This is a genomic window from Mesorhizobium marinum, from assembly GCF_040813675.1.
In the GTDB taxonomy this organism is placed as follows: Bacteria; Pseudomonadota; Alphaproteobacteria; order Rhizobiales; family Rhizobiaceae; genus Mesorhizobium_K; species Mesorhizobium_K marinum.
Genome location: NZ_JBFOCI010000008.1, coordinates 1 through 55,661, shown reverse-complemented (window position 1 = coordinate 55,661; position 55,661 = coordinate 1). Strand labels below are relative to the sequence as shown.

Genomic DNA, 55,661 nt, shown 5'->3' with positions numbered 1-55,661 from the left:
TCTTCTTCTTCTTCAGGGCACCGCAGGCGTTCCAGGCGGCGTTCTTCGAGTCGAAGCCGCCGAAGCGCGCGCGGTAGTAGGTCACGCCATCCTTGTCGTATGTCATGGTGTAGGGCGACGCAGAGGCGAGGACGTCGCGGGCGCTGCGGGTCGTCCTGGTCAGGAAGGCACGCGCCTCGACCTCGCTCGGCGACGACGCGACCTGGATCGCCCAGCCAGACTTCGGCACGGCGGCGGTGTTGATCGGGTCGATGTCGGCCATGCGCGCGGCGATCGGGTCGGCGTAGGCCTGCTCGACGACTTCGACCTCGGGTTCGGCCGAACCCTGCTCGACAGTCTCTTCCTCGATGCCGGCATAGGCAGCGATGTTCTCTTCCGGGCGCGGCTTGGGCTTCGGTGCGCCGCTTCCGGGCAGCAGCGCGGCAAGCGCGCGGATCGGCGACTTGCCGGATTCGTCCGCAGCCTTCGCGACGAGGTCGCCGCCGCCGCGCCGGCCCGAAGCCTTCGGCAGCCAGGTGCGGATGAGTTCGGCCATATGGTCGTCGCGCGACTTCGCGGTGCGACCGCCCATGACGACCGCGACGATGCGGCGGTTGCCGTCGGACACCGACGAGACGAGGTTGAAGCCAGAGGCGCGGGTGTAGCCGGTCTTGATGCCGTCGACGCCCTTGATCCGGCCGAGCAGGCGATTGTGGTTCGCCAGGCGCTGCTTGCCGTACTTGAAGGAGCGCGTCGAGAAGTAGTCGTAGTACTGCGGGAAGTGCTCACGCAGGGCGATACCGAGGGTCGCCATGTCGCGCGCCGTCGAGCGCTGCGCGTCGTTCGGCAGGCCGTGGGCGTTGCGGAAAATGGTGCCGGTCATGCCGAGCTGGCGGGCCTTCGCGGTCATCATCCGGGCGAAGCCCGCTTCCGACCCGCCGAGCTTCTCGGCGAGCGCGGTCGCGGAGTCGTTCGCCGACTTCGTCACCAGCGACAGGATGGCGGTTTCGACGGTCACCGAGCCGCCGGCCTTGACGCCGAGCTTGGTGGGGGGTTCGGCCGATGCGTTCTTCGAGAAGGTGACGGTCGACGACGTCTTGAGCTTGCCGCTCGCGAGCGCCTCGAAGGTCAGGTAGAGCGTCATCATCTTGGTCAGCGACGCCGGGTAGCGCGGTTCGTCGGCGCTCGACGAAAAGAGCGTCTTGCCGGTGTTGGCGTCGACCACGATCGCCGCGTATTTCGAATTGGCCTGAGCCGGGGCCGCGACCAGGCTGCCTATCGCCAACGCGAGCAGCGCCAACAGAGCCGGTTTGCGGGAAATGAATTTCCGATGAGCCATGCCTGTCAACACCTGACGCACTGTTACATCCTTTGATCGCTAGCGTTCACGGGAGGTGAGGCGGCAAAGGGACCTGCCTCGCTTTGGCGGGACAGTACGGGGGTCAGCGTTACCAATCCGTTTATGGTAAGCGGATCGTTCATGATTTCGCCCGGCTTTGACGCGGATTTGGTTAAAATGCGCAGGCGCCCCGGGGCTCGCCGGGGCGGCCTGTTTGACTTGTGGTGCGCTGCAACATACCTTCGTGTCGGGTGGCCGCAGGCAAGTGCCGCGGCTGCCGGAAGGATTGAAGATGACGCGGTCGTTCGACGACGCCGGCACATTCGGCAAACGGTTCCTCGACACCAGCCTGGACAGCCTGAATTCCGTTTCGCAGGGGACGCAGGCGATCGGCGCCGAGGCGTCGGACTATGCCGCCAGGGCGATCGAGGCCGGCAGCGAGACGGTCGCCAGGCTGATGGCCGCGACGTCGGTCGAAACGGCGGCGCAGATTCAAGCCGACTACCTGACGCAGGCCTACAGGGGTTTCGTCAGCGAGGCGACGCGGCTCGGCGGGCTGTACGCCGACATGGCCAGGGACGCCTATCGTCCCTTCGAGTCGATCGTCGTCAGGACGAAATAATCCCGATGCCCAGGCCCGATCGACGCCCGCGCGGAGAAGTGGTCTCGCGGCGGGCCGCATCGATCATTCACGATTGTGGCAATCCCCCGGAATGGTTCGGGCCGCCATATTGTCAGCCACAAAGAAGGGCTTAAAATCGAGTCCCGAACCACTACATAGGCGTCTCGGGCGTAACGACGAAATGAGGATCGACTGGGTGAAAATCGGCGGGGCGGCCACAACGAAAAGCGCGATCCGCTTGCAGGACGGCGATGACGACGGCGATCGCGGCGGCGCTCCCGGTCGCGGCACGGCGGTCATCACACGGACCCGGCCCAAGACCAAGAAACCCAGCCTTTACCGGGTCTTGATCCTCAATGACGACTACACGCCCATGGAGTTCGTGGTGCACGTTCTGGAGCGATTCTTCCAGAAGGACCGCGAGGCGGCCACCCGCATCATGCTGCACGTTCACAATCACGGCGTCGGCGAATGCGGGGTCTATACATTCGAGGTTGCCGAGACCAAAGTGTCCCAGGTCATGGACTTCGCCCGTCAGAATCAGCATCCGCTGCAATGCGTGATGGAGAAGAAGTGAGGACTGAATAGATGCCGGCATTCTCCCAGGGCCTCGAAAAGGCGCTCCATCAGGCTCTCACCTTCGCCAACGAGCGGCACCATGAATATGCGACGCTGGAGCACCTGCTGCTGGCGCTGATCGACGACGCCGAGGCGGCGGCGGTGATGCGTGCCTGCAACGTCGATCTCGACGAACTGAAGCACACGGTGCTGACCTACATCGACACCGAGCTCGACAACCTGGTGACCGGCTACGACGAGGACTCCAAGCCGACCGCCGGCTTCCAGCGCGTCATCCAGCGCGCGGTGATCCACGTGCAGTCGTCGGGCCGCGAGGAGGTCTCGGGCGCCAACGTGCTCGTCGCGATCTTCGCCGAGCGCGAGAGCCACGCGGCCTACTTCCTCCAGGAACAGCAGATGACCCGCTACGACGCGGTCAACTACATCAGCCACGGCATCGCCAAGCGTCCCGGCGCCAGCGAGGCCCGGCCGCCGCGCGGCGCCGAGGAAGAGCAGCGCGGCAGTGCTGCCGAGCAGGGCGAGGACGGCAAGAAGAAGCCGCAGGATGCGCTCAGCGCCTATTGCGTCGACCTCAACAAGAAGGCGCGCGCCGGCAAGATCGACCCGCTGATCGGCCGCGAGCAGGAGATCAACCGCACCATCCAGGTGCTGTGCCGCCGCTCCAAGAACAACCCGCTCTATGTCGGCGACCCCGGCGTCGGCAAGACCGCCATCGCCGAGGGGCTGGCCAAGCGCATCGTCGAGGGCGACGTGCCGGAAGTGCTGCAGGACGCGACGATCTTCGCGCTCGACATGGGCACGCTGCTTGCCGGCACGCGCTATCGCGGCGACTTCGAGGAGCGCCTGAAGCAGGTCGTCAAGGAACTCGAGGAGTTCCCCGGCGCGGTCCTGTTCATCGACGAGATCCACACGGTGATCGGCGCGGGCGCCACGTCGGGCGGCGCGATGGACGCGTCCAACCTCTTGAAGCCGGCGCTGTCGTCGGGCGCGATCCGCTGCATCGGATCGACCACCTACAAGGAGTTCCGCCAGTTCTTCGAGAAGGACCGCGCGCTGGTGCGGCGCTTCCAGAAGATCGACGTCAACGAGCCGACGGTGGACGACGCGATCGCCATCATGAAGGGGCTGAAGCCCTACTACGAGGAATTCCACAAGGTGAAGTACACCAACGACGCCATCAAGGCGGCGGTGGAACTGTCGGCGCGCTACATCAGTGACCGCAAGCTGCCGGACAAGGCGATCGACGTGATCGACGAGACCGGCGCCTCGCAGATGCTGCTGCCCGAGGGGCGGCGCAAGAAGACGATCGGCATCAAGGAGATCGAGGCGACGATCGCCACCATGGCGCGCATCCCGCCGAAGACCGTCTCCGCCGACGACGAGCAGGTGCTGGCCGGCCTCGAGGTCGAACTGCAGCGCGTCGTCTACGGCCAGGATACGGCGATCACGGCGCTGTCGTCGGCGATCAAGCTGGCGCGCGCCGGCCTGCGCGAACCGGAGAAGCCGATCGGCTGCTACCTGTTCTCCGGCCCGACCGGCGTCGGCAAGACCGAGGTCGCCAAGCAGCTCGCCGCGTCGCTCGGCGTGGAACTGCTGCGCTTCGACATGTCGGAATACATGGAGCGCCACACGGTGAGCCGGCTGATCGGCGCTCCTCCCGGCTATGTCGGCTTCGACCAGGGCGGCCTCTTGACCGACGGCGTCGACCAGCATCCGCATTGCGTGCTGCTGCTCGACGAGGTCGAGAAGGCGCATCCGGACCTCTTCAACATCCTGTTGCAAGTGATGGACCACGGCAAGCTGACCGACCACAACGGCAAGCAGATCGACTTCCGCAACGTGATCCTGATCATGACCACCAATGCGGGCGCTTCGGACGCGCAGCGCGCGGCGATCGGCTTCGGCTCGACCAAGCGCGAGGGCGACGACGTCGAGGCGATCAACCGGCTGTTCACGCCGGAGTTCCGCAACCGGCTCGACGCGATCATCCCGTTCGGCTCGCTGCCCGTGCCGGTGGTGCACCAGGTCGTGCAGAAGTTCGTGATGCAGCTCGAGGCACAGCTTTCCGAGCGTGGCGTCACCTTCGACCTGACGCCGGAGGCCGTCGCCTGGCTCGCCGAAAAGGGCTACGACGAGCGCATGGGCGCGCGCCCGCTCGGGCGGGTCATCCAGGAGCACATCAAGAAGCCGCTGGCGGACGAGGTGCTGTTCGGCAAGCTCAAGAAGGGCGGCACCGTGCGCGTCACGGTGGAGACCGGCGAGGACGGCAAGGCCGGCCTGAAGCTGGAGTCGATCGCCGACGAGACGCGCGTCAAGCCGAAGAAGGAAGACCCTTCCGAGGAAGAGGTGAAAGTGGCGCCCAAGAAGGCGAAGAAGCCGGCCGCGGCGAAAGCCAAGCCGACGCCCAAGGCGCCTGACCAGGGCGGCAAGCGCAGCCTGGTTCCGCAACTGCCCCGCAAGAACTGAAAAAAAGGCCCCGGAAAACCGGGGCCTTTTTTGATGGCCGGCGCGGCGACCGAGCCGGCCAGGGCGCCGCCCGGAGCAGGGCAGCGCCGCGGCCGAGGCGTTATTTGCCGTTCAGCTTCTTCGACGCCGCGTTTTCATGGCTGACCATGCTGCCGATGGCATAGAGGCAGGCGGCGACGGCCAGGACAAGGATGATGGCCAGCATGGCCGGACTGTCGGCGAAGGTGAAGTAGGCGGTTGCGCCTTCCCAGGTCGTGATGGGCGAAGTGTTCATTGCGGTCTCCTTTCTGCGGTTGGCGCGCGGGTCACTCGGCGGGGCTCAGCGCGCCGTCGCCGAAGGCCGGCAGGGCGCGCGATTCCGGGTATGCCTTGACCGGCACCTCGGCGAGGTCGAGGCCGGCCCGCTCGACATTCTCGTCGCAGCGCAGGAGCCCGAACATCTTGAGCGCGTAGGACAGGGCGTAGCCGGGCAGGAAGCCGAGCAGCATGAAGACGACGGCGCTCTGCACCTGGCCGGTGAACGACACGGCCGGTCCTTCGACGTTGGGGTAGCCGGCCGCGAACACGCCTGCGGCCACCAGGCCCCAGACCCCGCCGAAGCCGTGCACGGCGACGGCGCCGACCGCGTCGTCGATCTTGAAGCGGGTCAGCAGGATGGTGTTCAGCTTGGGGATGATCAGGCCGCCGACAAAGCTGATCATGAAGGCGAGCGGCGGATAGTAGACGTCGAGGCCGGGCGCCGACGAGATGACGCCGACCAGCGCGCCGGACATCATCCAGAACGGGTCGCGGGTGACGAGGTAGCAGCCGAGCATGCCGCCGGCGACGCCCATCAGCGTGTTGAAGGCGAAGGCCGAAAGCGTGGCCGGCGTGCTGTAGATCGTCATCCAGGTGTCGCCGGTGTAGATGATGCAGCCGCCGAGGAAGCCGAAGAAGCCCATGACGATGAGCATCAGGCCGATCAGCGACATCGGCATGTTGTGGCCGTTGATCTCGTTGACGGTGCCGTCGGCGTTGAAGCGCCCGATGCGCGCGCCGAGGTTGATCAGGACGCCGAGCGTGAAGAAGCCGGCGACGGTGTGCACGCAGCCGGCGGCGCCGACGTCATGCAGACCCCAGACGGAGGTCAGCCATCCGCTCGGGTGCCAGCCCCAGGCGGCGCCGAGTACCCAGACGACCGAGCCGAGCACGATCGCCAGGATGGTGAAGCCCGAGACGCGGATGCGCTCGATCACCGAACCCGACATGATGGAGGCCGTGGTCGCGGCAAACAGGGTGAAGGCGGCCCAGAAGATGCCGGACGCGTTGTCGGAAAGGTTCGGGCCCATGGACTGCGCCCAGGGCAGGGCGCCGGCGCCCGCCTCGGAGATGGAAAACCCGCTCGGGAACGCGTTGTAGATGAACCAGCCGACGAAATAGAAGAACGGCACGAGGAAGGCGAAGGCGACGAGGTTCTTGACGCCCGACGCAAGCGCGTTCTTGGCGCGGGACGCGCCCATTTCGTAGGCCAGGAAGCCCGCGTGGATGGATATCATCAGCGCGGTGCACCACCAGTAGAAGGCCTCGGAGTTGACGGCCGTGGCCATCTTCAGCGCCGCTTCGAGCGCCTCCACCTTCATTTGAAGCTCTGCAGGTTCCATTGTCTGACCCCTCTGTTGGTCAATGTTTGTTCTGGCTAACCCCCTTCCTCCCCACGATTTTTCTTGTCGTTGGCGCGGCGCTCTGGCTCGCGCTGGTGCCCAGCTATAAAATTAGGCATCTGTTAACGTTGCAGAAAAAGCAGGCAGCGTAAACGTCTTTGTTCGCGGGTGCGAAATAAAATTGTGCGGGAGCGAAAAGAGTGCGTTGCACAAGTTCACGAGGTTGTCGGCGTCGGCACGCGGATGAGGGAGCGTGGCTGGAGGCGAACCGGAAATTCGCATCGCCATGATCCGGGGCCTGTGTTATCCGGCGTTCAGATGCCTTCACACGCCGATCCCGCGATTCCGGGCTTTGCCGAACGCCGCCGCTGGTATTTTCGCGGCGCGGCGAAGGTGGTGTCGGTTCCCGGCCTCATCCTGTGCACCGCACATATCGGCTTCGCCGGGCTGGCGCAGGAGGCCGGCATCACCATGGCGCAGGCCGTGTTCATGGTGCTCTTCATCTGGGCGCTGCCGGGCATGGTGGTGCTGGTCGGAGCCGTCCTCTCGGGCGCGGGACTGCTTGCCGCGGCGTTCGCGGTCGCTCTCTCGTCGGTGAGGCTGACGCCGATGGTCGTGGCGCTCGTGCCGGAACTGCGGGGACCGCGCACGCGCAGGATCACGCTCTACCTGCTCGCGCATTTCATCGCCGTGACATCCTGGGTGATCGCGCTGGAGACGGTGCGCAGCGTGCCCCGCGACCTCAGGACAAGCTACTATTTCGGCCTCGGCTCGACCCTGGTCTGGGTCAACATGATCGTCGTCGCGGTGGTCTACCTGGTCGCTCAGGGCTTGCCGCCAGTGGTCAACGCCGGGCTGTTCCTGCTGACGCCGATGTACTTCCTGACGTCGCTGTGGGGGTCGGCGCGCGAGCGCACGGCGCATGTCGCGATGGTGCTCGGGCTCGGGCTCGGCCCGCTCCTGCATCTCCTCGCGCCCGCCTTCGACCTGGTCGGCGCCGGCCTGATCGGCGGCGGGCTTGCCTACGCCGTGCACCTCTTCGGCAGGAGGTCGGCATGACCCTTGGCGCGATCGAGGCCTGGTGGTGGCCCTACGTCTTCATCCTCGCCGCGGGCTGGGCGGCGACTTATCCGTGGCGCGCGCTCGGCGTCTATCTCGGCGGGCGCCTGCGCGAGGACGCCGAAGTGCTGGTGCTCGTGCGCGCGATCGCCACGGCGCTGGTGGCGGCAGTCATCGGCAACCTGATCTGCTTTCCGGCGGGACCGGCCGCCGAAACCTCGCTCGCCCTGCGCCTGTTGTCGGCCGCCGCCGGCTTCGCCGCCTATTTCTTCATAGCCCGCAAGGTCCTGCTCGGCATCGTCGTCGCCGAAGCGGTCTTCGGCCTGGGGTTCTGGCTCGGCTACTGACGGCGCTCAGGCGAGGGCGGCGCGGATTTTTTCGGCGTTGGCGGCGAGGACTTCGGGCTTCTCCATGGCGCCCGTATGCGGCTTCAGCAGGACGCCCGCGCGGCGCGGAATGACATGGAAATGCAGGTGGAACACGCTCTGCCCGGCGGGTGCTTCGTTGAACTGCATGATCGTCACCCCGTCTGCCGCGAACGCCTTCTTGGTCGCGACCGCGAGTTTCTGGACGACCGCGATCGTCTTGGCGAGGACCGCCGGGGAGGCGTCGAGGATGTTGCGCGAGGGCGTTCTCGGCACGACCAGGACGTGGCCTTCGGCCTGCGGCATGACATCCATGAAGGCGATCACGTCGTCGTCCTCGTAGACGCGCTGCGAGGGAATTTCGCCGCGCAGGATCTTGGCGAAGATGTTGGTGTCGTCATAGCTCATCGTCGGTCTCTCGCGCTTGTCGCAATGGCATAATGGCCGGGCGAATCGTCTCGTTCAACGGGCAGGCTCCCTATGTTGCTCAACTATGTCTACCTGGTGGTCGCCATCCTGTTCGAAGTGGTGGCGACGACGGCGCTGAAGCAGACCGAAGGATTTACCCGGCTGGCGCCGTCGCTCGTGTCCGTCGCTGGCTATGCGCTGGCCTTCTATTTCCTGTCGCTGCCCCTGCGCACCATGCCGGTCGGCGTGGTCTATGCGCTCTGGTGCGGCGCCGGCATCATCTTCATAACGGTGATCGGCTGGGTGTGGTTCAGGCAGGCGCTCGACCTGCCGGCGCTTGCCGGGATGGCGCTGATCATGGCCGGGGTGGCGGTGATCAATCTGTTTTCGAAGACGATTGTCCACTGAACTGGAGTTCGCCCCTGCGGAAGGGGGCGTGCTCGCCGAGATATTCGCCCATGCGCTCGACCTCGCGCCGTTCGCGCTTGAGGTAGTCGGCGACGGCGGCGCGAAGGCCGGGATGCGCCAGGAAATGCGCCGACTGGGTCGTCACCGGCCGGTAGCCGCGCGCCAGCTTGTGCTCGCCCTGCGCGCCGGCCTCGACGACCTTGAGCTTCCTGTCGATCGCGAAGTCGATCGCCTGATGGTAGCAGACCTCGAAATGCAGGTAGGGGTGGTCCTCGATGCAGCCCCAGTTGCGGCCGTAGAGCGTGTCGGAGCCGATGAAGTTGATGGCGCCGGCGATATAGCGCCCGTTGCGCTTCGCCATGACCAGCAGCACGTCGCCGGACATGCGTTCGCCGACCAGCGAAAAGAACGTGCGGTTGAGGTATGGGCGGCCCCATTTGCGGCCGCCGGTGTCCATGTAGAAGGCGAAGAAGTCGTCCCAGACCTTTTCCGTGAGGTCGCTGCCGGTCAGCCAGTCGATCCCGATGCCCGAAGACAAGGCCTCGCGCCGCTCCTTCTTCAGTGCCTTGCGCTTGCGCGAGGCGAGCGTTGCGAGGAAGTCGTCGTAGCTGGAATAGCCCTCGTTGACGAAATGGAACTGCTGGTCGATGCGGCGCAGGAAATGTGCGGCCTCCAGCGCGGCGATGTCGTCCGGTTCGGCGAAGGTGACATGCGCGGAGGAGACGCCGACGGCTTCCGCGACCTGCCGGAGGCCCTCGGCGAGCGCTGCCTTGACGGTTGCGGCGTCGGCTTCGCGGTGCACGAGCAGGCGAGGGCCGGTCGCGGGCGTGAACGGCACGGATGCCTGCAGCTTCGGGTAGTAGCTGCCGCCGGCCCGCTCGAAGGCGTCGGCCCAGCCGTGGTCGAAGACGTATTCGCCCTGGCTGTGCGATTTCGCGTAGCAGGGCACGACCCCGAGCAACGCGCCGCCGGCATCCTCGAGCCTGAGGTGGTGGCCTTGCCAGCCGGTCTTGCGCACCGCGCAGCCGGTCTCTTCGAGGATATCAAGAAAATCAAATGAAACGAAAGGGTTGTACGGCGTTTCGTTAGCGGTTCGCGAGGTGCCGATGAGCGCACCCCACTCGTCTTTCGTGAACGCCGACATGCCCGGCGCGACGCGGATCGAAAGCCCGCCGCCCGCCGCAGGCCGCTCCGCGCTTTCACCCTGGCTTGCCATTGCCCTGCTAATCTATGCTGCTCTGCAACATAAGCAAGGTCAGCTTGTCGCGGCGATGCCCAGTGCGTCGGGATCGAACCCCTCGAAGGTCATCTGGTCGGCATATCTGAAGGTGAGGTCGACGGCCGGGCGGTCGCGCACGGTCCAGGTGATGACCGGCATCTTCAGCCGTTCGCGCACGAAGCCGACGAAAGGATTGGGCAGGTCGCCGGCGGCGTAGGACGTGAAGTCGAGGCCGTGCGCCAGCATCGAGAAGTGCCCCTCGACAAGACGGTTGTCCCTGCCATAGGCGGTGAGGCCGGCCGGGATGTCCGGCATGTGGGCGCGGAAGTCGCGGATCAGCCAGTGGTCGAAGGACATGATCGCGACGTCTCCCCTGTAGGCGTTCAGCTTGGCGGCGACCGCCTCGACGAAGCCGTCGTCATGGCCGGCGACGCCCTTCAGTTCGATCACCAGCGGGACCCGGCCGCGTACCAGGTCCAGGAGGTCGTCGAGCAGCGGCACGTGGTCCTGCGTCCCGCCGACCTTCAGCGCCCGCAACTCGGCGGCCGTCCGCTGCCAGACGGCGGCATCGACGCCCGTCAGGCGCTTCAGGTCGTCGTCGTGAATGACCACTGGCACCCGGTCCGCAGACAGCTGCAGGTCGCACTCGATGGCGAAGTTCTTCTCCACCGCCAGGTGAAAGGCCGAAAGCGTGTTCTCCCAGACCTGCCGGTTGAGGTCGTGCAGGCCACGATGGGCGATCGGCCTCTTGGTGAGCCAGGAAAGGTCCTTGGTCATGGCGGCGCCGGTCCTTGATCGCTCAGGCGAATTCGATCACGGCTTCGACCTCAACGGCCGCGTTCAGCGGCAGCGAGGCGGTGCCGACGGCCGAGCGCGCATGCTTGCCGCTCTCGCCGAACGCGTCGGCCAGGAAGTTCGATGCGCCGTTGGCGACGAGATGCTGTTCGGTGAAGCCGGAGGCCGAAGCGACGAACACGGTGATCTTCACGATGCGCGCGATCCGCTCGAGGTCGCCGAGCGCGGCCTTCGCCTGGGCGAGCACGTTGATCGCGCACAGCCTGGCCGCCTCCGCGCCAGCCGCCGTGTCGAGATCGCGGCCAAGGAGGCCCGACGCCTCCAGCTTGCCGTCCTTGAGCGGGAGCTGGCCGGCAGTGAACAGCAGGTTGCCGGTCATCATGAAGGGCACGTAGTTGGCAGCCGGAGCCGCGGCCGCCGGCAGCGTCACGCCAAGAGTGCTTAGCCGCTTTTCGATTGTTTCGCCCATCGTTCTTCCCTATTCCTGTCGTTGGACCGTGATCGCGGCCGAAACTGCTATTTTTGCCTCGCTTCCGCCACGACTTTTTTTATGGTGTGGCATCTTGACTGCGGCCCGCGCCGCACTTGCCTGGAGTCCTTCATGCGCATTGCGCGTCTTGTGCTTGCCGCGATCTTCGCAGCGCCCGTTTCTGCCGCCGTCGCCATGCCGCTCGCCCAGCATCGCGCGGTGTACGACCTCAGGCTGACCGCCTCTTCGGAAGGCTCCGGCATCACCGGCATCACCGGCCGCATGGTCTACGAGATCAGGGGATCGGCATGCGACGGCTACACGGTCCGCTTCCGCTACGTGACGGAATCGAGCACGCGCGACGCCTCGCAGATCACCGACCAGCAGACGACCACCTTCGAGGACGGCGAGGGCAAGCAGTTCAACTTCGCCACGAAGTCCTACACCGACCAGAACCTCGACAAGGAACTGCGCGGCAGCGCCACGCGCGAGCCGGACGGGGTGAAGATCCAGATCGACAAGCCCGAGTCGAAGAGCTTCGAGCTGCACCCGACGCAGTTTCCGACCCAGCATCTGGTCGACCTGATCGCCCGGGCGAGGAACGGCGAGACCTTCTACGAAACCAGCATCTTCGATGGCTCGGAGGACGCTGACAAGGCGATGACGACGACTGTTGTCGTCGGCAAGCCGGCAAACACCAGGAGCAACGATCCGGAACTGAAGGCGCTCGCTTCGCTGGCTACCGAAAAGTACTGGCCGGTGGACATCGCCTATTTCGACGAGGCCACCGAAGGCGGCGAGGAGACGCCCGACTACAGGATCAGCTTCAAGCTCTACGAGAACGGGCTGACCCGCGATCTCGACATGGACTACGGCGACTTCACGATCCACGGGCAATTGGTGGACCTCGCCGTTTTTGCGCCCGACGCCAAGTCGACCTGCAACAAGTAGCGGGCAGGGGCGGCCCGGCTTGGCGGTCTATGTCGACGATCCCCTCTGGCGCTGGGCCGGGCACCGGTGGGGCCACATGCTGGCCGACAGCGAAGAGGAACTGCATCGCTTCGCCGCCCTGATCGGCATCCACCGCCTGCTCTACCAGGGGCCGCCGAAGACCTCCGCTCCACACTACGACATTACCGGCCTCGAACGGGCGAGGGCGATCCGGGCCGGCGCGATCGCCTGCAACCGCGAGCAGATCGTCGCGGTGTTCCGGCGGGTGAAGGTGAAGAACGGCAAGGTGCACAGGCCGCGCCGGCATGCGCCGGCGGAGGTCAGGCGGATCGCCTGAACGGTGCAAGGGCTGCGGCGCGCCGAACCGGCCCGACTGCGGCCAGACGCTTGCAATGCTGCGCCGCAGCGTCTATATGCCGCCCCATTCCACACACGGACTTGGTTTCCGGCCGGGAGAAATCCGGCGGCGACCGCCGGTGGCGCATCGGGATGTTCCCGAGACGTCGACGTCCGTGGAGGCCAACCGGAAAGGAACTCTTGAATGGCCCTGCCAGACTTCAGCATGCGCCAGCTTTTGGAAGCTGGTGTTCACTTCGGCCACCAGACCCATCGCTGGAACCCGAAGATGGCCCCGTATATCTACGGCGCCCGCAACAACATCCACGTCATCGACCTCAGCCAGACCGTGCCGCTGCTGCACCAGGCTCTGAAGCAGGTTTCGGACACCGTCGCCAAGGGCGGCCGCGTGCTGTTCGTCGGCACCAAGCGCCAGGCCTCGGACATCGTCGCCGATGCTGCCCAGCGCTCGGCCCAGTACTACGTCAACTCCCGCTGGCTCGGCGGCATGCTGACCAACTGGAAGACGATCTCCAATTCGATCGCACGCCTGCGCAAGCTCGACGAGTTGCTGAGCGGCGAGGCCCAGGGCTTCACCAAGAAGGAGCGCCTGAACCTCGATCGCGAGCGCGAGAAGCTCGACAAGGCGCTCGGCGGCATCAAGGACATGGGCTCGACGCCGGACCTGATGTTCGTGGTCGACACCAACAAGGAGGCGATCGCCATCCTCGAGGCCAAGCGGCTCGGTATCCCGGTCGTGGCGGTGATCGATTCGAACTGCGATCCGGACCTGATCGACTTCCCGATCCCGGGCAATGACGACGCCGCACGCGCCATCGCGCTCTATTGCGAGCTGGTCGCCAAGGCCGCGATCGACGGCATCGCCCGCCAGCAGGGCTCGCTCGGCGTCGACGTCGGCGCGTCGGAAGAGGCTCCGGTGGAGCCGACCCTCGGCGACGCAGAGGCGAAGCCCGAGGCCTGATTCCCGGAGGCCGCGCCGCGGCCCCGGACAACCTACCCGCAGATTGCCGTGCCGGAGCACCATTGAATCCGATGGTGCTCCGGGCGCGTTTCGAGACAAAGAGGCAATGATGAGCATTTCCGCTACCCAGGTGAAGGAACTCCGCGAGCTGACCGGCGCGGGCATGATGGACTGCAAGGCGGCCCTGACCGAGACCAACGGCAACATGGAGGAAGCGGTCGACTGGCTGCGCAAGAAGGGTATCTCCAAGGCCGACAAGAAGGCCGGCCGCACCGCGGCCGAGGGCCTGATCGGCGTCGACGCCGGCCTGCGCGAGGCGGCGGTCGTCGAGGTCAACTCCGAGACCGACTTCGTCGCCCGCAACGACGGCTTCCAGGAGATCGTCCGCAACGTCGCCAAGGTGGCGCTCGCCTTCAACGGCGACGCCGACCAGGTCGCGCACCAGAAGTATCCCGGTTCCGACAAGTCGGTCGCCGAGTCGATCAAGGACGCCGTCGGCACGATCGGCGAGAACATCTCGTTCCGCCGCGCGGCCAAGCTGTCGGTCGCGCAGGGCGCGGTGGCGACCTATGTCCACAACGCCGTCGCCGACAACCTCGGCAAGCTCGGCGTGCTGGTCGCCATCGAGACCGCGGGCGACGCGCACAAGGCCAACGCCTTCGCGCGCCAGGTCGCCATGCATGTCGCCGCCACCAACCCGATGGCGCTGAAGGTCGAGGAACTCGATGCCGCCGCCGTGGAGCGCGAAAAGGCGATCTTCGCGGACCAGGCGCGCCAGTCGGGCAAGCCGGAGAACATCATCGAGAAGATGGTCGAAGGCCGGCTGCGCAAGTTCTACGAGGAAGTCGTGCTTCTCAAGCAGGCCTTCGTGCTCAACCCCGACGTGACGGTGGAGCAGGCGCTGAAGGATGCCGAGAAGGAGATCGGCGCTCCGGCCACGATCACCGCCTATCTGCGCTACGCGCTGGGCGAGGGCATCGAGAAGGAAGCCACCGACTTCGCGGCGGAAGTTGCCGCGACTGTGAAAAAGTAACGCGGCATCAACCGCTTCGGGGCCGTTTCGGACCCGTTATTTCAAGGGCGCCGCGTGACATCGCGGCGCCCTTCGTGTATCGCAAACCCGGCGCCGCGGTCCTGGCCGGACGAGGCGGCGCCCGATCTTACGCGGCAGCCCACTTTCAAGAGGATCCCATGACGGCACGATACCGCCGAGTCCTGCTCAAGGCATCCGGCGAGGCGCTGATGGGCGACCAGCACTTCGGCATCGACGTCTCGGTGGTCGATCGCATCGCTGCCGATATCGCCGAGGCGAGGGCCATGGGCGTCGAGGTCGGCGTCGTCATCGGCGGCGGCAACATCTTCCGCGGCGTGGCCGTTGCGTCGAAGGGCGGCGACCGCGTGACCGGCGACCACATGGGCATGCTGGCGACCGTCATCAACTCGCTGGCGCTGCGGACCTCGCTGGTCAAGCTCGGCGTCGACGCGGTCGTGCTGTCGGCGATCGCAATGCCGGAGCTATGCGAAAGCTTCTCGCAGCGCCAGGCCACGGCCTACATGGACCAGGGCAAGGTGGTGATCTTCGCGGGCGGCACCGGCAACCCCTTCTTCACCACGGATTCGGCGGCTGCGCTGCGCGCCGCCGAGATCGGCGCCGACGCGCTGTTCAAGGGCACGCAGGTGGACGGCGTCTACTCGGCCGACCCCAAGAAGGAGCCCGACGCGGTGCGCTTCGAGCACGTCAGCCATGCCGAGGTGATCGCCAAGGGCCTGGCGATCATGGATACTGCCGCGATCGCGCTTGCGCGCGAAAACCACATTCCGATAATCGTCTATTCGATTCACGAGCGGGGCGGTTTCGGAGCGATATTGCGGGGCGGCGGTCGCTGTACCGTCGTCGCCGACTGATTGACCAGCAAGCAGGCCCGAACGGGACAGTTCGAGGAGTAAGACATGAAGAGTGGTGACTTTGACGACATTCGCAGGCGCATGGACAGCGCCGTCAACGCGTTCAAGCACGACATAGCCTCGCTGCGGACGGGCCGCGCCTCGAGCAATCTTCTCGACGCGGTCCAGGTCAAGGCCTACGGCTCCGAAATGCCGCTGGTGCAGGTCGCCACGGTCGCCGTGCCCGAGCCCCGGATGATCTCGGTTTCCGTCTGGGACAAGTCGATGGTCGGCGCGGTCGACCGCGCCATCCGCGAGGCCAATCTCGGCTTCAACCCGATCGTCGACGGCGCCATGCTGCGCATTCCGCTGCCCGAACTGAACGAGCAGCGGCGCAAGGAACTCGTCAAGATCGCGCACGGTTACGCCGAGAATGCGCGCGTGGCGATCCGCCATGTCCGCCGCGACGGGATGGACTTCCTCAAAAAGTCCGAAAAGGATGGCGACATCAGCGAGGACGACCACCGCCGCGAGGCGGACCGAGTCCAGAAGCTGACCGACGAGACGATCGCAACGGTCGACAGCCTGCTATCCGGCAAGGAAGCCGAGATCATGCAGGTATGACCTGCTGTCCCCGCCGACAGGCGGGGATGAAAGAGACGAGATGAGCACGCCCGAGCATGTCGCGATCATCATGGACGGCAACGGCCGCTGGGCGAAGGCGCGCGGCCTGCCGCGCGTTGCCGGCCACCGCGCAGGCGTCGAGGCGCTGCGCAACGCCGTGCGCGCCGCCGGCGACGCCGGCATCGGCTGGCTGACCGTCTACGCTTTTTCGTCGGAGAACTGGTCGCGGCCGAAATCGGAGGTCAGCGACCTGATGGGGCTGCTGAAACTCTTCATCCGGCGCGACCTGGCCGAACTGCACCAGAGCGGTGTCAGGGTGCGCATCATCGGCGAGCGGCAGGGCCTGACGCCCGACATCGCCGGGCTGCTCGAGGAGGCCGAGACGCTGACGGCCGGCAACCGCATGCTCGACCTCGTCATCGCCTTCAACTATGGCGGCCGCGACGAGATCGTGCGAGCCACGCGTCGCGTGGCGGAGGCGATCCGGCTCGGCGACCTGAAGAGCGACGACGTCACACCCGACGTTTTCGCTGGCTTCCTGGACACGGCCGGAATGCCCGATCCGGACCTGGTGATCCGCACCAGCGGCGAACAGCGCATGTCGAACTTCCTGCCGTGGCAGTCCGCCTACAGCGAACTCGTGTTCCTGCCCTGCTACTGGCCCGATTTCACGCGCGAGCATTTCGACGACGCGCTTCGGCAGTATGCCGCGCGCGAGCGGCGATTCGGCGGCGTCACGGCGCAAGGCGTCGCGCAGGGCGTGGCGTCGTGAGCGCGGGCGCTCCGGGCGGCGGCCTGAGCAACCTGCAGCTGCGCATCATCTCGTCGGTGGTGCTGATCACCGCGGTCCTCGCCGTCACCTATGTCGGCGGCGTCGCCTTCCGCATCCTCGCGGCCGCGATCGCCGGCGCGATGTTCTACGAATGGTGCACGATCTCCGGCAAGCCGGGAGCGAAACGCTCGCAAGCGGTCGCCGGCGTGCTGCTCGGCGTCGTGCTTGTCGCGATGGTGCTCGGCTACGCGGCCATCGGCGTCCTAGGGCTGCTCGTCCTGTCGGTTGCGGCGAGCCTGCTGGAAAGCCGGGTCGGCGGGCAGGGGGGCTGGGCGCCGTCCGGGCTTGCCTATGCCGGTCTTGCCGGACTGTCGCTCGGATGGCTGCGCGGCGACGGCCATGACGGGCTGGTCGCCATCCTCTTCCTGTTCGCCGTGGTGTGGGCGACCGACATCTGCGCCTATTTCGTCGGCCGGTCGCTCGGCGGCCCCAAGCTGGCTCCCGCGATCTCGCCGGGCAAGACGCAGAGCGGCGCACTCGGCGGCGCTGTCGGCGGCGTGCTGGCGGGCGTCGCGGTGGCCGCGGCGTCGGGCCTCGGCAACCTGCCGCTGCTGGCGCTGGTCGCCTTCGCGCTGTCGGTCATCTCGCAGGGCGGCGACCTCTTCGAATCGTGGATCAAGCGGCGCCACGGCGTGAAGGACTCCGGCAACCTGATTCCCGGCCATGGCGGCGTCTTCGACCGCGTCGACGGGCTTGTCGCCGCGGCAATCGCCCTGTACCTCGTCGGGGCGCTGATGGCCGGCGCCGACAACCCCGCGCAAGGCCTGTTTGCAAGCTGAGCGGCATGGTGCGCGAATCGCCGCGCCACGGATTCGCCCCGATTGAGGCCACAGTTGCGGCTCCGCGCCGTTTTGAGGGAACGACTTGAACGAAACGCTTTCAACGCTCCTGGGCACCGACAGCCTGCTGGTCGGCACGATCATTCCGTTCCTGTTCGTGCTGACCGTCGTCGTGTTCGTCCACGAGATGGGGCACTACCTGGTCGGCCGCTGGTGCGGCATCGGCGTCAAGGCCTTCTCGATCGGCTTCGGCCCGGAACTGATCGGCTTCAACGACCGGCGCGGCACGCGCTGGAAGCTCTCCGCGATTCCGCTCGGCGGCTATGTGAAGTTCGTCGGCGACATGAACGCGACAAGCACGCCGGACGCCGGCGAGATCGAATCGCTGAGCGACAGCGACCGCAAGATCGCCTTCCACACGCAGCCCGTGTGGAAGCGCGCGGCCACCGTGGTTGCCGGGCCTGCCTTCAATTTCCTGCTGGCGATCGCCGTCTACGCCGTGCTGTTCACCATCTACGGCAAGATGGTGATGGAGCCGGTGGTGGCCGAGGTTCGGCCGGACAGCCCGGCCGCCGCGGCCGGCTTCCTGCCGGGCGACCGATTCGTCAGCGTCGACGGGACGCCGGTCGAGACCTTCGCCGACGTGCAGCGCATGGTGTCGGGACGCGCCGGCGACCCGATCGTCTTCGTGCTCGCGCGGGACGGCGGCGACGTCACGCTGACGGCGACGCCGGAGGTGATGGAGCAGACCGACGCGCTCGGCAACGTCGTCAAGATCGGCGTGATCGGCGTGGTGAACACGGTCGAATCGGGCCAGCCCAAGCTGATCACGTTCACGCCCGGCGAGGCACTGGTCGAGGCGGTCTACGACACCGGCCACATCATCGCCCGCACCGGTCAATTTCTGAAACGCTTCGTCGTCGGGCGTGAGGACAAGTGCCAGCTCGGCGGCCCGGTGAAGATCGCCAAGATATCGGGGCAGGCGGCCAAGCTCGGATTCGACTGGGTCGTCCAGCTCGTCGCCATGCTGTCTGTGGGCATCGGCATCCTCAACCTATTGCCCATTCCGCCGCTCGATGGAGGACATCTTGTGTTCTACGCGCTGGAGGCCGTGAAGGGCCGTCCGGTGTCGGAGCGGGCGATGGATGCGGTCTATCGGGTCGGCATGTTCCTGGTGCTGGCCTTCATGGGCTTCGTTTTCTGGAACGACCTCTTTGGGTGTTGAAATCATGAACGAATCTGCCATGGCTATAAGCCGAATTGAGGCGCCGTTTACCATGACGGGGGATATGCGTGACGCGAAAGCCACGCGGCTTGGTTAAGTAAACACAAATTAACCAGGAGCCTTGCTTGTAGGGCAAATCCGGTTAATACGGTTCAGAGAAATGCACCGCGACGTCCGGTTTTCTCGCCGTGGGGACTTCGAGAAAAAGGGTACATAAGTTTAATGAAGGCAGCATCCGGGTTTTTTAGCGCCGCTTCGGCGGTGGCTTTGTCTGCGGCCTTGGCGGTGCCTGGCGCATTCGTCGTGCAGCTTGCGGCGGTGTCCGTCGCGCAGGCGGCGGTCGTCTCCTCGATCGACGTTCGCGGCAACCAGCGCGTCGACGCGCAGACGATTCGCGACTACCTGACCATCAAGCCCGGCCGCTCGTTCTCGACGATCGACATCGACGAATCCGTCAAGCGCCTGTTCGGCACCGGCCTGTTCTCCGATGTCAGCGTCAACCAGGTCGGCAGCACGCTGGTCGTGCAGGTTTCCGAGTACCAGATCGTCAACCAGGTGCTCTTCCAGGGCAACAAGAAGATCAAGGACGCGCAGCTGTCGATGACGGCGCAGCTGAAGCCGCGCGGCACCTTCTCGCCCGACCAGATGGACGCCGACGTCGAGGCGATCCGCCAGGCCTATTCGCGCATCGGCCGCGACGACGCGACCGTTTCGGCGCGCACGATGGACCTCGGCGACAACCGCGTGAACGTCGTCTACGAGATCAACGAAGGCGGCCGCACCAAGATCAAGACGATCAACTTCGTCGGCAACGAGGCCTTTGGCGACCGGCGCCTGTCAGACGTCATCACCACCAAGGAATCGACGCTGCTGTCGTTCGTGCTGCGCGACGACATCTATGCCGAGGACCGGCTGCGCGCCGACGAGGAGGCGCTGCGCCGCTTCTACTTCAACCGCGGCTATGCCGACTTCCAGGTCGTCTCCGCCTTCGGCGAGCTCGACGAGGCGACGAACGAATACACGGTCACCTTCACCGTCGACGAGGGCCAGCGCTACACCTTCGCCGACGTCAGCGTCGACAGCACGCTGCCGGATGTTCCCGGCGAGACGCTGATGCCGATGGTCAAGACCAAGACCGGCGACGTCTACAGCGCCAAGGACATCGAAGACACCATCATCCGCCTGACCGAGCACCTCGCCGGCATGGGCTACGCCTTCGCGCAGGTGACCCCGCGCGGCGACCGCAACTTCGAGAACCGCACCATCTCGGTCGTCTACGCGATCGACCAGGGCGCCAAGACCTATGTCGAGCGCATCGAGATCCGCGGCAACACCCGCACGCGCGACTACGTCATCCGCCGCGAGTTCGACGTCAGCGAAGGCGACGCGTTCAACCAGGTCCTGATCCAGCGCGCCAAGCGCCGGCTGGAGAAGCTCGGCTTCTTCGAGACGGTCGACGTGGCGACGGCGCCGGGCTCGGAAGCCGACCAGGTCATCCTGGTGGTCGACGTGGTCGACAAGTCGACCGGCGAATTCTCGATCGGCGCGGGCTACACGACCGGCGGCGACGATCCCGGCCCGCAGATCGAGGGATCGATCACCGAGCGCAACTTCCTGGGACGCGGCCAGTACATCAAGTTCTCGGCCGGTGGCGGACAGGATTCGCGCCAGTACCAGCTGTCCTTCACCGAGCCCTATTTCCTGGGCCGGCGCATCGCGGCGGGCTTCGACGTCTATTACCGGACACGCAGCTACGACGACTACGACAGCACGACGACGGGCGGCTCGATCCGCTTCGGCCTGCCGATCACCGAGAACCTGTCGACGCAGCTCGCCTACAACCTGTCGCGCGAAGAGTACGAGCTGGATGACAAGTGCGAGCCTCTCTCGCCCGGCGATGTAGGATTCCCGAATGTCAATCCTTGCGGAATCTCGACGGCTATCCTTCAGGGCGTGGCGACGAGCCCGTGGATCAAGTCATCGGTTTCTGCCGGCCTTGTCTACAACACGATCGACGACATGAATAACCCGCATTCGGGCATCTACGCCAATGCGGTGTTGGAGGCGGCCGGCCTCGGCGGCGACGCCGAGTTCCTGAAGGCGACGGCGCGCGCGACCTACTACCACACCATCTCCGAGGAGATGGACATCGTCGGCCTGGTGACCGGCGGCGGCGGCCACATCATGGGCTGGGGCGACGACGGTCTGCGCATCTTCGACCAGTTCAAGAGCAACGACCGCATGATCCGCGGCTTCAAGTATGGCGGTATCGGCCCTTACGACTCGAATTCGACGGACAATGATCACCTGGGCGGCACGACCTATTTCAATGCCTCGGTCGAGGCCCAGTTCCCGATGCCGGTGATCCCGGAAAGCCTGGGGCTTCGCGCCGCCGTCTTCGCCGACGCCGCGACGCTGTTCGGCAGCGACATCAATGTGGCGGGCACCAACGTCCAGGGCAGCGACATGGAATGGCGTGCCTCGGTCGGCGCCGGCCTGATCTGGGCGTCGCCCTTCGGCCCGATCCGCATGGACTACGCGGTACCGGTCCTCAAGGAGGACCAGGACGAGGTGCAGGAATTCAGCTTCGGCATGTCGACCCGCTTCTGATCGCGGCGATCCCGTCTTCCCGGTCGCCCGGGAAGACGCCCACACTGGATATCGGTAGACCATGACGGACCCGGTGTTTTTCGTGCCGACCCGCCGGTACACGGCGCAGGAGGTCGCGAATCTCGCCGGGGCCGAGCTTGCCGATCGCGGCCATGCGTCGATCGAGATCAGCGGCATTGCGTCGGCCAGCAATGGCGGCGCGGGCAAGCTGGTTTTCGTCGAGGGCCGCAAGAACGCCCGCCTTGCCGAGACCGTCGAGGCCGCGGCCATCTTCTGCACCGCCGACATGGCCGCCAGCGTGCGGCCGGGCGTCGCCGTTCTGGTGACGCGGCGGCCGCAGGCGGCGTTCGCGGCGATCGGCCGGCTGATGTTTCCGGCGGCGGCCTCCCCGCAGGCGCTGACCGGCGAGACCGGGATTTCCCCGCATGCCTTCGTCGATCCATCGGCGCGGATCGAGCCGGGCGTCATCATCGAGGCCGGCGCCGTGGTCGGGCCGGCGGCGGCGATCGGATCCGCGACGATCATCGGGCCGGGCGCGGTGATCGGGATGCAGTGCCAGATCGGCCGCAGCTGCTATGTCGGGCCGGGCGCCAGCCTCCAGGCGACGCTGGCGGGGGACCGCGTCATCATCCACGCCGGGGCGCGCATCGGCCAGGACGGCTTCGGATTCACCGTGGGAGCCTCCGGGCCGGAGCGCCTGCCGCAGATCGGCCGCGTCGTGATCCAGGACAATGTCGAGGTCGGCGCCAACTCGACCGTCGACCGCGGCGCGCTCGCCGATACGGTGATCGGCGAGAACAGCAAGATCGACAATCTCGTGCAGATCGCGCACAACGTGGTGATCGGCCGCAACTGCCTGATCGCGGCGCAGACCGGCATTTCCGGCTCCGTGACGGTCGGCGACAACGTGGTCATGGGCGGCGGCGTCGGCATTGCGGACCACCTGACCATCGGCGCCGGAGCCCAGCTTGCAGCGGGAAGCGGCTTCATGCATGACGTACCGCCGGGCGAGGTCTGGGGCGGCTATCCGGCCGAGCCGCTGGGGACCATGATGCGCAACGTGGCCACCTTGCGCAAGCTTACGGCAGAGAGATCGAAGCGGGGAAAAACCAATGGCTGAAGCGGGCCTGGAAACAGTCGACATCCTTGAGCTGATGAAGCTCCTGCCGCATCGCTATCCGTTCCTGCTGATCGACCGGATCGTCGACATCGACGGCGACAACTCCGCCACCGGCATCAAGAACGTCACCATCAACGAGCCGCACTTCCAGGGTCATTTCCCGGGACAGCCGGTGATGCCGGGCGTGCTGCTGGTCGAGGCGATGGCGCAGGTGGCCGGCGCAATCTCGCTGCGGGCCGCCGGCAGCGACCAGCCCTCGCTGGTCTATTTCCTGACCATCGACGGGGCAAAATTCCGCAAGCCCGTGGTTCCGGGCGACCAGGTCGAGATCAAGGTCAGGAAGATCAAGAAGCGCGGCAACATCGTGCGCTTCGCCTGCGAGGCCTTCGTCGAGGGGACGATGGTCGCCGAAGCCGAGATCGCGGCGATGCTCGCGCCGGCCGGCGCATGATGGACGCGCATCCGATGCAGCAGACGACCTCGCCAGACACCACGATCCATCCGCTCGCGCTGGTCGAGCCCGGCGCGGAACTGGGCGTCGGCGTGACCGTCGGTCCGTTCTGCCATGTCGAGGCCGGCGCGACGGTTGGCGACCGCGTCGAGCTTTCCAGCCATGTCGTCGTGCATCGCGGCGTGAGCGTCGGAGAGGGCTGCACGGTTTCGTCGATGGCGGTGCTGGGCGCCCCGCCTCAGAACACCAAGCACAAGGGCGGCCCGACCACGCTCGTCATCGGCCGCAAGTGCACCATCCGCGAAGGCGTCACCATGCATCGCGGCACGGACGGCAGCCGCGGCGAGACGACGGTCGGCGACAACGGCAACTTCCTCGCCTATTCGCACATCGCGCATGACTGCGTGGTCGGCAACAACGTGACGATGGCCAACGTGGCGACGCTCGGCGGCCATGTCGAGGTCGGCGACTTCGTGACGCTGGGCGGGCTTGTCGCGGTACACCAGATGACGCGGATCGGCCATCACGCCTTTGCCGGCGGCGCGGCGATCATCGACGGCGACATCATCCCCTATGGCATGGTGATGGGCAACCGGGCGCGCCTGCGGGGGCTGAACGTCATCGGCATGCGCCGCTCCGGCGTCGCGCGGGCCGACATCTTCGCGCTGCGCAAGGCCTACAAGATGATCTTCGACCCCAGGCGCTCGGTAGCCGAGAACATTCCCGACGCCGAGCGCGCGTTCGGCCAGTCGGCGATCGTGCGCGACGTGCTCGACTTCATGCAGGAGCGCGGCAAGCGCCATTTCACCGTTCCGCCGCTGCGCGAGGCAGCCGACGACGACGATGACGACGACTGAGAGCCGGGGCCAGGCCGAACTCCGGTCCGGCGACAGGATCGCGATCATCGCCGGGAGCGGCAGGCTGCCGCTCGACGTTGCCGAAAACCTCGCTTCCCGGGGCTATCCGCCCTTCGTCGTGATGATGCAGGGCGAAGCCGAGCCGGGGCTCGCCGCCTTCGACCATGAAGAACTGGCGCTCGAGAACATCGCCGGCCTCGGCGCCCTGTTCAAGCGACGGGGCATCACCCACGCCGTGATGGCCGGCGGCATCGGCCGGCGGCCGCGGCTGACCGCGCTGCGGCCGAGCCTCGCGCTGCTGCGCTTCCTGCCGCGCGTCATCGCCGGCCTCGGCAAGGGCGACGACGGGGCGCTGCGCGCCCTGGCGGGCGGCCTCGAATCGGTCGGCATCACCCTTGTCGGCGCCCATCAGATCGCGCCCGATCTCCTGGCGTCCGAAGGACAGCTGAACGGCGTCGCACCGCAAAAGGCCGACTGGCGCGACATCGACGCCGGGGCGGCCGCGGCGCGCGCGATCGGCGCGCTCGACATCGGGCAGGCGGCCGTCGCCGTCGGCGGCCGGGCCATCGCGCTGGAGGGCATCGAGGGCACCGACCTGCTTCTGGAGCGGGTGAGAGACCTGCGCTCGCACGGCCGCATCGCCGGCAAGAAGCGCGGCGTGCTCGTCAAATGCGCCAAGCCCGGCCAGGAACTGCGCATCGACCTGCCGACGATCGGGCCGGCGACGGTGACCGGCGCGCATGCGGCGGGGCTCGCCGGCATCGCCGTCGAGGCCGAGCGCTCGCTGGTCCTCGATGCCGCCGGGGTGATCGCCGAAGCCGACAGGCTCGGGCTGTTCGTCGTCGGCCTGCCGCCGGAGCCGGTGTCGTGAGCGACGCGCGGCCGCTGCGGATCGGCATCATCGCCGGCGAGGAATCAGGCGACCTGATCGGCGCCGACACGGTGGCGGCGCTGAAGGCGGCCACCGGCCGCGACGTCGAACTGGTGGGCGTCGGCGGCCGCCATCTCGAGGCGCAGGGCCTGCGTTCGCTGTTTCCGGCCGGCGACATCGCGCTGATGGGCTTTTCGGCCGTGCTTCGCGACGCGCCCCGGCTGATGCGGCGTATCGGCGAGGCGGCGCGCGCCATCGCCGCCGCGAAGCCCGACTGCCTGCTTACCATCGACAATCCCGATTTCACGCTGCGCGTCGGCAGGAAGGTGCGCGCCGCCGCGCCCGGGATCCCGATCGTGCATTATGTTTGCCCGAGCGTGTGGGCGTGGCGGCCGGGCCGGGCGGCCGCGATGAAGCCGCATGTCGACCACATCCTCTGCATCCTGCCGTTCGAGCCGGCCGAACTGGAGCGGCTGGGCGGTCCGCCCGGCACCTTCGTCGGCCACCGGCTGACCAGCGACGCCGGGGTGCGGGCCGCGGCTGCTGCCCAGGCCGCCCCGCGCGACCGCTCTGACGACCGCACGAAGACGCTGCTCCTGCTGCCGGGCTCGCGCAGGGGCGAAGTCAGCAGGCTGCTCGGCCCGTTCGGCGAGACCGTTTCGATCCTGAGAGAGAGGGGACACCGGCTGAAGCTCGTGCTGCCGACCGTGCCGCATGTCGCGGACCTCGTGGCCTCGTCGGTGGCGGGCTGGAGCGACCGGCCGGAGATCGTCACCGATGCGCAAGCCAAGTGGCGCGCCTTCGGCGAGGCGGACGCCGCGCTGATCGCTTCCGGGACGGTGTCGCTGGAGCTGGCGCTCGCCGGCGTGCCGCTGATTTCCTGCTACAAGCTCGACGTGTTCGCGCGCATGGCGCAGCAGTTCATCACGGTGTGGTCGGCGCTGCTGCCGAACCTGATCGCCGACAAGCCGGTCGCGCCGGAGTACTACAACTACATGGTACGCCCGGGAACGCTGGCGCGGACGCTCGAGCAGCTGTTCGCGGACACCGAGATGCGGGCCTGGCAGAAGGCGGGATTCGCCGAGGTTTCGCGGCGCATGACGACCGAGCAGACGTCCGGCGAGATTGCGGCCGGGGTGATCCTGAAAACTGCGGGGATGCGCCGCTAGGCAGCCGGGAGGCCGGGATCGCCCGGCCGCCGACGGCTGTCTTGCCGTGCCTCAGCGCTTGGCGATCGGCACGTAGTCGCGCTCGGCCTCGCCTGTGTAGAGCTGGCGCGGCCGCCCGATCTTCTGCTGCGGATCCTCGATCATCTCCTTCCACTGCGCCACCCAGCCGACGGTGCGCGCGACAGCGAACAGCACGGTGAACATGGTGGTGGGGAAGCCGAGCGCCTTCAGCGTGATGCCGGAATAGAAGTCGACGTTCGGGTAGAGCCGCTTCTCGATGAAGTATTCGTCGGTCAGCGCGATCTTCTCGAGCTCGATGGCGACGTCGAGCATCGGATCGTCCTTGATGCCGAGTTCGCCGAGCACCTCGTGCGCGGTCTTCTGCATGATCTTGGCGCGCGGATCGTAGTTCTTGTAGACGCGGTGGCCAAAGCCCATCAGGCGGAACGGATCGTTCTTGTCCTTGGCGCGGTCGATGAACTCGGGAATGCGGTCGACCGTGCCGATGTCGGCCAGCATGTTGAGCGCGGCCTCGTTGGCGCCGCCGTGCGCCGGGCCCCAGAGCGAGGCGATGCCCGCCGCGATGCAGGCGAACGGGTTGGCGCCCGACGAGCCGGCGAGGCGGACCGTCGAGGTCGAGGCGTTCTGCTCGTGGTCGGCATGCAGGATGAAGATCCGCTCCATCGCGCGGGCGAGCACGGGATTGATCTTGTATTCCTCGCAGGGCACCGCGAAGCACATGTGCAGGAAGTTGGCCGCGTAGTTCAGCTCGTTCTTCGGGTAAACGAAGGGCTGGCCGACGTGGTACTTGTACGCCATCGCCGCGATCGTCGGCATCTTGGCGATCAGCCGCATCGAGGCGACCATGCGCTGGTGCGGATCGGAGATGTCCGTCGAGTCGTGGTAGAAGGCCGAGAGCGCGCCGACCACGCCGCACATCACCGCCATCGGGTGCGCGTCGCGGCGGAAGCCGGTGAAGAAGCGGCTCATCTGCTCGTGCACCATCGTGTGGCGCGTCACGCGGTAGTCGAAATCGTCCTTCTGCGCCTTGGTGGGCAGCTCGCCGTAGAGCAACAGGTAGCAGACTTCGAGGAAATCGCCGTGCTCGGCCAGCTGGTCGATCGGGTAGCCGCGATGCAGCAGGATGCCCTTGTCGCCGTCGATGAAGGTGATCGCCGATTCGCAACTGGCCGTGGAGGTGAAGCCGGGGTCGTAGGTGAAGGCGCCGGTGGTGTTGTAGAGCGAGCCGATGTCGATGACGTCCGGGCCGACCGTGCCGCTGCGCACCTTGAACTCATGGGCTTTGCCGGCAAATTCCAATTTCGCAGTTGTCATCGCAACCTCCTTCAGCCTACCCATTCTATTGTTTTTGAATGCCTGTCTGGCCGGAACCCTGGCACGCGCCGGGGCAGCGCAGACAAGCCCCAACCCCTTGTCGTTGGAGTCAATGTTGCATCGCAACAGACTGGATTCAATGCAAAAAATGACAGTGACGTTGTCCTAATCGATTTGATCCCCAATTCGCGCCAGGCTCTCGTCGCGGCCCAGCACGGCCAGCACGTCGAACACGCCGGGCGAGGTGGTTCTGCCGGTCAGCGCGGCGCGCAGCGGCTGCGCGACCGCGCCAAGCTTGAGACCCTGCTCCTCGGCGAACGCCCGGATCGCGGCTTCCGTGGAGGCAGAAGTCCAGTCCTGCCCGACTGACTGCAATGCGGCGAGCGCGCCGCGCAAGACCGCCTTCTGCTGGTCGCCGAGCTGCGCCTTCGCCTTCTCGTCGATGGCCAGCGGCCGCTCGGCAAACAGGAAGGTGGCGCCGTCGGCGAGTTCGACCAGCGTCCTGGCGCGTTCCTTCAGCCCCGGCATTGCGGCGAGCAGCTGCGCCTTGCCCCGCTCGTCCAGCCTGTCAGCGATCAGCTTGCCGTTCTCCAGGTAGGGCAGGGTGCGGATGAAATCCTCCAGCAGTTCGGCATCGTCCATCTGCCGCATGTGGATGCCGTTCAGCGCCTCGAGCTTGGCAAAGTCGAATCGCGCCGCGCCCTTGTTGACGTCCTCGATCTCGAACCAGCGGATCATGTCGTCGAGGCTCATCACCTCGTCGTCGCCATGGCTCCAGCCGAGACGGGCGAGATAGTTGCGCAGCGCCGCCGGCAGGTAGCCCATGGCGCGGTAGGCGTCGACGCCGAGCGCGCCATGGCGCTTGGAGAGCTTGGCCCCGTCCGCGCCGTGAATAAGCGGGATATGCGCCATGACCGGAATGTCCCAGCCCATCGCGTCGTAGATAATCTGCTGGCGCGCGGCGTTGGTCAGGTGGTCGTCGCCGCGGATGATGTGGGTGACGCCCATGTCGTGGTCGTCGACCACCACGGCGTGCATGTAGGTCGGCACGCCGTCGGAGCGCAGGATGATAAAATCGTCGAGATCCTTGTTGGGGAAGCGGACGTCGCCCTGGACGCGGTCGCGCACAATCGTCTCGCCTTCTTTCGGCGCCTTGATGCGTATCACCGGTTTCACGCCGGCGGGCGCCTCGGAGGGATCGCGGTCGCGCCAGCGGCCGTCGTAGCGCGGCGGCCGTCCCTCGGCGCGCGCCTTTTCGCGCATCTCGGCGAGTTCCTCCTGCGAGGCGTAGCAGTGGTATGCCTTGCCGAGACGCACCAGTTCCTCGGCCACCTCGCGGTGGCGCGCGGCGCGGGCGTATTGCGAGATCGGATCGCCTTCCCAGTGAAGGCCAAGCCACGAAAGGCCGTCGAGGATCGCTGCCGTCGCGGCGTCGGTCGAACGCTCACGGTCGGTATCCTCGATGCGAAGCAACATCGTTCCCCCGGTGTGGCGGGCGTAGAGCCAGTTGAACAGCGCGGTGCGCGCGCCGCCAATGTGCAGATAGCCGGTGGGCGAGGGGGCGAAGCGCGTAACGACGGTTTCGGTCATACGTTTCCTGGATGACGAAGCGGCGACAGCCGCAGGCGGTCCGGCGGCGAAAACCGGGCCGATGGATAAAAGTTGGCGTTCATGTAGCATAGGTCGCCCGCCACGCAAGTGGCGGGGACCTGCACGGGGACGGCAATGGCGAAGGACCAGTCGCCTGCAAGCATCGGCGAAAGGGCGATGTTCGCCCCGGATGCCGCGCCGTTCGCCCTGCCGCCTCCCAAAAGAGTGGCCGCCGATGTCACCGGCGAAGGCATAGCGGACGCTCGTCCAGCCGCCTCGCCGCCGCGCGCCATGCCTCCCGTCTCCACGACGCCGGCGTTTCGGTGGCTTGCGAAGGCAAGCCTGCCCGCGTGGGGCGACGCTGTTCGCGCCGCCAGCCGCGCCGTGGAGACCGAACTGGACCGTGGCATCGCCTTCGTGCTGGCTCCCGTTTTCCTGGCTGTTGGTGCGATCATCTATTTCGCGCTCGCCCGCGAGCCTGCCCTGGCTTCGCTGGCCGCGGGCGCGGTCGTCCTCGGCATCCTTGCGCTTGCAACGCGGTCGCGCCCGGCGCTGAACATGCCGATTGCCGCCGCGCTCCTGCTGGTGCTCGGCGCGCTGGCCGCCAAGACGGAGACGCTGCGCGCCGATACGAAAATGCTGGGCGGCGAGGTGACGACGCGGCTCGAGGGCACGGTCGCCAGGATCGAGCGGCTCGCCAGCGGGCGGGTGCGGCTGACCATCGACGTGACCGCGACCGCTCGGCCGGTGCTGCGCCATGCGCCGGACCGGGTCCGCCTTTCCGCGCGGCGCATTCCCGATGGCGTCGCGGCAGGCGCCTCCGTGTCGGGCCTCGTACGCCTGATGCCGCCATCCGGTCCGGTGCGGCCGGACAGCTACGACTTTTCCTTCGAAAGCTACTTCGACGGGATCGGCGCGAGCGGCTATTTCCTCAGCGGACCCGAGCCTATTCCTTCGGCGGCCAAGGCGTCGGCCGTCTCCGCCTTCAAGGTTGCCGTCGAGCGGTACCGCCACGCAGTGGCCGAGCGCATTTCCGGCCATATCGGCGGAGCGGAAGGCGAGATCGCGGCGGCGCTGGTAGTGGGGGTGCGGGCCGGCATTCCCGAAGACGTCAACGAGGCGCTGCGCAAGGCCGGGATCTACCACATCATCTCGATCTCCGGCCTGCACATGGCGCTGGTCGCCGGCTCGATCATGTGGATGCTGCGCTCGGGCTTTGCGCTTTTCCCCGATTTCGCGTCGCGCCACGCAGTCAAGAAATACGCGGCGGCGCTGGCTCTGATCGGCCTTGCCGGCTACCTGTTCATTTCCGGCGCCGAGGTGGCGGCGCAGCGGAGCTTCATCATGATCGCCGTCATGCTTGCCGCTGTCCTGCTCGACAGGGCCGCGCTCACGCTGCGCAACCTCGCCATCGCGGCGATCATCGTCATCGCGCTGTCGCCGCACGAAGTGGTCGGGCCGAGTTTCCAGATGTCGTTTGCGGCGACCGTCGCGCTGGTCGGCGTCTACGCGGCGTGGTCGGACTGGCGCACCGAGCGGCCGGCGGGTCCGCCGCTCGCGCGTTCGCTGCCGGTTCGGTTGCTGCGCGCGGTCCTGCTCGGCTTTGCCGGACTTGCGGTGACCTCGATTGCCGCCGGCGGCGCGACGGCGATCTACGCCGCGTGGCATTTCCAGCAGATGCCGTCGCTTGGCCTGTTCACCAATCTCGCCGCGATGCCGATCGTCTCCTTCGTGGTCATGCCGTTCGCGGTGCTCGGCTCGCTTGCCATGCCGTTCGGGCTCGACGGACCGTTCTTCCAGGTGATGGGGATAGGGCTCGCCTGGACGGTCGCCATCGCTCAGTGGTTCGCGGAGCGTTCGCCGAGCGACATCGTGGGGCTTGTGCCGGCGTCCGCCGTGGCGGTGCTGACCGTCGCGCTTCTGGTCGCCACGGTGTTCTCGACATGGCTCCGACTAGCGGCCGTTCCGATCGCGGCCGCCGGCTTCTTCCTGCTCATCGAGCGCCCGGAGCCGGACCTGTTCGCCTCCGAAGACGGCCGGCTCGTCGGCCTCGGGATCGGCGACGGCATAGCCGTCAACCGAGCACGGCCCAGCCAGTTCACCGCCGACAACTGGAGGCGTGCGCTGCAGGCCGACGCGGTCGTCAGGCCTGAGGGCAGGCAGCAACGCAGCGCCGCCCAGAGTGCAGATGCGACCGGGGACGGAACCGGGGCAGCCAAGAACCTGGACGGTGCTGCCGGGTTCGTCTGCGGAGACGGGCTTTGCCTTGCCCGCCACCCGGCCGGCGCGACGGTCGCCCATGCGCTCGACACGCAAGCCGCGACCGACGCCTGCGCCGTTGCCGAGGTGATCGTGATCGAGGATGCGACCGCGGCAAACGCCTGCCGGTGGAGCGACGCGCTCGTCGTCACCGGCCGCGATCTTGCCGTTGGTGGAAGCGCCGCAATCGTCCTGTCGGACGACGCTCCGGCCGAAATCCGCTTCGCCATCGCCACACCCTACCGGCCCTGGCACGACCAGCGCCGGTTCTCACGCGCCGCGCGCGGACTGCCGCCCTACCGAAGGCCGGCGGCCGAAACCCGAAAGCCCGACGCCAAGCCGAGTGGGCCAGCGCGGAGCGCGGTCGGGCAGGATGAAACCGGTCAGTAGCGGCGGATCAGGCCGACGAGCTTGCCCTGAACCTTGATGCGGTCGGGGCCGAAGATGCGGGTCTCGTAAGCCGGGTTCGCGGCCTCCAGCGCGATCGAGGCGCCCTTGCGCCTGAAGCGCTTCAAGGTCGCCTCCTCGTCGTCGACAAGCGCCACGACGATTTCACCGGGATTGGCGGTCGAGGAATTCTTGATGATGACCGTGTCGCCGTCGAAGATGCCGGCCTCGATCATCGAATCGCCCTTCACCTCGAGCGCATAGTGCTCGCCGCCGGACAGCATCTCGGGCGGAACCGCGATGGAATGCGTCTTGTGCTGGATGGCGTCGATCGGCACGCCCGCCGCGATGCGGCCCATGACCGGGATGGCGACGGACGAGCCGGCGTCGTCGTCATTGCTCGCCATGCGTGACCGCGCCGGCTCCGGCTGGCCGCGTCCCAGGCTTCCCTGGATGACGCTCGGCGAGAACTTCTTCGCCGCGTTCAGGCCGGGCGCGATGGAATCGGGGAGACGCAGCACTTCCAGTGCGCGTGCGCGATTGGGCAGGCGGCGAATGAAGCCACGCTCCTCAAGCGCGGTGATCAGCCGGTGGATGCCCGACTTCGACGCAAGGTCCAGAGCTTCCTTCATTTCGTCGAAGGACGGCGGGATGCCCGATTCCTTCAGCCGCTCATGAATGAACAGGAGAAGCTCGTGTTGCTTGCGCGTCAGCATTGGCGTTTCCCCCGGGAATCAAGCCTCAAACAAAACCAGAACAAACACTATCTGTTCCAGTTGTGTTCCGCAACTGTTTAAAGTTTAATGAATTCGTTGACGATTTGTTCAGCGTAACCGGAGGAGCCGGCACGGCGCACCGGCCTCGACGGCTGGCGCAAAGGGCGCGCGCACGATCAGGCCGCCGGCGTCGGAAAGCAGCCGCAGCATCGAGGAGTCCTGGACATCGAAGGGCGTCGCCAAGAGGCCGGCGGCCGTATGCTCGACCCTTGCGCGGACGTAATCCTGGCGCTGGTCGTTCGCCGCCATCGGTGCGCCGAGAACCGCGTCGACCGTCTGGTCGTCATGCTGTCGGCCGCCGAGCCTCGCCAGGAGCGGTTTGAGGAAGAGTTGCGAGCAGACGAGGCTGGCCACCGGGTTGCCGGGCAGCCCGATGCAGCGTGTCGCACCGAGGCGTCCTGACATCAGCGGCTTGCCGGGGCGCATCGCGATCTTCCAGAAGCCGAGTTCCATCCCGAAGCCGACGAGCGCCGCCTGTACCAGGTCGTGGTCGCCCACCGACGCGCCGCCAAGCGTGACGATAACGTCCGCGCCGGCATCCAGCGCCTGCTGCAGCAGCGCCGAAATTGCCTCGATGCGGTCGGGCGCGATGCCCAAATCGAGCACGCGCGCGCCGGATTGCCTGGCGATCGCGGCGACGCCATAGGCGTTGGAGGCGATGATCTGGTCGGCGGCGGGGGTGCTGCCGGGCGGGACGAGTTCGTCGCCCGTGGCGATAATGGCGACCAGCGGTTGCTTCACGACCGGAAGGGAAGGGTGGTTCGCCGAAGCGGCCAGCGAGAGGGCGGCGGCGTCGAGCAGGCGCCCGGCGTCGAGCAGGACTTCACCCTCGGTGAAGTCGAGGCCGCGGCGACGGATGTGGCGACCGGCGGCGACCGTCTCAAGTACCTCGATCACGTCGCCGCCGAGCGACTTGACGTTTTCCTGGATGGCGATCGTGTCGGCGCCTTCGGGGACGGGCGCGCCCGTGAAGATGCGGACGGCCTGGCGTTCGCCGACCGCGCCCGCGAAGCGGCGGCCGGCGGGCGCGTCGCCGATCACCGTCAGGCGCGAGGGAACATGCGCCACGTCGGCGGCGCGCACGGCGTAGCCGTCCATGGCGGAGGCGTCGAAGGGCGGCTGCGTGCGCAGCGCCTTGACCGGGGCGGCAAGCACGCGCCCGCCGGCCTCGGCGAGCGGCACCGTCTCGGCAGCCAGCGGGGCGGCGCCCTCGAGCATGCGCGCCAGCGCATGGTCGACGGGAAGCAGTCCGCTCATTCCGGTTTCCCTCGGTCGGCCTTGAAGTCGCCGGACTTGCCGCCGGTCTTCTCGACGACCCTGATGCCGGAGACCACCATGCCGCGATCGACCGCCTTGGCCATGTCGTAGATGGTGAGGCAGGCGACGGAAGCGGCGGTCAACGCTTCCATCTCGACGCCGGTCTTGCCGGTCACGCGCGCCAGCGCGGTGACGCGCAGACCGGGCAGGGCCTCGTCCGGTACGATGTCGACCGCAACCTTGGTCAGCAGCAGCGGATGACAGAGCGGGATCAGTTCGTGCGTCCGCTTGGCAGCCATGATGCCGGCGATGCGGGCCGCGCCCAGCACGTCGCCCTTCTTGGCGTTTCCCTCGAGGATGGTTTTCAGCGTCGAGGGCTGCATCGTCACGGCCCCCTCGGCAACCGCCGTGCGCTCGGTCTCGTCCTTGCCGCCGACGTCGACCATGTCGGCCTTGCCGTCGGCGCCGAGATGGGTGAGGCGGGCCATCGTCGCGACTAGGCCCGAACGTGTGAGGGAGCGCCGCGCAGCAGCGCCTGCGTCGCAGCGGTCACGTCCGCCTGGCGCATCAGGCTTTCGCCGACCAGGAACGTGCCGATGCCGGCGCGCGCGAGCCGCAGGCAGTCGTCATGGGTGAAAATGCCGCTTTCGCCGACCAGCAGCCGGTCGTCCGGCACCATCCTGGCCAGGCGCTCCGAGGTTTCGAGCGTGGTCTCGAAGGTGCGCAGGTTGCGGTTGTTGACGCCAACAAGCCTCGACGACAGCTTCAGCGCGCGCTCGGTCTCCGCCTCGTCGTGCACCTCGATCAGCGCGTCCATGCCGAGTTCGTGGGCTGTGTCCTCGAGCGCCCTGGCGTCGTCATCGCCGACGCTGGCCATGATGATGAGGATGGCGTCGGCACCCCAGGCGCGCGCTTCGAACACCTGATAGGGCTCGAACATGAAATCCTTGCGCAGGGCAGGCAGCGAAACGGCCGCGCGCGCCGCGGTCAGGAATTCGGGCGCGCCCTGGAACGAAGGCGCGTCGGTCAGCACCGACAGGCATGCCGCGCCGCCCAGTTCATAGGCGCACGCCAGCGCCGGCGGATCGAAGTCGGCGCGGATCAGTCCCTTCGACGGGCTCGCCTTCTTGATCTCGGCGATCAGCGCGAAATCGCCGGCGGCGCGCTTTTTCTCCAGCGCGGCCAGGAAGCCGCGCGGACGGCTTGCATCGCCAACCCTGGCCTTCAGTTCGGCGAGTGGCAGGCGCGCCTTCGCGGCCGCGATCTCCTCGCGCTTGTAGTGCTCGATCTTGTTGAGGATGTCGGCCATGGGTCAGCCGTTGGAAGCGGCGACGAGCCGGTCGAGCACGCCGGCAGCCTTGCCGCTGTCGATCGCGGTGGCGGCCTGCGCCACCCCGTCCTCAATCGACTGCGCCTTGCCGGCGACGACCAGGCCGGCGCCGGCGTTCATCAGCACGGTGTCGCGATAGGCTCCGGGCGCGCCTTCGAGCAAGCGCCGAAGGGCGGCTGCGTTGAACGCCGCGTCGCCGCCGCGCAGATCGTCCCTGGCGTGGCGCGCCAGGCCGACGGCCTCGGGCGTCAGCGTAAACGCGCGCACGGTCCCGTCAGCCAGTTCCGCGACCTGCGTCTCGCCGGTCGCGGTGATCTCGTCGTAACCGTCGCCATGCGCCACCCAGGCGCGCTCGGCGCCGAGCGCCTTCAGCGTATGCGCGACGGGCTCGATCCACTCGGGCGCGAAGACGCCGACCATCTGCCTTTTCACGCCGGCCGGATTGGAGAGCGGGCCGAGCAGGTTGAAGATCGTGCGCGTGCCGAGCTCGGCCCGCGTCGGGCCGACATGCCGCATCGCGGGGTGGTGGGACGGCGCGAACATGAAGCCGACGCCGGCCTCCGCGATGCAACGGGCGATCGCTTCCGGGGCAAGGTCGATCCTGACGCCGAGCGCCGTCAGGACGTCGGCGGCGCCGGTCTGCGAGGACAGCCCGCGGTTGCCGTGCTTGGCGACCGGGACGCCGGCGCCGGCGATGACGAAGGCGGACGCGGTGGAGATGTTCACGCTGTGGGAACCGTCGCCGCCTGTGCCGACGATATCGATCGCGCCGGCCGGTGCGTCGACCCGCAGCATCTTGGCGCGCATCGTCGCAACCGCGCCGGAAATCTCGTCGACGGTCTCGCCGCGTACGCGCAGCGCCATCAGGAAGCCGCCAATCTGGCCGGGCGTGGCTTCGCCCGACATGATGATGTCGAAGGCTTCGCGGGCCTCCTCGAAGGAGAGCGGGCTGCCGCCCGCCACCTTTGCGATGTGTTCCTTCAGTGTCGCCATGGCCCCCGATCCCGTCCGTCGAGGCGCTAGAACGCCAGCGCCTGCTCGATGGCCGAACGGTCGACCGCCACGCCGTACTGTCCCTGCAGCTTGGCGACGAGCTGGTCGAGAAGGTCGTCGGCCATGCCCGACGCGAAGCTGGTCCTGGCGTCGTCGGGAATGGAGTTCGCATCCGCGCCGGCCGGTTCGAACACCTCGGTGACCTTGAACACGATCTGGGCGTCGCCCGTCGGCGCTGCGACCACGCCGCTACCGCCTTCGGGCACGCCGAACACCGCGGCGACACCGGGACGACCGAAGTCGCCATCGTCGGTCTCGCGCTTCAGTCCGCGCTTGGTCTGCTTCTCCAGGCCGAGTTCGGTCGCCAGCGCGTCGATCTGCGCGCCGTCCTTCAGCCGCTTCTCGACGTCCGCCGCCTTGGCCGCGAGCCGGGTATCGACCTCATCGGTCCTCCAGTCGGCGGCAACCTTGTCCTTGACCTCGTCGAGCGTGCGGTCGCGGGCAGGGGTGATCGCCTCCACCTCGTAGAACACAAAGCCGGTGCTGCCGACGTTTATCGGCGCGTTCTCGATGCCCGTTTCGGACTCGAACGCGGCATCGAGCAGTTCCTTCGACTGCGGCAGGTCGGTGACGATGGAGCCGTCGGGGCGCTGCGCCGCGCGGTCGATCGCCTCGACGGTCATCACCTTGAGGCCGAGCTTGGTCGCGGCTTCGCGCAGCGAATCGCCGCCGGCGCGGCTGTCCTCGTAGTTGTCGTGGACGTCGAGCAGGATGCGATTGGCCTCGGCGACCGCCAGTTCCTTGCGGATCTCCGGCGACACCTCGTCAAGCGACCTGACGACCGCCGGCGTTATCTGGGTGACCCGCAGCAGCACCGGGCCGAATGCGCCGTCGACGATCTGGCTCACCTCGTTGGCCTGGAGCGCGAACGCCGCCTCGGCGACGGTCTGGTCGGGTACCCGGTCCTTGGTGAAGGTGCCGAGCAGCGTGTCGGCGGCGGTCTTGCCCTGGGCGGTCACGACCGAATCGAAGGTTGCGCCGGCGCTGATCGAATCGAGCGCCGCCTGGGCGGCGTTGCGGTCGGCGAAGACCACTTGCTCGATGGTGCGGCTTTCGGGCGTCGTGAAGCGGTCGATGTTCTGCTCGTAGTCCTGCTTGACCTGCTCGTCGCCGATCGCCTGTTCGTCGGCGATCGCCTCGGGCACCAGGCTGACATAGGAAATCTTGCGGTATTCCGGCGCGGCGTAGCGCTGCTTGTTCTTGTCGAAAAATTCGGTCAGCGCGGCGTCGGTCGGCGCCTCGACGGATTCGACGAGCGACTTCGGCAGAACCAGGTATTCCGCCGTCCGGTCCTCGCCGCGATAGAGGGCGACGGCGCGCAGGAAGGTGTCGGGCGCCTTGATCCCGTCCGACACGGCTTCGACGATCTGCTGGCGGATGGCGACCTTGCCGCGGTTCTGGAGGTAGTCCTCGGGACGCATGCCGATCTGGCGCAGGACGTTTTCGAACTGCTGGCGGCTGAAGCGTCCGTCGGGCCCCTGGAAGGCGGGGTCGGACATGGTCAGGGTCGCAAGCTTGTCCTGCGAGAGGCCGAGGCCGAGTTCGCTCGCCTGTTCGTCAAGCACGGCACCGGCGGCCAGCTGCGCGAGAACCTGGTCCTCGACGCCGAGCGAACGGGCCTGGTCGCGCGTCAGCCGCGTGTTGAACTGCTGGGAAAGCACCGCGAGCTGCCGGTCGTAGGCGAGGCGATACTCGACCGGCGAAACCGTCGTGTCGCCGGCGGTGATGACCGAATTGCCGCCGAAGCCGTTCACGAGCTGACCGGAGATGCCCCACACGGCAAAGCTCACGACGAGAAGGAGGAGCAGCAACTTCGCCACCCACGTTCCGGCGGCACTTCTGAGCGCAGAAAGCATGTAAAATCCCGGTTTTGCGCGCCCAACCGGACGCACGTTCAGTCGCACCGAAGCGCAATAGCGCCCTTCAGCGACAGTGTCGATTGCTTTGTGGCCCGATTTTGGTAGGGAACCCTTCTGCAATCGCCATGCCGTCGAGGCAAATCCAGAGGAACCCTATCGATGACCCCAGGTATCCGTCCTCTCGTCGCCGGCAACTGGAAGATGAACGGCACCGCCGCATCGCTGGGCGAACTGCGCGCCATCTCGCACGGCTTCATGTCCGGGCTCGACGCCGAGACCGACGCCCTCATCTGCCCGCCGGCGACGTTGCTCGCACGGGCCGCCGACATCGTTAGCAGCACGCCGGTCAAGGTCGGCGGGCAGGACTGCCACGCCAAGGAAAGCGGGGCGCATACCGGCGACGTCTCCGCCGAAATGCTGAAGGACGCAGGCGCATCGCACGTCATCGTCGGTCATTCCGAGCGGCGCACCGACCATGGCGAGACCGACGCCGGCGTGCGCGCCAAGGCGGAGGCGGCGTGGCGTGCGGGCATCTGCGCGGTGCTCTGCATCGGCGAAACGAAGGCGGAGCGCGAACTCGGCTCGACGCTTGACATCCTGTCGCGCCAGATCACCGGTTCGGTGCCGTCTGCCGCGACCGCTCACAATACCGTCATCGCCTACGAGCCGGTGTGGGCGATCGGTACCGGGCTGACGCCGACGGCGGCCGACGTCGCCGAGGCGCATGCGCACATCCGCGCGGAGCTGAAGGAGCTGCTGGGCGCCGAAGCGGCGAAGATGCGCATCCTGTACGGCGGCTCGGTGAAGCCCTCCAACGCGGTCGAGCTGCTGTCGGTGGAAAACGTCGACGGTGCGCTGGTCGGCGGCGCGAGCCTCAAGGCCGCCGACTTCCTCGCAATCGCGGAAGCCTACCGCTCGATCTAGCGCAACCGGCGGACCCGGGGCCGGTCTGCCCAATTCGGGTTTCGACAGTGAGCGTAACGATCTACCACAACCCGCACTGCGGCACGTCGCGCAACACGCTTGCCATGATACAGGCGAGCGGCGAGGACCCGGCGGTCATCGAGTACCTCAAGAATCCGCCGACGCGCGCCAGGCTGGAGGCGCTTATCGAAGCGATGGGGATTTCGCCGCGCGATCTGCTGCGCGAGAAGGGAACCCCCTACCGCGAGCTCGGCCTCGACAGGCCGGACTGGAGCGATTCCGAGGTGGTCGACTTCATGCTGGCGCACCCGATTCTCATCAACCGCCCGATCGTGGAAACGCCGAAGGGCACCAGGCTTTGCCGCCCGTCGGAACTGGTGCTCGACCTGCTGGAGAATCCGGTCTCAAGCTTCACCAAGGAGGATGGCGAAGTCGTTGCCTACGATCCGGGCTGAGGATCAGGCGACGACCGTCAGGCGCCGCCGCCGCTCATCGAGCAATACGATGGCGAGGCCGCTCGACACCACCAGCAGGATGCCGCCAAGGGCCAGCGCGTTCGGGAGTTCGCCGAACACGACCAGTCCCGAAATCACGGCCCAGACGGTGAAGCTGTAGTAGAACGGCGCGACGACGCCCGTCGGGCCGACCCGGTAGGCCATGAAGATGAAGAAGTGGCCGAAGATCAGGAACAGCCCGGCGCCGGCGAGCAACGCCAGGTGGCGCGGCCCCGGGGCAACCCATTCCTCGGTGGCGAGATGGGCAACACCGGCACCGACCAGCACCACGATGACGGCAGAAATGGCCACGATCATGCCGGGAACGTGACCGGCGACGCGCCGTCCGGCGATGTCGCGGGCCGCGCTGAACACCGCGTTGGCCAGAGCGAGAAGCGCATAGACCGATATGCCCTGCATGGTCGGCTGCGCCACCATCAAGGCGCCCGAGAAGCCGAGCCCGATCAATGCCATGCGCAGGCCGCCGATCCTTTCGCGGAAGAGGATCGAAGCGCCGAGCAGCACCAGCAGCGGCGTGATCTGTCCAAGCGCCACGGCGTCCCCGATCGGCATGTTGGCGAGCGCGACGACGTAGGAGAGGATCGCGGCGAGCTCGAGCAGGTTCCTGGCCAACACCCGCCGCTCGAACATCAGCGGCAGCTGCGCCCGGTAGCCGAGCAGCAACAGCATCGGCAGACCCCACAGCAGCGCGGCGACGCCGCGCAGGAACAGGACCTCGTAGGGCGGCAGGCCCACCGTCGCCATCTTCATCATCGTGTCGTTGATGACGTAGGTGGCGGTAGCCGTGAGCATGAAGAGCGGGCCGCGCACGGCGGTCGGGATGAAATGCATGGCGGAAGCGCTCGAAATGCGGTCGTGGGCGGATGCCGGGCAGAAGAGGTAAAGGAATGCGCCGCTTTGGCAAGCGGGAAGCGTCACAGGCGGGCAGGGCCATTGCGCGCGGGCCTTTGCTCCCCATATACCCCTGCGGGCTTGGAAATGCCGCGAAAGCATTGTATTGAGCCGCCTTCTTCGGGGCTCCGCCACCTTTCCGGGCGCACCCCGCATGTCCCGAAACCGGCCCTCTGGTGAAGTCTTCTATGGAAACCGTCGTCATCGTCATTCATCTGATGGTCGTTCTCGCGCTGGTCGGGGTCGTGCTCCTGCAGCGCTCCGAGGGGGGCGGCCTCGGGATCGGCGGCGGTTCCGGCTTCATGACGGCCCGCGGCGCCGCCAACGCGCTGACGCGCGCCACCGCCATCCTGGCGGCGGCCTTCTTCGCGACGTCGCTCGGCCTGTCGCTGATCGCCCGCTATGGCGCGCAGCCGCTGGACATCCTCGACCGCCAGGCGCCCGCGGGCCAGAGCCAGGGCGTTCTCGACCAACTGGGCGGATCCGATGCGCCTGCAACTCCGGCCGAGTCCGGTACGCCGACGGTGCCCGATGCGGCGCCGGCTGCAGCCCCCGCGACGGAAGCGCCCGCCGCCCCGGCACAGCAGGGCGAGCCGCAGGTCCCGAACTAGCGGTCATCCCGGAAGTGCCGGGTGGCGCACTTGCGCGCCACGAAGTCGTTACTGTGATCGTTTGAACACAGTCGCCGTAAATGCCGCCTGCATCACGAGGATTCGACCCGTGGGCCCGCTTGGCCGCGCTTGAGGCGCGTCGTCCTATTGCCGTATAAGGCGGGCGGCGGTCCATGTCGTGCGGATGTCGGCATGGCGGCTTGGGCAGGCTGAAGAGTTCAGCCTGGATTTCAGTCGGGATCGAGATCATGCAGCTTCGTAACCTCTTGCTCCTTGGCATCGGCGCTGGCCTTGCCATGAACGTCGCGGCATTCGCCGCGCCGCCCGTGCCGGCGCCTTCCACGCCCGAGACGGCAACCGTCGTCCCGGTTGCGACCAAGGCCGAGGAAGAGGCCTTGAAGAAGAAGAAAAAGGCCGCCGCAGCCAAGTCGAAGTCGAAGACCGCCGCAAAGCCGCTGACGGAGCAGGAAAAGAAGGCAGCGAAGGCGAAGGCCGAGAAGGAAAAGCTCGCCAAGGCGAAGGCGCTGAAGGAAAAGCAGCTGGCCAAGGCAAAGGCTGACAAGGAAAAGCAGCTCGCCAAGGCGAAGGCCGAGCGCGAGAAGCAGCTCGCCGCCGCCAAGGCCGAGCGCGACAAGAAGCTCGCAGCCGCCAAGGTCGAGAAGGAAAAGCGCGCGGCGCAGGCCAAGGTTGAACGCGAGAAGATGATGGCGGAACGCGCGAAGGCCGCCGAAGAGCGCAAGATCCGGCTCGCCAAGGAGGCGGAGGAGCGTAAGGTGGCGCGGGCCAAGGCGGCCGATGAACGTCGCCTGCTGCGCGAGGCCAAGGCCAAGGCGATCGAGGAACAGCGCCTGGCGAAGATCAAGGCCGAGGAAGAGCGCCAGCGCCAGGTTGCCGCCGCCGCCGAAGCCGCGCGCCAGGCCGAACTCGCCAGGCTCGCGGCCAGCCAGGTCGTCCAGACCGGCAACAACGGCGAACTGCGCAGCGAGACCGCGATGCAGGCGGCGCCGAAGCCGAACAACATTTTCGCCAACCTGTTCGGCGGCCAGCAGGTGCAGAAGGCGTCGCTCCTGCCTGAGACACGCGCGCTCGACGCCGCGCTCGAGCTGAAGGGCCCGAACAAGCGGTTCAAGGTGCCGCCGGAGTACGAGCCGCAGGTCGTGCAGTACAATTCCGGTTATCCGCGCGGGACGATCATCATCGATACGGCCGCGCATCGCCTCTACCTCATGGAAGGGTCGAGCAAGGCGCGCCGCTATGCGATCGCGGTGGGCAAGGACGGGCTGCAGTACAAGGGCACGGTCAAGGTCGGCGACAAGCAGGAATGGCCGCGCTGGATCCCGACCAAGGAGATGCAGGCGCGCGAGCCCGCCAAATACGGCCGCTATGCCGACGGCATGCCGGGCGGCGGCGCCAATCCGCTGGGCGCGCGCGCCATCTACCTCTACGAAAACGGCCGCGACACGCATCTGCGCATCCACGGCACCATCGCCCCGGAGACGATCGGCACCGATTCGTCGAACGGCTGCTTCCGCATGATCAACGAGCACGTCATGGACCTGTACAAGCGGGTGCCGGTCGGCACGCAAGTGATCGTGCTCTGAACGAAACGCATTTCGATGTGAAAAGGCCGGCTCTCGAGCCGGCCTTTTGCATGCGGCGTTCAGCGAGGCGGTGCGTCGGACTGCAGGCGACGTGGCAAAGCCGGCGTGGAAAAGCAAAAGCCCCAAAAGTTTTTGCTGGCGGAATCGTGCCGGCGGCGCTAAGCACCGACTCCCATGGCGCGATATGTTTTCATCACCGGCGGCGTGGTTTCTTCCCTTGGCAAAGGCATAGCTGCGGCGGCTCTCGGAGCCCTGCTGCAGGCGCGTGGCTACCGCGCGCGGATCAAGAAACTCGACCCCTACCTCAACGTTGATCCGGGCACGATGAGCCCGTATCAGCACGGCGAAGTGTTCGTGACCGACGACGGGGCCGAAACCGACCTCGACCTCGGCCACTACGAGCGGTTCACCAACCGGTCGGCCAACCAGGCCGACAACATCACGACCGGCCGCATCTACAAGAACATCATCGAGCGCGAGCGGCGCGGCGACTATCTCGGCGCGACCGTGCAGGTCATCCCGCACGTCACCGACGAGATCAAGAATTTCGTCACCGACGGCAACGACGACTACGACTTCGTGTTGTGCGAAATCGGCGGCACCGTGGGCGACATCGAGGCGATGCCCTTCCTCGAGGCGATCCGCCAGCTCGGCAACGACTTGCCGCGCGGCCAGGCGGTCTATGTCCATCTCACGCTGATGCCCTGGATTCCGGCGGCTGGCGAACTGAAGACCAAGCCGACCCAGCATTCGGTCAAGGAACTGCGCTCGATCGGCATCGCGCCCGACATCCTGCTGGTGCGCGCCGACCGCGCCATCCCCAAGGAAGAGCGCCGCAAGCTCTCGCTGTTCTGCAACGTGCGCGAGTCGGCCGTGATCCAGGCGCTGGATGTCGCGCATATCTACGACGTTCCGCTGGCCTATCACAGGGAAGGGCTCGATTCGGAAGTGCTGGCGGCCTTCGGCATCGATCCCGCGCCAAAACCGCGCATGGAGGCCTGGCAGAACGTCTCGTCGCTGATCCACAATCCGGAAGGCGAAGTGACGATCGCCATCGTCGGCAAGTACACCGGCCTCAAGGACGCCTACAAATCGCTGATCGAGGCACTTTCGCACGGCGGCATGGCGAACCGCGTCAAGGTCAAGCTCGACTGGATCGAGAGCGAGATCTTCGAGAAGGAGGATCCGGCGCCCTGGCTGGAGAAAGTGCACGGCATCCTTGTTCCCGGCGGCTTCGGCGAACGCGGCTCGGAGGGCAAGATCCTCGCCGCCCGGTTCGCCCGGGAGCGCAAGGTGCCGTATTTCGGCATCTGCTTCGGCATGCAGATGGCCTGCATCGAGGCTGCCCGGTCGCTGGCGGGCATCTCGCATGCGTCATCGACCGAGTTCGGCAAGACCGATGAACCGGTGGTCGGGCTGATGACCGAATGGCTCAAGGGCAACATGCTCGAGAAGCGCCGCGAAAGCGGCGATCTCGGCGGCACGATGCGCCTCGGCGCCTACGAGGCGAAACTGGCCGCCGGCTCCAAGATCGCCGAAATCTACGGCGACACGGACATTTCCGAGCGCCATCGCCACCGCTACGAGGTGAACATCGAGTACAAGGAGCGGCTTGAGGAATGCGGCCTCGTCTTTGCCGGCATGTCGCCCGACGGCGTGCTGCCCGAGACGGTCGAGTATCCCGACCATCCGTGGTTCATCGGCGTGCAGTACCATCCGGAACTGAAGAGCCGTCCGCTCGATCCACACCCGTTGTTCGCCTCCTTCATCGGCGCAGCCGTGGAGCAGAGCCGGCTGGTATGAGCGCAGGCCCGGCCGATCAGTCGAACGCAGACTGGACCCGGGAAGAGGCGCTCTACATGGAACACGCCGAACGGCTCATCGCCTCGGCGCCGATACCGGTCGTCCTGAGGAAGCAGGGCCGATACGGCGCCAGCCGCCTGATGCTGGGCCACCTGCTGGGAAGCCTGGAACTGCATTGCTCGCTCGAGCGGGGCAAGCTCAGGATCCTTTACCGGAAGCCCTGGATAATCCGCCTGCAGCAACTTGCGAACCTGATCGCCGAGGCGGTGGCGATGCTCGGTTGCCGGTCGCTGCCGCCATTTTACGTCAATTCGGGCGACAAGCCTTCCGACACCGGGACGCGTCCGATCACCGTCTTCGGAGCGTGCGCGCAGGCCGGGCATCCGGTCGTCGCGGCGCCCGATTTCGTGTTCAACGGCTGGCCCGAGGCACGGTTTCTGGATTTCGACGGCAAGGTCGCATCGCTTTGCGAGGCGTCGGCGGCGATGCCGACCCACGACCTGGCCTTCTGGACCGGACAGGGCGGGTTCCCGGCGCGTCGCGCGCTCGTTGAGCACGCATCCCGGCATCCCGATACGATCCGGGCCGTCGACGCACAGACGACCTCACACCCATCCGGAACAGTCTATCTCGGCGGCTTCACCACGATGGAAGAGCAGGTGGCGCAATACCGCTACATGATCGATGTCGAGGGAAGCGGCTACAGCGGTCGGCTGAAGCTGCTTCTCCACGCCGGACGATCGGTGCTGGTGATCGACCGGCCGTACCAGGAATTCTATTTCGGCGACCTAGAGCCATTCCGCCACTACGTGCCGGTCTCCCGATACTCTTCGAACCTGGCCGAGCAGGTGGACTGGCTGCGGTCGAACCCGGCGCGGGAAAAGGAGATCGTCGGCGAGGCCCGCGAATTTGCCCGGGCGCGGCTCACGCGCAGGGCCGCCGTCGAACGTTGGGCCCGGCTTCTCGAGCAGCATGCCCATGCGGGCGGAAAGCTGCGCTCGGGCTAGGAGGATCGACTGCGGGCGAGCGGCCCGGAGAATGTTGGAGGGACGCCGGCAGGCGCGACGGTGCTCGATCCATGGTCCTGTGTCGAAGTTGCTGGTAGAATCCCAGCGTTCTACGTCGCTGGAGTGGGCCATGCCGAAGCGCTACATCGTAGAAGTCGATGGCGTTCCGCCGTCGCCGTCGCCGATAAGCAATGCGGTCGTCGTCGGCAACCAATGCTGGATCAGCGGGCAGCTCTCGGTCGGTGACGACGGCGCCTATGTACCGGGGAGCGCGCGCGAGGAGGCCTCGCGTGCCTTCGCTCACGTCTTCCGGATAGCAGAGGCGGCTGGGTTCTCCCGATCGGACATCGTCTATGTCGATCTGGCGTTCATAGACCTCGCCGACGTCAAGGAGGTGAACGGCCTGTTCGGCGAACTGTTCCCTGAGGGCCGTCGGCCCGCCAGAACCGTCTACCAGGCGGCAAAACTGCCCTTTGGCGGCAGGATCAAGGTGCAGGCGGTGGCGCCGCGCTGAAGCCAAGCGGTGATGCCTGGAGTGCGGCGACCTGACCTCTCGCGTGTTTGGAAGCTGGATGCGGTCATCCGCCTTTGCCGCCATCCACTGCCGACCGCCGCCTGACGCTGCCGTCGTTTCGCCGGCTGCCGTCCGTGCTATGCAGGGGCAAGAGGGGAATCAACTGTGGACAGGCAGGACAAGACCACGTCTCGCCCCGTGGCCAGCCACGACGACGCCGGCGAGCAGCGCGTGCTTCGCTGGGCGAAGCCGCTGCGCGTCCACCTCAGCGTCATCATCGTCCTGCTTCTGGTCGCGATCTCGGTTCCGCTGATGTGGCTGACCTTCTACGAAGGTCGCCGGTCCGCGCTGGAATCGGCGGAACAGCAGATCAAGCTTCTCTCCCGGGGGACGATCGACCTCTACGAGACCGTGTTCCAGGACGGCCACAACCTCATCACCACCGGCGCCGTGCTGCCATCGCTCGCCACGGAGCCGCCTGCGGATCTCGACATCAAGCGCGAGTTCCTGGTGCGGGCCCTGCGCGGGTCGTCGCATCTCGACGCCGTCTACATCGGATATCCGAGCGGCGCCTTCTTCCATATCCTACGCGCCGACAGCAGCAAGCGATGGCGCGACGCGGTTTCCGCGCCCGCCGCCGCGACCTACGGCATGCGCGTCGTTCTCCGTGCCGCCGATGGCGCTGCCTTGTCCACCTGGCACTTCCTTGATGCGGAGGGCCGATTGATCGGCTCAGGCACCGCGCGGGAGAGCGACTACGATCCACGACGGCGGCCCTGGTACCGCGCCGCTATCCGGGCCGATGGACCGATTTCCACGGCCCCCTACAGTTCGGCCAGCACGAGTTCGCTGACGCTGACGCTGGCGGCGTCGACCCTGGCCGATCGGACCGTTGTCATCGGCGCCGACGTACTGCTCGAAACGATTAGCCGCATGATGGAGGAGCATGCGGTGTCGGAGCATTCCGTCGGATACGTCTTCGACGGCGACGGCAAGCTGATCGTTCATTCGGACCCGGAGGCGATGGCGGCGCTCCTGACGGACCTGCCGGCGCGGAGTGCGCTGGCTGCGAACGACGACCCGGTGCTGACCGCCGGAATCGTCGGCGAGGTTCTGGCGCGCGCATCGTCGGGGGGCTCGGCCGCGTTGTCGGACCCGGTGCTGGCGGCGGCCCAGGCCATGCTCGACACGACGCCCGACACGGGTGTCGGCCGGTCATCGGTCTTCGAGGTCGACACGGTTCCATGGCTTGCGCGCTTCTCCTCGTTCGGCTCAGCGCACCTGCTCGACGGCTACCGAATCGTCATCGCAGCCCCGGTCGCCGATTTCACGGCCGCGAATGTCGAGCTCCTGAGGAAGACGCTCGCGATCGCCGCAGTGCTGGTCATCGCCGGGATAATCACTGCGATCATGGTGTCGCGACGCATCAGCCGCGCGCTGGTCGCGCTCGCCATCGATGCGGCCCAGATCGGCAATCTCGACTTCGACAACTGGAAGGTCGCCAATTCGCTGATCAGCGAAATCAACATGCTGGCACGGGCGCTGTCGTCTGCGCGCAACGCGATCCGGACCTTCGCGGTCTACGTGCCGCGCGAACTGGTGCGCCGCATCGTGGCGTCGGGTCAGGCCGCGGCGGGAGCGGCCGAGCGGCGCGAAGTGACGGTCCTCTTCACCGACATTCGCGATTTCACGACCATCTCGGAGCAACACTCGCCGGAGGAGGTGGTCGACCTGCTCGGCGTCTATTTCGAGACCATGAACAGGGTGGTCGAACGCCACGGCGGGGTGATCGTGCAATATCTCGGCGACTCGATCTACGCGATGTGGAACGCGCCGACGGAAAACCCCGACCATGTCGCGGCCGGATGCCGCTGCGTGGTGGAACTGAAGGCGGAGATCGACCGGCTGAACGCCGCCAACCTTGCCGCCGGCCGTCCCGAACTCATCACGCGCTTCGGCATCCATACGGGCATCGCCGTCGTCGGCAGCGTCGGTGCGGAGGACCGCAGGCAATATACGGCGATGGGCGACACGGTGAACGTCGCGTCGCGCCTCGAGGGCATGAACAAGGAGTTCGGCACGACGATCCTGGCCAGCGCCGCCGTCCGGGAACGGGCAGGGCCGGGGATCGACTTCCGGCCGCTCGGCGCAGCGACGGCAAAGGGCCGCCACGCGCAGATCGAGGTCTTCGAAGTGACCGCCCCAGCCAGCGCCGCGTAGCGGGACAGCTCAGCTCATCGCCATGTAGCGCCCGGGTCGATGGTTGATCGCCAGCGTCAGGTTGAGCACGACGGCGCCGAGCACCGACAGCGCGGCGCTCTGCCACGGGATGAAGAACAGGGCGACCGCGAGGATCGCGAGGTCGACGCAGAGCTGGAACCATCCGGCGCGGATGCCGTGGTTGTCCTGCAGGTAGAGGCCGAGGATCGAAAATCCGCCGAGACCGGCGCGGTGCCGGAACAGGATGAGCAGCCCGACACCCATCAGCGCACCGCCGGCGACCGCGGCGAAGACCGGATTGACGGTGTCGAGCCCGATGACATCGGGCGCAAAGCGCGTCATCAGCGAAAGGATGACGATCGCGGCGAAGGTGCGGATGGTGAACGGCCAGCCCATGCGGCGCACCGCGAGCCAGAAGAAGGGCAGGTTCACCAGCACGAAGCCGACGCCGAACGGCAGGCCGGCCGCGTATTGCAAAAGAAGCGCGATACCGGCGGCGCTGCCGGTGACCAGCGACACCTTCGCGTAGAGCACGATGCCGAGCGCCACGAACAGGGTGCCGTTGAACAGCGCCAGGATATCTTCGTAGAAGCGGTGACGGTTGTCTTCCACGCGCGGCGCTCCGTTGCCCGGCGCACTATATCCGCCGGGCGGGGCGCGACAAGCACGGCAGTGGGCCGCAGGCGTCGAGCACGGCTGCCGGGTTGTGGCCGTTCCGCTGGGTCGGTTGCAAGGCGGGCTCACGGGGGGGCGCGCTTGAACCTTGGCGCGGATTCGGGCACATGGCCGCCAGAGATCGCGAGGAACCCCATGAGCGCGCCCAGCAAGACTGCCACCGAAGCCCCGAACCCCGAGGTCCGCGTCGGCAAGGCGCTGTTCGCCAACAACGCGCCGCTGTCGCTGATCGCCGGCCCGTGCCAGCTCGAATCGCGGGGGCACGCCTTCGACATGGCCGGCGCGCTGAAGGAACTGACCGAGAAGCTCGGAATCGGCTTCGTCTACAAGTCGAGCTACGACAAGGCCAACCGGTCGTCTCTGGGCTCGACGCGGGGCGCCGGCCTAGAAGCGGCCCTGCCGGTCTTCGCCGACCTGCGCAAGGAGCTCGGTGTGCCGGTGCTGACCGACGTCCACACCGAGGAGCAATGCGCCATCGTGGCCGAGGTCGTCGACGTGCTGCAGATTCCCGCCTTCCTGTCCCGCCAGACCGACCTGCTGGTGGCGGCCGCAAAGACCGGCAAGGTCGTCAACGTGAAGAAGGGGCAGTTCCTGGCGCCCTGGGACATGAAGAACGTCGTCGCCAAGGTCACGGGGTCTGGCAACGCCAACGTGCTGGTCACCGAACGCGGCGCGTCGTTCGGCTACAACACGCTGGTCTCCGACATGCGCGCGCTGCCGATCATGGCCGATCTCGGCGCACCGGTGATCTTCGACGCCACGCATTCGGTGCAGCAGCCGGGCGGGCAGGGGGCGACCTCCGGGGGTGAACGGCGCTTCGTCGCCACGCTGGCGCGCGCCGCCGTGGCGGTCGGCGTCGCCGGCGTCTTCATCGAGACGCACGAGGATCCCGACAACTCGACCTCGTCCGACGGTCCGAACATGGTGCCCCTGAAGGACATGCCCGCCCTCATCGAAAGCCTGATGAAGCTCGACGAAGTGGCCAAAAGCACAGGTTGAGGCGGCCGCTTTCCGGTCGTAGGCTGGGCTGCGTAGACTTCATGGCGTTCCGAAGGAGGAACCGATGTCTGTAGCCCGTGTCACCGAGATCACCGCATCGTCGAAGAAGAGCTTCCAGGACGCGATCGAGAAGGGCATCTCGCGCGCCGCCAAGACGCTGAAGAACGTCCAGGGCGCCTGGATCCAGGAGCAGAAGGTCGTCGTCGAGGACGGCCAGATCGCCGCCTACCGGGTCAACAAGAAGGTGACCTTCATCCTCACCGACTGACGCGGTTGCAGCGGTCCAAAAGCCGGAACCTTTGGCAGCGGCGTTCATTTCTCTCCCATCGTCCATCAACGAGGAGCGAGACAATGAACACCCATACGCCAAGCGGCCACACCAACGCCATCACCGCGTCGCGGGTCATCGGCACGGCCGTGTACAACATGTCGGGCGACCATATCGGATCGATCGAAGACGTGATGCTGGAGAAGATGTCGAACGGGATCATGTTCGCCGTGATCGGGTTCGGCGGCTTCCTCGGCATCGGCGAGAAATATCACGCGATCCCGTGGTCGGCGCTCGACTACGACGAGGAAAAAGGCGGCTACGTCGTGCCGTTCACCAAGGCGCAGCTCGAGGCAGGGCCGTCCTATTCGATCAACGAACTGACCCGCGGCGACGGCACGCTGGCGCGCGACGAATCCTACAGCTACTACAAGGTCGACCCGTACTGGTGATCGTCCGCGCCCAACAGACCGCTTCACGGATAACCCCGCCCGCGCACGCAGGCGGGGTTTTCGTCGTCTGCCGTCAATGTGAGACAAGGGGCGCGATCGGCCTGCCGGCGTCATGAGAAGCCTGCGGGTTGCAGGACGTCAGGAACGCCGCGGCGATAAGCAACAAACTCAGGATACCGGGAAACTCGGACATGGCGAAACCCTCCGTTTCGCCCCGCGCAACCTCGAAGCTATCCGAAATCCCGGGGACCGGCAGGTCCCCAAACATGACAAATCGTAACAGCCGGCACCAATTCGTGAATCCGTCGCAGGATTCCTATAAATGGGCGGGCCGGATTGAATTTTGCCGGGCTTCCACTAAGACGGGCGCGACATTTCACACGACTTTTCTCGGGGATTCCAAATGACCGCCATCATCGACATCATCGGCCGCGAGATACTGGACAGCCGCGGCAATCCGACCGTCGAGGTCGACGTCGTGCTCGAGGACGGCTCGATGGGGCGCGCCGCCGTCCCGTCGGGCGCGTCCACCGGCGCGCATGAAGCGGTCGAGCTTCGCGACGGCGGCCCGCGCTATCTCGGCAAGGGCGTGGAGCGCGCAGTCGAGGCCGTCAACGGCGAACTGTTCGAGGCGATCGGCGGCCTCGAGGCCGAAGACCAGATCCACATCGACCGCACCATGATCGAACTCGACGGCACGCCGAACAAGGCACGGCTCGGCGCCAACGCCATCCTCGGCGTTTCGCTGGCGGTGGCCAAGGCGGCGTCGGAAGCGTCGGGCCTGCCGCTCTACCGCTATCTCGGCGGGCCGAACGCGCATGTGCTGCCGGTGCCGATGATGAACATCATCAACGGCGGCGCGCATGCCGACAACCCGATCGACTTCCAGGAATTCATGATCATGCCGGTCGGCGCGCCCAGCCTGCGCGACGCGGTGCGCTGGGGGTCCGAAATCTTCCACACGCTGAAGAAGCGCCTGAAGGATGCCGGCCACAACACCAATGTCGGCGACGAAGGCGGCTTCGCGCCCAACCTCAAGAACGCACAGGCCGCGCTCGACTTCGTCGTCGCCTCGATCGAGGCCGCCGGCTTCAAGCCGGGCGAGGAGGTCGCGATAGGCCTCGACTGCGCCTCGACCGAATTCTTCAAGGACGGCAACTACGTCTATGAGGGCGAGCGCAAGACGCGCGACCCCAAGGCGCAGGCGAAATACCTGGCCAAGCTGGCCGCCGACTACCCGATCATCTCGATCGAGGACGGCATGGCCGAGGACGACTGGGAGGGCTGGAAGTACCTGACCGACCTCTGCGGCGACAAGGTGCAGCTGGTCGGCGACGATCTCTTCGTCACCAACACCGCGCGCCTCAGGGACGGCATCCGCATGGGCGTCGGCAATTCGATCCTGGTCAAGGTCAACCAGATCGGCTCGCTGACCGAGACGCTCGAAGCCGTCGATACCGCGCACCGGGCGGGCTACACGGCGGTGATGTCGCACCGCTCCGGCGAGACCGAGGATTCGACGATTGCCGACCTCGCGGTGGCGACCAACTGCGGACAGATCAAGACCGGCTCGCTGGCCCGTTCCGATCGCACGGCGAAGTACAACCAGCTCATCCGCATCGAGGAAGAGCTGGGCAAGCAGGCGCGCTACGCCGGCACCTCGATCCTGAAGGCCTGACGACACGCATCGCGGCTCCCGCTAACCGTCCATTAAGCACAATGGAGCGAGATAGGCGGGCAGAACGGGAGCCGCCGCATGTGGACGCGCCAGCACAAGCAGAGAAATACCGGCCGCCTCATCGTGCCGGCGGTGTCGGCGCTGTTCCTGACCTATTTCGGCTTCCACGCCTATCACGGCGAATTCGGCATCTATTCCAAATATCTCTATGAGGCGCAGGCCGTCGAGCTGCAGGCCAGCCTCGATGCGGTGACGGCGCAACGCGTCGAACTGGAGCGCCGCGTGCAGCTTCTGCACGACGGAACGCTCGAGAAGGACATGCTCGACGAGCAGGCGCGCCGGGCGCTCAACCTCTCGCAGGCCGACGAGATCGTCATCATGCGGTCGTCGCTTCGCTGATTAACCGGAATTTGGTTATTCTCAAGAATTTTCAATGATTTTAGGTGCTTAGGCCGCATGCCAGCCATGCGTTTTTCCGCATGGTTCGACGGTGACAGGCGTGCTAGCGTCTGTACAAATCGAGGGTGCCGCATCCTCGGACATGTCCGCGAAGAGACAAACATAGGGAGTGATGTATGGCCGTCGCCGCCAAGAAGGCGTCCGCTAAGAAACCCAAGGCGGATGCAAAACCCCTCCAGGGACCCACCGCGCCGAAACCGGCGAACTTCACCAAGGAGCAGGAGCGCGCCGCCTATCGCGAGATGCTGCTCATCCGGCGGTTCGAAGAGAAGGCCGGCCAGCTCTACGGCATGGGCTTCATCGGCGGCTTCTGCCACCTCTACATCGGCCAGGAGGCCGTGGTCACCGGCATGAAGATGGCGCTGATCGACGGCGACCAGATGATCACTGCCTATCGCGACCATGGCCACATGCTGGCGATGGACATGAGCCCGCGCGGCGTCATGGCCGAGCTGACCGGGCGCCGTGGAGGCTACTCCAAGGGCAAGGGCGGCTCGATGCACATGTTCTCCAAGGAGAAGAATTTCTACGGGGGGCACGGCATCGTCGGCGCCCAGGTGTCGCTCGGTACCGGGCTCGCCTTTGCCAACCGCTACCGCGGCAACAAGAACGTGTCGCTGACCTATTTCGGAGACGGCGCGGCGAACCAGGGCCAGGTCTACGAGAGCTTCAACATGGCCTCGTTGTGGAAGCTGCCGGTCATCTACGTCATCGAGAACAACCGCTACGCCATGGGCACCTCGGTCACGCGTTCGTCGGCGGAGACGGATTTCTCGCAGCGCGGCCTTTCCTTCCGCATTCCCGGCATGCAGGTCGACGGCATGGACGTGCGGGCGGTGAAATCGGCCGCCGAGGTTGCCGTCGAGTGGTGTCGCTCCGGCAAGGGGCCGATCATCCTCGAGATGCAGACCTACCGCTATCGCGGCCACTCGATGTCCGACCCGGCGAAATACCGCTCGAAGGACGAAGTGCAGAAGATGCGCTCCGAGCACGACCCGATCGAGCAGGTAAAGGCGCGCCTGATCGCCAAGAAGTGGGCGAGCGAGGACGACCTGAAGGCCATCGACAAGGAGGTTCGCGACATCGTGGCGGACGCCGCGGAGTTCGCGCAGACCGATCCCGAGCCGGATGCATCCGAGCTCTGGACCGACATCGTACTTTGAGGGGGAGCGCGACCATGCCCATCGAGATCCTGATGCCCGCGCTTTCCCCGACGATGGAGGAAGGCAATGTTTCAAAATGGCTGAAGAAGGAAGGCGACAAGATCGTCGCCGGTGACGTGATCGCCGAGATCGAGACCGACAAGGCGACCATGGAGGTCGAGGCGGTCGATGAAGGCACCCTGGCCAAGATCGTGGTGCCCGCCGGCACCGAAGGCGTGAAGGTCAACACGCCGATCGCCATCCTGGCGGTCGAGGGCGAGGACGCCGCCAAGGCCGGCGCTGGCGCGCCCGCCAGGGAAGCGGTCCCCGCTAAGACAGCCGAAGACGAGAAGGTGGCCGATGCCGCGGCGCCTGCCCCGGCAGCCGAGCCGGCAAAGGTTCCCGCCGCGCCGAAGGCGCAGATCGCCGCCGACCCCGACATTCCCGCCGGCACCGAGATGGTGTCGATGACCGTGCGCGAAGCCCTGCGCGACGCCATGGCCGAGGAGATGCGCCGCGACGAGGACGTGTTCGTCATGGGCGAGGAGGTCGCCGAGTACCAGGGCGCCTACAAGATCACGCAGGGGCTGCTGCAGGAATTCGGCCCGCGCCGCGTGGTCGATACGCCGATCACCGAGCACGGCTTCGCCGGCGTCGGCGTCGGCGCGGCGATGGCCGGCCTGAAGCCGATCGTCGAGTTCATGACCTTCAACTTCGCCATGCAGGCGATCGACCAGATCGTCAATTCGGCGGCGAAGACGCTCTACATGTCGGGCGGCCAGATGGGCGCGCCGATCGTGTTTCGCGGTCCCAACGGCGCGGCGGCCCGCGTCGCCGCCCAGCACAGCCAGGACTATGCCGCCTGGTACAGCCACATCCCGGGCCTGAAGGTGATCCAGCCCTATTCGGCGGCCGATGCCAAGGGCCTGCTCAAGGCGGCGATCCGCGATCCCAACCCGGTCATCTTCCTGGAGAACGAAATCCTCTACGGTCATCATTTCGATGTGCCGAAGCTCGACGATTTCGTGCTGCCGATCGGCAAGGCCCGCATCCACAAGGCGGGTCGGGACGTCACCATCGTCTCCTGGGGCATCGGCATGACCTATGCGGTGAAGGCGGAGGCCGAACTCGCCGGTCTCGGCATCGACGCCGAGGTGATCGATCTCAGAACGATCCGCCCGATGGACCTCGACACGGTGATCGCGTCGGTGCGCAAGACGAACCGGCTGGTCGTCGTGGAGGAGGGCTTCCCGCAGTCCTCGGTCGGCGACTTCATCGCCAACCAGGTGTCGCAGCGGGCCTTCGACCATCTCGACGCGCCGGTCATCACCATCGCCGGCAAGGACGTGCCGATGCCTTATGCGGCCAACCTCGAAAAACTGGCGCTGCCGAATGTCGGCGAGGTCGTCGAGGCGGTGAAAGCCGTCACCTATCGCTGAGCCGGGTGGGAGGAAGCCATGCCGATCAACATTACCATGCCCGCCCTCTCGCCCACCATGGAAGAGGGCAACCTCGCCAAGTGGCTGGTCAAGGAAGGTGACAAGGTTTCGCCCGGCGACGTGATCGCCGAGATCGAGACGGACAAGGCGACGATGGAAGTCGAAGCCGTCGATGAAGGAACGGTCGCCAAGATCGTGGTTCCCGCCGGAACGGAGGGCGTGAAGGTCAACGCGCTGATCGCCGTCCTCGCGGGCGAGGACGAGGATGCCGGCGCCGCCGCCAAGGCGGGCGCGGCCGAAAAGGCGGAGGCGCCGAAGCAGGAAGCCGCGAAGGCGGAAGCGCCGAAGGCCGAGCCGGTGAAGGCAGAGAAGCCGGCGCCGAGCGCCGCGGCCCCGGCCGCAAACGGCCATGCAGCCGGCGACCGCGTGTTCGCCTCGCCATTGGCACGCCGCATCGCGAAGGACGCCGGCGTCGACATCGCGTCGGTCGCCGGGTCCGGCCCGCACGGTCGCATCGTCCGGGCCGATGTCGAGGCGATGGTCGCCGGCGGCAAGGCCGCGCCCGCGGCAAGGGCCGA

Annotated in this window: 55 protein-coding genes (1 of these 55 running past the window's edge); 38 read left to right on the top strand and 17 right to left on the bottom strand. The window is 66.7% G+C overall.

Features of this window, described 5'->3' with window-relative positions:
- On the bottom strand, positions 1-1,318 hold the 5' portion of the coding sequence (locus ABUE31_RS20735) for a serine hydrolase (RefSeq protein ID WP_367725656.1). Its footprint begins 26 nt before the window's first position; the window shows 1,318 of its 1,344 coding nt (coding positions 1-1,318); the start codon lies at positions 1,316-1,318; its stop codon lies beyond the left edge, outside the window.
- Between the two features lie 292 nt (positions 1,319-1,610).
- Between ABUE31_RS20735 and ABUE31_RS20730 the strand changes: the two genes are divergently transcribed.
- The 3 genes from ABUE31_RS20730 to clpA all read left to right on the top strand — a co-directional run bounded on the left by ABUE31_RS20730 (position 1,611) and on the right by clpA (position 4,985).
- Entirely contained in the window at positions 1,611-1,940 is a 330-nt protein-coding gene (locus ABUE31_RS20730; protein ID WP_367725655.1) for a phasin family protein, read from the top strand.
- Positions 1,941-2,121: 181 nt separating this feature from the next.
- Entirely contained in the window at positions 2,122-2,517 is a 396-nt protein-coding gene (gene clpS / locus ABUE31_RS20725; protein WP_367725654.1) for an ATP-dependent Clp protease adapter ClpS, read from the top strand.
- Positions 2,518-2,528: 11 nt separating this feature from the next.
- Entirely contained in the window at positions 2,529-4,985 is a 2,457-nt protein-coding gene (gene clpA / locus ABUE31_RS20720; RefSeq protein WP_367725653.1) for an ATP-dependent Clp protease ATP-binding subunit ClpA, read from the top strand.
- Positions 4,986-5,085: 100 nt separating this feature from the next.
- Here the strand turns inward: clpA and ABUE31_RS20715 are convergent, their stop codons facing one another.
- The gene (locus tag ABUE31_RS20715) at positions 5,086-5,259 is read right to left on the bottom strand and encodes a hypothetical protein (protein WP_367725652.1); all 174 of its coding nucleotides are present in this window, start codon (positions 5,257-5,259) and stop codon (positions 5,086-5,088) included.
- Between the two features lie 31 nt (positions 5,260-5,290).
- Positions 5,291-6,625, bottom strand: a complete 1,335-nt coding sequence (locus ABUE31_RS20710; RefSeq protein WP_367725651.1) for an ammonium transporter — start codon at positions 6,623-6,625, stop codon at positions 5,291-5,293.
- Between the two features lie 318 nt (positions 6,626-6,943).
- On the opposite strand from ABUE31_RS20710, the gene ABUE31_RS20705 reads away from it, so the two are divergent.
- Together ABUE31_RS20705 and ABUE31_RS20700 are read left to right on the top strand one after the other, a co-directional pair.
- Positions 6,944-7,684, top strand: a complete 741-nt coding sequence (locus ABUE31_RS20705) for an AzlC family ABC transporter permease (protein WP_367725650.1) — start codon at positions 6,944-6,946, stop codon at positions 7,682-7,684.
- Positions 7,681-8,031 (top strand): AzlD domain-containing protein, encoded by a 351-nt coding sequence (locus tag ABUE31_RS20700; RefSeq protein ID WP_367725649.1) that lies wholly within the window; start codon positions 7,681-7,683, stop codon positions 8,029-8,031. The genes ABUE31_RS20705 and ABUE31_RS20700 overlap by 4 nt, the downstream gene beginning before the upstream one ends.
- 6 nt (positions 8,032-8,037) lie before the next feature.
- Here the strand turns inward: ABUE31_RS20700 and ABUE31_RS20695 are convergent, their stop codons facing one another.
- A complete protein-coding gene (locus tag ABUE31_RS20695; RefSeq protein WP_367725648.1) occupies positions 8,038-8,457 on the bottom strand; it encodes an HIT family protein in 420 nt (139 codons plus the stop codon).
- A 75-nt stretch (positions 8,458-8,532) separates the two neighbouring features.
- Between ABUE31_RS20695 and ABUE31_RS20690 the strand changes: the two genes are divergently transcribed.
- Positions 8,533-8,865 (top strand): DMT family transporter, encoded by a 333-nt coding sequence (locus tag ABUE31_RS20690; protein WP_437344167.1) that lies wholly within the window; start codon positions 8,533-8,535, stop codon positions 8,863-8,865.
- Here ABUE31_RS20690 and ABUE31_RS20685 read toward each other — a convergent pair.
- The 3 genes from ABUE31_RS20685 to ABUE31_RS20675 all read right to left on the bottom strand — a co-directional run bounded on the left by ABUE31_RS20685 (position 8,834) and on the right by ABUE31_RS20675 (position 11,348).
- Positions 8,834-10,009, bottom strand: a complete 1,176-nt coding sequence (locus ABUE31_RS20685; RefSeq protein ID WP_367725727.1) for a GNAT family N-acetyltransferase — start codon at positions 10,007-10,009, stop codon at positions 8,834-8,836. The two genes, ABUE31_RS20690 and ABUE31_RS20685, sit on opposite strands and share 32 nt — an antisense overlap.
- 111 nt (positions 10,010-10,120) lie before the next feature.
- On the bottom strand, positions 10,121-10,861 hold the full coding sequence (locus ABUE31_RS20680) for a glycerophosphodiester phosphodiesterase (protein ID WP_367725646.1): 741 nt from the start codon (positions 10,859-10,861) through the stop codon (positions 10,121-10,123).
- A gap of 22 nt (positions 10,862-10,883) precedes the next feature.
- The gene (locus ABUE31_RS20675) at positions 10,884-11,348 is read right to left on the bottom strand and encodes a RidA family protein (RefSeq protein ID WP_367725645.1); all 465 of its coding nucleotides are present in this window, start codon (positions 11,346-11,348) and stop codon (positions 10,884-10,886) included.
- A 132-nt stretch (positions 11,349-11,480) separates the two neighbouring features.
- On the opposite strand from ABUE31_RS20675, the gene ABUE31_RS20670 reads away from it, so the two are divergent.
- From ABUE31_RS20670 to ABUE31_RS20600, 15 genes are all read left to right on the top strand, one after another.
- Positions 11,481-12,299 (top strand): cell envelope integrity EipB family protein, encoded by an 819-nt coding sequence (locus ABUE31_RS20670; protein WP_367725644.1) that lies wholly within the window; start codon positions 11,481-11,483, stop codon positions 12,297-12,299.
- A gap of 19 nt (positions 12,300-12,318) precedes the next feature.
- Positions 12,319-12,636: a DUF4031 domain-containing protein gene (locus tag ABUE31_RS20665; protein ID WP_367725643.1), complete on the top strand. Its 318-nt coding sequence runs from the start codon at positions 12,319-12,321 to the stop codon at positions 12,634-12,636.
- 204 nt (positions 12,637-12,840) lie between these two features.
- Positions 12,841-13,617 (top strand): 30S ribosomal protein S2, encoded by a 777-nt coding sequence (gene rpsB / locus ABUE31_RS20660; protein WP_367725642.1) that lies wholly within the window; start codon positions 12,841-12,843, stop codon positions 13,615-13,617.
- A gap of 109 nt (positions 13,618-13,726) precedes the next feature.
- Positions 13,727-14,650 carry a translation elongation factor Ts gene (gene tsf, locus ABUE31_RS20655; RefSeq protein ID WP_367725641.1) on the top strand — a complete coding sequence of 308 codons (924 nt, stop codon included), beginning with the start codon at positions 13,727-13,729 and terminating at the stop codon, positions 14,648-14,650.
- A 158-nt stretch (positions 14,651-14,808) separates the two neighbouring features.
- A complete protein-coding gene (gene pyrH, locus ABUE31_RS20650) occupies positions 14,809-15,522 on the top strand; it encodes a UMP kinase (RefSeq protein WP_367725640.1) in 714 nt (237 codons plus the stop codon).
- A gap of 45 nt (positions 15,523-15,567) precedes the next feature.
- The gene (gene frr / locus ABUE31_RS20645) at positions 15,568-16,125 is read left to right on the top strand and encodes a ribosome recycling factor (protein WP_367725639.1); all 558 of its coding nucleotides are present in this window, start codon (positions 15,568-15,570) and stop codon (positions 16,123-16,125) included.
- Positions 16,126-16,165: 40 nt separating this feature from the next.
- Positions 16,166-16,897: an isoprenyl transferase gene (locus tag ABUE31_RS20640; protein WP_437344165.1), complete on the top strand. Its 732-nt coding sequence runs from the start codon at positions 16,166-16,168 to the stop codon at positions 16,895-16,897.
- Positions 16,894-17,736, top strand: coding sequence for a phosphatidate cytidylyltransferase (locus ABUE31_RS20635; protein WP_437344164.1), 843 nt, complete (start codon positions 16,894-16,896; stop codon positions 17,734-17,736). The genes ABUE31_RS20640 and ABUE31_RS20635 overlap by 4 nt, the downstream gene beginning before the upstream one ends.
- A gap of 85 nt (positions 17,737-17,821) precedes the next feature.
- Complete coding sequence (gene rseP / locus ABUE31_RS20630) at positions 17,822-18,961, top strand: RIP metalloprotease RseP (RefSeq protein ID WP_367725637.1); 1,140 nt, start codon at positions 17,822-17,824, stop codon at positions 18,959-18,961.
- A 222-nt stretch (positions 18,962-19,183) separates the two neighbouring features.
- Positions 19,184-21,571 (top strand): outer membrane protein assembly factor BamA, encoded by a 2,388-nt coding sequence (bamA, locus tag ABUE31_RS20625; RefSeq protein WP_367725636.1) that lies wholly within the window; start codon positions 19,184-19,186, stop codon positions 21,569-21,571.
- A 61-nt stretch (positions 21,572-21,632) separates the two neighbouring features.
- Positions 21,633-22,691, top strand: coding sequence for a UDP-3-O-(3-hydroxymyristoyl)glucosamine N-acyltransferase (gene lpxD, locus ABUE31_RS20620; protein ID WP_367725635.1), 1,059 nt, complete (start codon positions 21,633-21,635; stop codon positions 22,689-22,691).
- Positions 22,684-23,142, top strand: a complete 459-nt coding sequence (gene fabZ / locus ABUE31_RS20615; RefSeq protein WP_367725634.1) for a 3-hydroxyacyl-ACP dehydratase FabZ — start codon at positions 22,684-22,686, stop codon at positions 23,140-23,142. The genes lpxD and fabZ overlap by 8 nt, the downstream gene beginning before the upstream one ends.
- Before the next feature lie 14 nt (positions 23,143-23,156).
- On the top strand, positions 23,157-23,999 hold the full coding sequence (gene lpxA, locus ABUE31_RS20610) for an acyl-ACP--UDP-N-acetylglucosamine O-acyltransferase (RefSeq protein ID WP_367725633.1): 843 nt from the start codon (positions 23,157-23,159) through the stop codon (positions 23,997-23,999).
- Positions 23,986-24,870 carry an LpxI family protein gene (locus ABUE31_RS20605; RefSeq protein WP_367725631.1) on the top strand — a complete coding sequence of 295 codons (885 nt, stop codon included), beginning with the start codon at positions 23,986-23,988 and terminating at the stop codon, positions 24,868-24,870. The genes lpxA and ABUE31_RS20605 overlap by 14 nt, the downstream gene beginning before the upstream one ends.
- Positions 24,867-26,039 (top strand): lipid-A-disaccharide synthase, encoded by a 1,173-nt coding sequence (locus ABUE31_RS20600; protein WP_367725630.1) that lies wholly within the window; start codon positions 24,867-24,869, stop codon positions 26,037-26,039. Before ABUE31_RS20605 ends, ABUE31_RS20600 begins: the two co-directional genes overlap by 4 nt.
- Positions 26,040-26,090: 51 nt before the next feature.
- Here ABUE31_RS20600 and gltA read toward each other — a convergent pair whose 3' ends face one another.
- Together gltA and gltX are read right to left on the bottom strand one after the other, a co-directional pair.
- Positions 26,091-27,374 carry a citrate synthase gene (gene gltA, locus ABUE31_RS20595; RefSeq protein ID WP_367725629.1) on the bottom strand — a complete coding sequence of 428 codons (1,284 nt, stop codon included), beginning with the start codon at positions 27,372-27,374 and terminating at the stop codon, positions 26,091-26,093.
- A gap of 165 nt (positions 27,375-27,539) precedes the next feature.
- Positions 27,540-28,964, bottom strand: coding sequence for a glutamate--tRNA ligase (gene gltX / locus ABUE31_RS20590; RefSeq protein ID WP_367725628.1), 1,425 nt, complete (start codon positions 28,962-28,964; stop codon positions 27,540-27,542).
- 135 nt (positions 28,965-29,099) lie between these two features.
- Here gltX and ABUE31_RS20585 point away from each other — a divergent pair, with 135 nt between their 5' ends.
- Positions 29,100-31,613 (top strand): ComEC/Rec2 family competence protein, encoded by a 2,514-nt coding sequence (locus tag ABUE31_RS20585; protein WP_367725627.1) that lies wholly within the window; start codon positions 29,100-29,102, stop codon positions 31,611-31,613.
- Here the strand turns inward: ABUE31_RS20585 and lexA are convergent.
- The 6 genes from lexA to ABUE31_RS20555 form a co-directional block, all read right to left on the bottom strand.
- Positions 31,607-32,326, bottom strand: a complete 720-nt coding sequence (gene lexA, locus ABUE31_RS20580) for a transcriptional repressor LexA (RefSeq protein ID WP_367725626.1) — start codon at positions 32,324-32,326, stop codon at positions 31,607-31,609. The genes ABUE31_RS20585 and lexA overlap by 7 nt on opposite strands.
- A gap of 108 nt (positions 32,327-32,434) precedes the next feature.
- A complete protein-coding gene (locus ABUE31_RS20575) occupies positions 32,435-33,643 on the bottom strand; it encodes a molybdopterin molybdotransferase MoeA (RefSeq protein WP_367725625.1) in 1,209 nt (402 codons plus the stop codon).
- On the bottom strand, positions 33,640-34,131 hold the full coding sequence (gene moaC, locus ABUE31_RS20570) for a cyclic pyranopterin monophosphate synthase MoaC (RefSeq protein WP_367725624.1): 492 nt from the start codon (positions 34,129-34,131) through the stop codon (positions 33,640-33,642). The genes ABUE31_RS20575 and moaC overlap by 4 nt, the downstream gene beginning before the upstream one ends.
- 8 nt (positions 34,132-34,139) lie before the next feature.
- Entirely contained in the window at positions 34,140-34,952 is an 813-nt protein-coding gene (gene trpC / locus ABUE31_RS20565) for an indole-3-glycerol phosphate synthase TrpC (protein WP_367725623.1), read from the bottom strand.
- A 3-nt stretch (positions 34,953-34,955) separates the two neighbouring features.
- Positions 34,956-35,966, bottom strand: a complete 1,011-nt coding sequence (trpD, locus tag ABUE31_RS20560) for an anthranilate phosphoribosyltransferase (RefSeq protein WP_367725622.1) — start codon at positions 35,964-35,966, stop codon at positions 34,956-34,958.
- A 26-nt stretch (positions 35,967-35,992) separates the two neighbouring features.
- Positions 35,993-37,882, bottom strand: a complete 1,890-nt coding sequence (locus tag ABUE31_RS20555; protein WP_367725621.1) for a SurA N-terminal domain-containing protein — start codon at positions 37,880-37,882, stop codon at positions 35,993-35,995.
- Positions 37,883-38,044: 162 nt separating this feature from the next.
- Between ABUE31_RS20555 and tpiA the strand changes: the two genes are divergently transcribed.
- Both tpiA and arsC read left to right on the top strand, forming a co-directional pair.
- Complete coding sequence (gene tpiA / locus ABUE31_RS20550; protein ID WP_367725620.1) at positions 38,045-38,809, top strand: triose-phosphate isomerase; 765 nt, start codon at positions 38,045-38,047, stop codon at positions 38,807-38,809.
- Between the two features lie 47 nt (positions 38,810-38,856).
- Positions 38,857-39,264: an arsenate reductase (glutaredoxin) gene (gene arsC / locus ABUE31_RS20545; RefSeq protein ID WP_367725619.1), complete on the top strand. Its 408-nt coding sequence runs from the start codon at positions 38,857-38,859 to the stop codon at positions 39,262-39,264.
- 3 nt (positions 39,265-39,267) lie between these two features.
- Here the strand turns inward: arsC and ABUE31_RS20540 are convergent, their stop codons facing one another.
- On the bottom strand, positions 39,268-40,155 hold the full coding sequence (locus ABUE31_RS20540) for a DMT family transporter (protein WP_367725618.1): 888 nt from the start codon (positions 40,153-40,155) through the stop codon (positions 39,268-39,270).
- Between the two features lie 248 nt (positions 40,156-40,403).
- Between ABUE31_RS20540 and secG the strand changes: the two genes are divergently transcribed.
- The 6 genes from secG (at position 40,404) to ABUE31_RS20510 (ending at position 47,971) form a co-directional block, all read left to right on the top strand.
- On the top strand, positions 40,404-40,826 hold the full coding sequence (secG, locus tag ABUE31_RS20535) for a preprotein translocase subunit SecG (protein ID WP_367725616.1): 423 nt from the start codon (positions 40,404-40,406) through the stop codon (positions 40,824-40,826).
- Between the two features lie 248 nt (positions 40,827-41,074).
- Positions 41,075-42,427: a L,D-transpeptidase family protein gene (locus ABUE31_RS20530; RefSeq protein WP_367725615.1), complete on the top strand. Its 1,353-nt coding sequence runs from the start codon at positions 41,075-41,077 to the stop codon at positions 42,425-42,427.
- Between the two features lie 174 nt (positions 42,428-42,601).
- A complete protein-coding gene (gene pyrG, locus ABUE31_RS20525; RefSeq protein ID WP_367725614.1) occupies positions 42,602-44,230 on the top strand; it encodes a CTP synthase in 1,629 nt (542 codons plus the stop codon).
- Positions 44,227-45,237, top strand: coding sequence for a glycosyl transferase family 90 (locus ABUE31_RS20520; protein WP_367725613.1), 1,011 nt, complete (start codon positions 44,227-44,229; stop codon positions 45,235-45,237). The genes pyrG and ABUE31_RS20520 overlap by 4 nt, the downstream gene beginning before the upstream one ends.
- 130 nt (positions 45,238-45,367) lie before the next feature.
- Complete coding sequence (locus tag ABUE31_RS20515) at positions 45,368-45,751, top strand: RidA family protein (RefSeq protein WP_367725612.1); 384 nt, start codon at positions 45,368-45,370, stop codon at positions 45,749-45,751.
- Between the two features lie 165 nt (positions 45,752-45,916).
- Positions 45,917-47,971, top strand: coding sequence for an adenylate/guanylate cyclase domain-containing protein (locus ABUE31_RS20510; protein WP_367725611.1), 2,055 nt, complete (start codon positions 45,917-45,919; stop codon positions 47,969-47,971).
- A 9-nt stretch (positions 47,972-47,980) separates the two neighbouring features.
- Here ABUE31_RS20510 and ABUE31_RS20505 read toward each other — a convergent pair whose 3' ends face one another.
- Positions 47,981-48,583: a YitT family protein gene (locus ABUE31_RS20505; protein WP_367725609.1), complete on the bottom strand. Its 603-nt coding sequence runs from the start codon at positions 48,581-48,583 to the stop codon at positions 47,981-47,983.
- 198 nt (positions 48,584-48,781) lie between these two features.
- Between ABUE31_RS20505 and kdsA the strand changes: the two genes are divergently transcribed.
- The 8 genes from kdsA to ABUE31_RS20465 form a co-directional block, all read left to right on the top strand.
- Positions 48,782-49,645: a 3-deoxy-8-phosphooctulonate synthase gene (gene kdsA, locus ABUE31_RS20500; protein ID WP_367725608.1), complete on the top strand. Its 864-nt coding sequence runs from the start codon at positions 48,782-48,784 to the stop codon at positions 49,643-49,645.
- Between the two features lie 64 nt (positions 49,646-49,709).
- Positions 49,710-49,913 carry a dodecin family protein gene (locus tag ABUE31_RS20495; RefSeq protein ID WP_367725607.1) on the top strand — a complete coding sequence of 68 codons (204 nt, stop codon included), beginning with the start codon at positions 49,710-49,712 and terminating at the stop codon, positions 49,911-49,913.
- Positions 49,914-49,996: 83 nt separating this feature from the next.
- Positions 49,997-50,365, top strand: coding sequence for a PRC-barrel domain-containing protein (locus ABUE31_RS20490; RefSeq protein WP_367725606.1), 369 nt, complete (start codon positions 49,997-49,999; stop codon positions 50,363-50,365).
- 403 nt (positions 50,366-50,768) lie between these two features.
- On the top strand, positions 50,769-52,043 hold the full coding sequence (eno, locus tag ABUE31_RS20485) for a phosphopyruvate hydratase (RefSeq protein ID WP_367725605.1): 1,275 nt from the start codon (positions 50,769-50,771) through the stop codon (positions 52,041-52,043).
- A gap of 78 nt (positions 52,044-52,121) precedes the next feature.
- Entirely contained in the window at positions 52,122-52,442 is a 321-nt protein-coding gene (locus ABUE31_RS20480) for an FtsB family cell division protein (RefSeq protein ID WP_367725604.1), read from the top strand.
- Between the two features lie 176 nt (positions 52,443-52,618).
- Positions 52,619-53,665, top strand: coding sequence for a pyruvate dehydrogenase (acetyl-transferring) E1 component subunit alpha (gene pdhA, locus ABUE31_RS20475; protein WP_367725603.1), 1,047 nt, complete (start codon positions 52,619-52,621; stop codon positions 53,663-53,665).
- 14 nt (positions 53,666-53,679) lie between these two features.
- Positions 53,680-55,083: a pyruvate dehydrogenase complex E1 component subunit beta gene (locus ABUE31_RS20470; protein WP_367725602.1), complete on the top strand. Its 1,404-nt coding sequence runs from the start codon at positions 53,680-53,682 to the stop codon at positions 55,081-55,083.
- A gap of 18 nt (positions 55,084-55,101) precedes the next feature.
- A partial coding sequence (locus ABUE31_RS20465; RefSeq protein ID WP_367725601.1) for a biotin/lipoyl-containing protein occupies positions 55,102-55,661 on the top strand: 560 nt, incomplete at its 3' end.

What these genes read in the sequence shown, in the direction of transcription:
- ABUE31_RS20730 (WP_367725655.1), top strand. Translation starts at nt 1,611, where the DNA reads ATGACGCGGTCGTTCGACGACGCCGGCACATTCGGCAAACGGTTCCTC.
- clpS (WP_367725654.1), top strand. Translation starts at nt 2,122, where the DNA reads ATGAGGATCGACTGGGTGAAAATCGGCGGGGCGGCCACAACGAAAAGC.
- clpA (WP_367725653.1), top strand. Translation starts at nt 2,529, where the DNA reads ATGCCGGCATTCTCCCAGGGCCTCGAAAAGGCGCTCCATCAGGCTCTC.
- ABUE31_RS20715 (WP_367725652.1), bottom strand. Translation starts at nt 5,259, where the DNA reads ATGAACACTTCGCCCATCACGACCTGGGAAGGCGCAACCGCCTACTTC.
- ABUE31_RS20710 (WP_367725651.1), bottom strand. Translation starts at nt 6,625, where the DNA reads ATGGAACCTGCAGAGCTTCAAATGAAGGTGGAGGCGCTCGAAGCGGCG.
- ABUE31_RS20705 (WP_367725650.1), top strand. Translation starts at nt 6,944, where the DNA reads ATGCCTTCACACGCCGATCCCGCGATTCCGGGCTTTGCCGAACGCCGC.
- ABUE31_RS20700 (WP_367725649.1), top strand. Translation starts at nt 7,681, where the DNA reads ATGACCCTTGGCGCGATCGAGGCCTGGTGGTGGCCCTACGTCTTCATC.
- ABUE31_RS20695 (WP_367725648.1), bottom strand. Translation starts at nt 8,457, where the DNA reads ATGAGCTATGACGACACCAACATCTTCGCCAAGATCCTGCGCGGCGAA.
- ABUE31_RS20685 (WP_367725727.1), bottom strand. Translation starts at nt 10,009, where the DNA reads ATGTCGGCGTTCACGAAAGACGAGTGGGGTGCGCTCATCGGCACCTCG.
- ABUE31_RS20680 (WP_367725646.1), bottom strand. Translation starts at nt 10,861, where the DNA reads ATGACCAAGGACCTTTCCTGGCTCACCAAGAGGCCGATCGCCCATCGT.
- ABUE31_RS20675 (WP_367725645.1), bottom strand. Translation starts at nt 11,348, where the DNA reads ATGGGCGAAACAATCGAAAAGCGGCTAAGCACTCTTGGCGTGACGCTG.
- ABUE31_RS20670 (WP_367725644.1), top strand. Translation starts at nt 11,481, where the DNA reads ATGCGCATTGCGCGTCTTGTGCTTGCCGCGATCTTCGCAGCGCCCGTT.
- rpsB (WP_367725642.1), top strand. Translation starts at nt 12,841, where the DNA reads ATGGCCCTGCCAGACTTCAGCATGCGCCAGCTTTTGGAAGCTGGTGTT.
- tsf (WP_367725641.1), top strand. Translation starts at nt 13,727, where the DNA reads ATGAGCATTTCCGCTACCCAGGTGAAGGAACTCCGCGAGCTGACCGGC.
- pyrH (WP_367725640.1), top strand. Translation starts at nt 14,809, where the DNA reads ATGACGGCACGATACCGCCGAGTCCTGCTCAAGGCATCCGGCGAGGCG.
- frr (WP_367725639.1), top strand. Translation starts at nt 15,568, where the DNA reads ATGAAGAGTGGTGACTTTGACGACATTCGCAGGCGCATGGACAGCGCC.
- ABUE31_RS20640 (WP_437344165.1), top strand. Translation starts at nt 16,166, where the DNA reads ATGAGCACGCCCGAGCATGTCGCGATCATCATGGACGGCAACGGCCGC.
- bamA (WP_367725636.1), top strand. Translation starts at nt 19,184, where the DNA reads ATGAAGGCAGCATCCGGGTTTTTTAGCGCCGCTTCGGCGGTGGCTTTG.
- lpxD (WP_367725635.1), top strand. Translation starts at nt 21,633, where the DNA reads ATGACGGACCCGGTGTTTTTCGTGCCGACCCGCCGGTACACGGCGCAG.
- fabZ (WP_367725634.1), top strand. Translation starts at nt 22,684, where the DNA reads ATGGCTGAAGCGGGCCTGGAAACAGTCGACATCCTTGAGCTGATGAAG.
- lpxA (WP_367725633.1), top strand. Translation starts at nt 23,157, where the DNA reads ATGCAGCAGACGACCTCGCCAGACACCACGATCCATCCGCTCGCGCTG.
- ABUE31_RS20605 (WP_367725631.1), top strand. Translation starts at nt 23,986, where the DNA reads ATGACGACGACTGAGAGCCGGGGCCAGGCCGAACTCCGGTCCGGCGAC.
- gltA (WP_367725629.1), bottom strand. Translation starts at nt 27,374, where the DNA reads ATGACAACTGCGAAATTGGAATTTGCCGGCAAAGCCCATGAGTTCAAG.
- gltX (WP_367725628.1), bottom strand. Translation starts at nt 28,964, where the DNA reads ATGACCGAAACCGTCGTTACGCGCTTCGCCCCCTCGCCCACCGGCTAT.
- ABUE31_RS20585 (WP_367725627.1), top strand. Translation starts at nt 29,100, where the DNA reads ATGGCGAAGGACCAGTCGCCTGCAAGCATCGGCGAAAGGGCGATGTTC.
- lexA (WP_367725626.1), bottom strand. Translation starts at nt 32,326, where the DNA reads ATGCTGACGCGCAAGCAACACGAGCTTCTCCTGTTCATTCATGAGCGG.
- ABUE31_RS20575 (WP_367725625.1), bottom strand. Translation starts at nt 33,643, where the DNA reads ATGAGCGGACTGCTTCCCGTCGACCATGCGCTGGCGCGCATGCTCGAG.
- moaC (WP_367725624.1), bottom strand. Translation starts at nt 34,131, where the DNA reads ATGGCCCGCCTCACCCATCTCGGCGCCGACGGCAAGGCCGACATGGTC.
- trpC (WP_367725623.1), bottom strand. Translation starts at nt 34,952, where the DNA reads ATGGCCGACATCCTCAACAAGATCGAGCACTACAAGCGCGAGGAGATC.
- trpD (WP_367725622.1), bottom strand. Translation starts at nt 35,966, where the DNA reads ATGGCGACACTGAAGGAACACATCGCAAAGGTGGCGGGCGGCAGCCCG.
- ABUE31_RS20555 (WP_367725621.1), bottom strand. Translation starts at nt 37,882, where the DNA reads ATGCTTTCTGCGCTCAGAAGTGCCGCCGGAACGTGGGTGGCGAAGTTG.
- tpiA (WP_367725620.1), top strand. Translation starts at nt 38,045, where the DNA reads ATGACCCCAGGTATCCGTCCTCTCGTCGCCGGCAACTGGAAGATGAAC.
- ABUE31_RS20540 (WP_367725618.1), bottom strand. Translation starts at nt 40,155, where the DNA reads ATGCATTTCATCCCGACCGCCGTGCGCGGCCCGCTCTTCATGCTCACG.
- secG (WP_367725616.1), top strand. Translation starts at nt 40,404, where the DNA reads ATGGAAACCGTCGTCATCGTCATTCATCTGATGGTCGTTCTCGCGCTG.
- ABUE31_RS20530 (WP_367725615.1), top strand. Translation starts at nt 41,075, where the DNA reads ATGCAGCTTCGTAACCTCTTGCTCCTTGGCATCGGCGCTGGCCTTGCC.
- pyrG (WP_367725614.1), top strand. Translation starts at nt 42,602, where the DNA reads ATGGCGCGATATGTTTTCATCACCGGCGGCGTGGTTTCTTCCCTTGGC.
- ABUE31_RS20520 (WP_367725613.1), top strand. Translation starts at nt 44,227, where the DNA reads ATGAGCGCAGGCCCGGCCGATCAGTCGAACGCAGACTGGACCCGGGAA.
- ABUE31_RS20515 (WP_367725612.1), top strand. Translation starts at nt 45,368, where the DNA reads ATGCCGAAGCGCTACATCGTAGAAGTCGATGGCGTTCCGCCGTCGCCG.
- kdsA (WP_367725608.1), top strand. Translation starts at nt 48,782, where the DNA reads ATGAGCGCGCCCAGCAAGACTGCCACCGAAGCCCCGAACCCCGAGGTC.
- ABUE31_RS20495 (WP_367725607.1), top strand. Translation starts at nt 49,710, where the DNA reads ATGTCTGTAGCCCGTGTCACCGAGATCACCGCATCGTCGAAGAAGAGC.
- ABUE31_RS20490 (WP_367725606.1), top strand. Translation starts at nt 49,997, where the DNA reads ATGAACACCCATACGCCAAGCGGCCACACCAACGCCATCACCGCGTCG.
- eno (WP_367725605.1), top strand. Translation starts at nt 50,769, where the DNA reads ATGACCGCCATCATCGACATCATCGGCCGCGAGATACTGGACAGCCGC.
- ABUE31_RS20480 (WP_367725604.1), top strand. Translation starts at nt 52,122, where the DNA reads ATGTGGACGCGCCAGCACAAGCAGAGAAATACCGGCCGCCTCATCGTG.
- pdhA (WP_367725603.1), top strand. Translation starts at nt 52,619, where the DNA reads ATGGCCGTCGCCGCCAAGAAGGCGTCCGCTAAGAAACCCAAGGCGGAT.
- ABUE31_RS20470 (WP_367725602.1), top strand. Translation starts at nt 53,680, where the DNA reads ATGCCCATCGAGATCCTGATGCCCGCGCTTTCCCCGACGATGGAGGAA.